Consider the following 57,671-nt stretch of genomic DNA (forward strand, 5'->3'; position numbering starts at 1 on the left):
CGTTACGCACCTAAAGTAGTTAATGGTATTGCGGTAGTTGATGAAGACTTAGAAATGACTATAGATTTTAATTTAGAAAAATAATAACTAATATCCCGTCCTGAAATAGGTTGACGGTTTAAATGAAAGACTTGGTGCGAAAGCGCCAGGTCTTTTTTATGCACTTGATTTGGTGTTTTCATATCCAAACTTAAGTGCGGTTGCATTTCATTGTATATAAATATCGATTCTTCAACGAGCTGTTTTAACTCTACCATATTGCGACATTTATACAGAAGAAACTCTTGTTTTAATATCCCGTTAATACGCCCAGCTAATGCGTTTTGATAACAGTCATATCGATCATCGATGGTCTAATTCCTTCTTTTAATAGCGCATCTTGATATACTTCAGAGCAATATTGTAAACCTCTATCTGAATGATAAATCGCATCACGTTTATATACGCGTTGCTTAATCGTCATCTTTAACGCTTTGACTACATCGGTTGGTTTCATTTCATCACTAAGCTCATAACCCATTATTTTTCGACTATAAGCATCAGTGACTAACGACAGATAATGCACGTCTTGCGCTGACTTTACATACGTAATATCACTAACGAAGACTTCCTCGGCCGCATTGGGCTTGTGCTCTTTTAGTAAATTGGGATGCTTGCGCATCCAATGGTTACTGTTTGTTGTTTTAGTGTAATTTTTCCTTGGTTTTACAAGAAAGTCATGCTCTCTCAAATAGTCAAAAAAAAACAATCACGGCCTAGTTTAATATCACGCTCTTGCAGTTCTGGCTTTATCATCAGATAAAGTTTCTTCCCACCAATACGAGGTATGAATTGCCTCCAATACATCACCAATTCCATGACTGGCTCCAACGCTTTATTCCAAGCATCTATCCTGCGCATAGCTTGATAGTAACCTTCTCGCGTTATGCCATATGCACGGCATAACGGAGTAAGCTTTACTTGCTGTTTTTCTTTTGCGCGCGTGATGGCTCGGATATGTACTTTTTTTCGCAAGCCCGCTCCATATTCTTCATCCATTATATTAATCATTTCACCTTTGATTAAATCCTTTAGCCGTAAGTTTTCTATCTCACGCTCTAACGTTTAATTTTTTGTGCAGGGGTTTCTTTCGATTTAGGCATATTGGCTATATAAGTTGGTTTAGACCAATCTAATTTACCCTATTTTCGCAGCCATACCAGAACGGTGCTACGACCTTGAATGCCGTAATGACTTTGCGCTTGTTTATACGTGACGTCGCCTTTTTCTACTTGCTCAACAATGGATAATTTAAAGCCTAATGTATAATCGCATTGAGTACGCTTAACGTCTTTAGTTTTAGTGGTTTTCACAAAATAAGCCTAAATATGTAAACCTATTTCAGGACAAGACATACATGATCGTCCTTAAATAAAAATTAAATTGTACATATTTTAAATTACTTTAATTTCCTTTTATAAAATATATTCTTAACTGATATTTGTAACATTTACTAATTATGGCAAGATTTCAGCAGTGAAAACTATAAACCTCTACTATACCTTTAACCACTTTATAAATAGACATAATGGAGCAAGTAATAATATAATAAGTTCATTAATTACTAATTTAAATTTTTACAATGAGAATAATAATTTTACTACTAGCGCTAATATCGTTACCTTTAGCAGCAGGGCAAGTTACCCAGTCGAATTTAAAAGTAACAAAAGTTATGGCCGGCTACTCTAATGGAGAAGTCTACTTTTTCGTTAATAAGCTACCACTAAACCCAAAAGAATGTGACGCACCTAAAACTAACTATAATATTTTAGTTGTTGACCCTGCTCGTAGCGATATAAACCAAGTGCTTTCTATATTACTAATGGCAAAAGCTACAAACATAAACGTAGAAGTTCAAATTTATGATGATTACTGCTTTAATAACCATGCTGTAATTAGAAGGATCGCATTATATTAATTTAATAAAGTGGTCTAAATATTAAACTAATTTCATAAAATATATCATAAAGTTTAATTTATAATATAAAGCATGAGCTTTCACATTATATTTTATTTCGAGGTGCAATGTATTATCTACTTCTTCATTTATGAGTAAACTATAAAGTCGTGATGCTTATTTTTATTTAACGTAGGCTAGGTTTGATGTAAAAACAATAAATATCAATGTTTTAAAGTCATTTAACTTACTATTTAAAAATTGCTCATTTTCAAGTTGATACTTGACTTTAATCTGTTCAACACACTTATCGGTATCGTGTATATAAGACGGAACTTTTTCAGAGTACTGTGTCAACCTAAAATAAAACTAAAGTCTTCGCATTGCTTTAAAATAAGGATGGACTTTGCTCTTTTATTTAGCGCGATAAGCTTAATATTTACAGCCACAATGGATTTATCTGAATATACGCCAGGAGTGCCTAAATCGACTTTATTGATAATGACTGAGTCATCAAGAGTTTAGAAAATTGTGCGCCTTTTACTCTACTCTGGCGAGTGTACTTCAGGAATAACACTCGCCAAGGTCTGGTCTTGCTTTTCCTCATCATAATCACAAAAGGCCATAAAGAAAAACCTAATCCCATTAGTTTCATGCTTATTCAAACACTAAAACAAATTAGTGAAGAAGAAGCCAAGCAAGACGTTTAGTGAATTAGGTAAAACAATAAAGGCTGCAATATGCAGCCTCTTATACTATCTTGATATAAATATGAATTAAACTCGAAACGACGAACCAGTTACAGCTAGCGAATTAAATATCTTCAACCTCCATTTGTTACTAAAAATCATCTTAATATTTCAATTCGCTTAAGCGTCTCCAACTCGTTAAAACTCGAGCGCTCGCCAGTGCCTATCGCCATTAATTTAGCTTTAGTTACATGAGCTGTTAGTATAAAGTTAGCCAACGTCGTGTTAGAAGGTTCTTCAGTTAAAGGAAATACGTAACTCCATTTGGAGTTTTTGTGACAACTTGCTTTGGATGTATCATTAGAATCTATAACTAAGAAAATTTTATTGCCAAGAGAAGTGTCTACCATTACCCTTTGAATTTCACCATTTTGAACCTCTCCCGCTAAAATTTTAGCCGAAAGTAAAAATACAACAAAAAAGAAGTACCATTTTATGTAAAAAAGCATAATCAGTCTTCGTATTAAATAAAAAATATCCCTTTAACTAACTTAGAACTTAGACAAGCCCATTTCGACTTGCTGTACCATCAATTTAGAATATGTATATACTTTCCAGTACAACTAGTGTCATTGTCATTTATGTAAAATCTAATATTTTTACCAGCAACTAGGCTCGTCATTAACATTGAATAGACTGCCTCATTGTTTTCAGTATTATTTTGCCAAGTAAGCCATCCTCCTTCTGGGCATGTAGTGCTTCCGACATCCAACTTAAACTTAATAACATCTGGCATATAGCTTGCCTCTAGTGTTACTACTTGACCTGTCAAAAACTCTAAAGAGAGCACTTTGCTACTAAAAAACACAACTATAGTAAAAAATAATACTTTCATGAACCCTACCTTGGCTTATTAAAATTTTTAGTTATGGTGTATATTACTACTCTCACAACTACCTGTTTATTAAATTATATTAACTTAAAACCTTATCAAACACAGGTAATAAATAGGTAAACTTAGCTAAAATATTTAGCTGGTAACACAAAAAAATTTAAAATACAGGGTGGGTGGCGTGGATATCTTTTTATAACTAAAAACTAGTACAGTTATCTAAGACCAAACATATTTTCCATTAATGATAATCATAAAAGACAAATAGAAAGACCTGACCCTATGACCTTATTCTTCTTATTGAGGTGTTAAATGACAAAACGTAAAAATAAAACTGAGGACTCCAATACATAATTATGGGAAGTCCATTAATCAAGTTAATAAACCTACGAAATAATCCAAACACTGACAATATGCGGATAAGAGTTATTCTGGCCTTTACACCCATTGACCCAAAATTTAACTTTCTTGCCAGCCATCTGAGCAGCCATCAACGTGGCATGAATTGTTGAGTAATTTTGATCTGTAGGCATAATCGCAAAATAATAGTTACTAGCACAACTATCAGGGTTGTTTTTTGACCCCATTTCAGTACTTATCAAATCAGGAACATGAACCATAGTCCAGCCATTGTTAACATACATTGATGTAATAACGCCTGAGCCAGTCCCGCCACTTGCATTGACAAAAGAAGAAAAAAGCATAGCACTTAAAATTAAATATTTATTCATAATCATCCTTAAATTAAAAACAAAGACGTATATTAAACCTTTTTATTCCTTTTATAAAATTTATTCTTAATTGATATGTGGGCTTATCTAAATATACCCCGTGAGTACATAAACTAACTCTATTACTAATTGTGTACCACTAACTTTGGTGGCCACTACACAACACTAAAGGGGACAATGCCTTACCGATCAGATAAAAGGCAGGCATAAAGAAAGACCTGTCCCTTTTAATAACAATAACAATAACAAGGCTTATGGTGCTGTGATTCGCTTTAAGCTTTTTTCCTATCTCTCGATAGCTGAAACCCTCGCGTAAGTAGGCCTCAATCTGATATCTTTGCCCTTCGATCAATTGCTTGTAACTCATGGTAACTACTCTTATTATTTTGGTCGTTACAGAGTATCACCAACTGGCAGTTGAACTCTTCTCACCGCTTAATCATTAGCGGTGCTCTTAATATCTGAATTTGGGCGTTAATTTATGAAAGAATATTTTTATCTTTACTAATTCTTGTACCCTTTTTATCTCACTTAGCTTCTATATATTGCAGTGGTAAAATTGAAAACTCATACTTTAATGAAAGTGGTGATGTGACGATAAAGGGAACTTGGCGTAAAAACTGGACACGAGTCTGCAACACTTCTGATAGTAATGTTGTAAATTGCTCATTATGGGCTTCGTATGTAGCAACAGCAGTAAAAGATAATCTCAGCGTTATTGTAAGCTACAGTGCAAATAATGATGAAACATGCTCCACTTTACCTACTTATAACAACGCCCCTAAACCAATTTATTTGATGATAAAGAATCCAGCTTTTGGCTAAAAAAAGCCCTTAACCTTTTTTCGCTAAATGAGTCACCAACAATTGAGATAGTCACTGCTTACCAAACTCACTATCTGTTGCTAAAACATAATCTCCATGCACCATTAGTATGACAATAACCAGCTTCTCTAGTTGGAGCCCCTCCAACCTGTACATAAAGTTTCAAGCCACGCTTAGAAGTCATCATTGTCCGAGTAATGGTAGTATTATCAATTACAAACGCAAATACGCTTCCAGCACCTGCAAATAAAACTTTATTATTATAAATGTAAACTCGTTCTATAAAGCCACTTCCTTTAGCAACATATAATTGAGAACTAAAGAATAATCAAATCGATATAAAAATCACACGTAACATCATTTCACCTAGCTATGCTTAAACCTTTAATGAACCCACATATTGTTTACTACAGGAACATCTTGCGTGCCTCCCCAAAATGGGGTGATGCTACAACCTGAATCATGAAAACCAACGCGTTTTCCTGACGCATAAGCAAATAAAGCCAGAGATAACATTTCATCTTTTGCCTTTGCTGTGGGTGGAATGTATACCCTGAAGGTAGACGTACATTGGTCAAGGTTGACTATGCCACCATTGATATAAATAGAGACCGCACCACTTTCATGCACAAACACTCTTTCGATAGATACTCCCCCACCATAAAGTGCGGTAATGTATTTAGCATAAGTAGGGGTAACTACTAAAAACAGCATTAAACATATTAATATCTTTTTCATTAAAATATCCTTATCAAAATAAATTATCACCAAACACTTCTTTAGAGTAAAAATAGGACTAGATTATTACGATACTCCTTACCTTTATTTTTAAAAAGCAAAAAGAAAGACCTGACCCTATGACCCTATTGTGGGCTTATCTAAATATACCCCGTGAGTGTATAAACTAACTCTATGTAGTGATCAACTAATTTTGGCCACAGGTTTAGAATCCTTGTATTTAATCTCAGATTCATTCGGCGCTAAACCAGCATTATAATGATGTGGTCTAACATTATTGTAATATCCGTTGATATAATCACTTACACTATATTTAGCGTCTTTAAAGTTTTCATATCCAACTTTTGGCACCCATTCCGTCTTAAAGCTTCTAAAAAATCGCTCCATTGGCGCATTATCCCAACAATTTCCGCGCCTACTCATACTTTGTTTGATTTTATAGCGCCATAAACGTTGGCGATATTTCAAACTTGTATAATGACTACCCTGGTCTGAATGGAAAATGAGTCCTGACGGTTTTCCTCTGCTTTCATACTCGAGTTCAAGCGCTTTTAACGTTAAATTAGTATCTGGTGACAACGATATTGCCCAACCAACCACTTTGCGAGCAAATAAATCAATAACGACGGCTAAATAAGCCCAGCGATTGCCTGTCCAAATATACGTCACATCACCGCACCACACGGTATCTGGCTCAACAACATCAAACTGTCTATCAAGCAGGTTTGGGATTTCAAGATGCTCATTACCACCCCTTTTATATTGATGTTGTGGTACTTGGCAGCTCTCTAGTTTTAGTTTAACCATTAGCTTAGCAGCGCGATAACGGCTTAATTCAAAATCGTTATTCGTTGCGATTGCCGCGATCGTTCGCGCCCCAGCTGAACCGCCACTCATTGCATGTATAACTTTAACTTCTGCTTCTAACCTTACTTGCTCTGGTGTCGATGTTGTATCCCGTATGGCCCAATATTTATAGCTGCTGCGATGCACATTGAATACGCTACACAACACGCTAATTGGGTAACGCTCTCGTTGATTTAACTTCTCAATTAACGAGAATTGTTCAGGGAGTCGGACATCAAGAGAGCGGTAGCCTTTTTTAATATATCCTTTTCTAATTCAATGCGTTGGATTTGCTTTTTAAGCTCACGAATTTCAATTTGTTCGGGTGTCATTGATGATGCTGTGGGTGTCTGGCCATTCCGTTCTTGCTTTAATTGAGTTACCCACTTACTTACAGTTGATTTACCAACACCCATAACCTTAGCTGCATCTTCTTGCGTGTAGCCTTGATCAACTACAAGCTGAGCTGTTTCTAATTTGATTGCCGCAGAATACGTTGCGCGTTTAAATATCGTCATTTTTTCACCCAAATTTGTATGCAAATAGCATAACATTTCTTTCTTAATGGGTGGCCAAATTAACTATGCCACTACAACAGGTTATTTCCATTTCATCCATTAAATAAGTCATTAGCCTATTAAATCTAAATTGCACGCATGAAAATGGCTGTATATTTGCAGTTTTAATTTCGTACTGAGTAGTTTAATTTTTATGCTAGTAGCTTTTCACAGTTACTGATATTTACCCGCCGCTTTCGCTTTAAGTTTTCACAATAACTTGCTTGTGAAGTGGGCCTGCCTACTGCGCCATGAAATACGCGCGTAAATTGGGTTGTAAGCTTTAACCAGTTTTCTGGAGATATATTCACCCTTTCTAGTAAAGGCAAGTGTGTACTTTCAATATACCCTCGCTTGTCTTCTCGTATACAACGTCCTGTTAATTCAACAAGTTCAAGGTACAATTTAAGCTCAAACGGCAGCCCTTTTGACATTATCTTACGTGGCATGCCTGCAAAGCACAGTAGTTGTTTTGGTTGTTTGCCATCCTTTGAGTACGCTAAACGCTGTTTGATGCTGGTATGGCCTGAATCCTCTGGAGTGTTAGCCATTTTAGCTCTAATAGGATTTAAATCTACATACGCCATACAGGCGGCAAGTGCGGCTTCATCTAATAATGCTTGAGACGTAAAGCACCCTCCCAGAATCGTCCTGTGCAGTTATCTTCTTTATTCGCTCTGCGCGCAATGTTTTCATTTAATAACCGCATAAACCAACTGATACTTGATAAGCGCTCTCGGTATTGCTTGAAAAAGATGAGTTCAACTTTACTTAGGGCTTCTCCCTGTATATATTTTTGCGTAAGTACAGTGCCTTTACAGAGTTTATGCCAGCGAATAACAATCGCTTTATCATTTAGCCTGTTTGCTTTCTTATCATCTACATACAGTACTAAATGGGTGTGATTACTCATTACGGCATAAGCACATACATCAATACAAAACATCTTGGCTAACTCAAGCAGTTTGTCTTCAACCCAGCCTCTACGATGCTCGTAAGATTGACCAGTAAAACGATCCTCGCCACATAAAAATGCACGACGAACACAACGTGATATACAGTGGTAATATTTTGTATCAACCAAACTTACCTGACGCTTTCTTGCGATTGCCATAAGACACCCTGCTTACTTTTTGCACTACATAAAGGCTAGCTTCTAACTTCGAAAAATGCAAAATTTAGAGTGGGTGTTTTGTTTATTGTTAGGTAATTATATTTTAAATTTAAAGTTAAAAAGTGCTGTTAATATAACAGCATCATAATAAAGCATTCACATTGCCATTAAAGCGCGATAGTAAAACCGGGTTAAACACTAGATCTGAAATAGTCACCACTCTCCATATCGGCAGTCTTTTTTATTACAGTACTCAAATTTTCCTGTTGTTTTGTCACCAACTAATGACCAATTAGCTGTAATTTCAACATCATTTTTTACATATTTAGTATTTGCCGAGCAATCAGGATACTCAGTAAATGCTATGCTAGAGTTATCAGTGCCTCCAATAATTCGTGAGTCATAATATTCAGTGCCATTATCACTTCTAGACCAAGATAATTCAGTTTGAGAGCCATCGTCGTTAAATAACTTCATACTACCATTCCAATAATTTGGAAGTTCAGATGAAATAATCAATTTTTTTGTTTTAGTCGTCGATCCAGCAGAAGTTACATATTTCGTCATCGTATATTGGGTATCAGTTTTCCAATTAGTTTCTATGCTCATAAGATGCCCGCCATAAATAGGCTTATTATAGTGACACTTATTATCAATAGCGTACTCTTCATTACATAATGCTAATTGCAAAAGAGGAAAAGCCGTTTGAAGTGAAGCAGCTGAAATTCCTATTCCTGCATATGCATACAACATTTTGTCTTTGACTGGAACTTCTTTCATTTTTTGATTAAAACCTTGTTTATAGGCAGTAAATGAATTTAGACCAACAAAAATATCTTCCTTTTGCTGTAGATTTTTTTTATCTTTTTCATCCTTAGCACCAACACAAGATTTACTAATGTTCTTATCCTGCAGTGATGCCGCATAACCATCAAGTGTAATCAAGGTTAAACTAAAGCCTAGCGCTGTTCTAAACTGTTTCATTATCTAATTCCCTTTAATAAAAGTGTCGTATTTAGTTTATTAAACACAATTGAAAAGTAAACATAATAACTAATTAAATAACGAGATCAAAAATTTAAACCTTTCAACTTGCCGAAAAATTTAGGTTGGGTGTCTTGTTTATTTTTTTGAGTTTATCTGCCACATAGCGTTGAGCTTCAACAGACTTAAGCTTAACTCGCTTAGCTCTCTCCCTTACCCTTACTTCGTAATACATTTGAGCTGGATGAGGGTAATAAGTTGGTACGTAATAATCATATTTATTACGCTTTAGCTCTCGGCTAATAGTGCTATGTGAGCGATTTAGTAATCGGCTCACCTCACGTATTGATTTTTTTTGGTAATGATACCACTCAAATAAACGACAACGTTCAAAGTTAGATAAATGTGAATATTGGGTACCCATGGCACACCTCCTGAACTTATAGTTTAGTAAAGGTGGTGCACTTCGACCTTGAATCTGGCGTTCGCCAAACTGCAATAATTAGGATGGGTGTCACTGTTATTTTGGCCCCTACGATGCTCGTAAGATTTGCCTGTAAAACGGTCTTCGCCACATAAAAATGCACGGCGTACGCAACGTGAAATACAGTGGTAGTACTTTGTATCAACCAAACTTACTTGACGCTTTCTTGCGATAGCCATAAGACACCCTGCTTTTTTTTTACACTAAATAAAACGTAGTCCTTAATTTAAAAAAGAGCAAAATTTAGGATGGGTGTCACTGTTAATTTTTTTTTGTATCAACCAAACTTACTTGACGCTTTCTTGCGATTGCCATAAGACACCCTGCTTGTTTTTTACACTAAATAAACGTAGTCCTTAATTTAAAAAAGAGCAAAATTTAGGATGGGTGTCACTGTTAATTTGTTGGTGAAACGAAAACAGTTTGGGGTCAAAGATGTAGTATTTTAGATAGACCAGATGACATTAATCTCAGAAAAAAAGTTGGGCATTGGGAAAGTGACTCTGTTGAATCTAGCGACAGAAAATGTGCGCTGAATGTGTTACTTGAACGAGTTTCTAGAGTGTGTCATATCACTAAATTATCATCTAAAAAAGCTCTAGCGACATCGAATGCAATATGTAAAAAACTATCTATTTACCCACCAAGTTCTTGTTTATCGATAACTTATGACAATGGCTCTGAAAATACAGAGTTTAAAAACAAAATTTAGGATGGGTGTCTTGTTTATTTCTTTTGTTTCCCTGTGAATACTATTTAAACTCATTCTTACCGTATTTACTTTTATGCTTATGATATATAAAAAAATGAACCAAAAGCATAAATGCGAAATATAGAATTCCAAATAAAACTCCCTTGTTAAATCCCTGCGACCACCAAATCATTCCACCAGTAAAAATTGAAACCCCAAAATGGGCTAATAATATTTGGGAATGTAATCTAAAGAAGTTCATTTAAATACTCACTCTAAAAAATCATCGTCAGGTTTAGTAGTCTCTTTAATACCAACGTTAACTCCTAAATCTGTTCCAGTTGTTATACCTGAAATCGTAGCAGAAGAAGTTTTCCCAACAAAAGAGCTATGTGTTGTACCAGCAACACTCGATAGCTAAAATAGACAGCCACTCTAATTGAACAAACAAAATGTTGCCATTAAATTTAATTTGTAGGTTAATAATAAATCTTTTATCGACAGGTTATTTTCATTTCATCCATCAAATAAGTCACTAGCGCTCTTAATCTAAATTGCAAGCATGAAAATAACTGCATGGTGCAGTTGTTATTTATTACTGAATAGTTTTACTGAGTAGTTTAAGTTTTATGCCAGTAGCTTTTCGCAGTCAAAATTTAGGATGGGTGTCACTGTTAATTATTTAGTACGGTGCCTTTACAGAGTTTATGCCAACGAATAATAATCGCTTTATCATTCAGCCTATTTGCTTTTTTATCATCAACATACAGTACTAAATGAGTATGGTTACTCATTACTGCATAAGCACATACATCAATACAAAATATCTTGGCTAACTCAAGCAGTTTGTCTTCAACCCAGCCTCTACGATGCTCGTAAGACTTGCCAGTAAAACGGTCCTCGCCACATAAAAATGCACGACGAACACAACGTGATATACAGTGGTAATATTTTGTATCAACCAAACTTACTTGACGCTTTCTTGCGATTGCCATAAGACACCCTGCTTGTTTTTTACACTAAATAAACGTAGTCCTTAATTTAAAAAAGAGCAAAATTTAGGATGGGTGTCACTGTTAATTTTCAATCTAATGGCAAACCAGGAGGATCAGGCATTGGATTCAAAAGGCTGTTTCTTAATCACTCTAGTAACAAATATTTGCCACCACAAATATTTACCCTAAACATATCATCTTCATTATTAAACGACAGCGCATCTTGCATATCACTGAATACTACAGTCACTTCGTTTTCCATTAAATCGAGGATTGACTCGAAATTGCTAAAGAATTCCTCAATAGAGAGCAAAACTGAAGGAAAGCTATAATCATGAATTGAAAATAGGAGTACCATTTCATTTGTTTTACTAACAACAAATTCACCAAATTTTTGCAACTCAACCTGATTTAATTCCTTACAAACCGCTTTTTTAGTAAGAGGACTCAAAACACTCCGAGTATCTCTAAATATTGCTTGCTTATATGCTTGGCCTTCAGAGTAAGAAACTAGCTGAACTGTATCTTCCAACGATAGCCCTTCAAAAAAAGCCATAAAGCGCTCTTGTTGATGAGTTATCTCACGCTGCTTAAAAAGCGCGGCTTTCTTAATTTCTCGTTTGAACTTTAGAGCGGTTTTTTCGGATGTAGTCATTACTTAATATCTTCTTTAACTTTATGTTCATTCTTTATTCTTGGTTGACCATTTCTACCGGGCTGTTCACCTTGTTTAAGATTTCCGACATCAATAGCAGGTTTATGATCGGTAGTATTATTACCACGATCTTTAGAACCGTCTTGAATTCCTATATCAGTTTTACCATCCATTCCAACTTTTGTTTGCCCTCTAAGGTTTACTTCGCCATGAGTATTAGCCTGAACATTACTTGAAGGTTGGCTTGTTGCAACTCTTGGATCACTTTTTTCTCTTTGAGCGGCTCTCGAAGCCCTTCTTTTTGCCCTTGAAATTGTTTTGGGTTTGATACCTTGAGCCAACTGAGCTTGTTCATCAGTCCAAACCCCTGTACCGACTAGAATTGCTGCTGCTATTGCTGCTCCACCATCACCATCACGATTTCTTCTCGGTGATTCTCCATCAGGGTCGATGTATTTAAAGGGATTGTTGTATGCATAATTATATCGATTAAATCCATGAACATTTTCACCGCGAGAGATATGCCCCATCATATCAACAGGATCATTAGAATAGAAACGACCTATAACTGGATCATAGTATCGTGCCTGCATATAACTCAACCCTAAGTCGGTGTCGAATTTATGCCCTGTGTACCCTACATCATCTTTGGGGGCTTCTATCGATTCACCAAATGGACGAGCATGCTGTCGACTTTCACTCACTGTTTGCGGTGTTACATTACCATATTTAGCAATCAGTTTTTTACCTAAGTAAATATAGTCAGTGCCGCTGCCTGTTATGGTGTTGCCTTTTTCTCTGTACAGCAATGTACCATCTTGGCTGTACATTGAATAGCTAGTGCCATTATCATCAGTTTGTTTTACACGGCGGTTATGCGCATCGTATAAATAGCTGTTGCCTTTGGCTGAAGTAAGCTGATTAGCGCGGTTAAAGCTCAGTGAGTATGCGCCATTATTAGTGATGTTACCTCGGGTATCGTAACCTATTGAGCCATATCGTCCGCTTACGCCGGTTACTTTGGATAACCGATTTTTAGCGTAGTCGTAGGTGTAATTGAGTGTTTTACCCTTATTTTTATAGTACGTAATGTTACCGAGCCCATCGTAGCGCATTTCACTCGACCCAATACCTGCCGCCCCAGTGGTACTGGTTAAGCGGTCAAGGTCGTCATACTGTAAGTTAGTTAGACTATAGGCGCTGTTTTGGCTATCAATAATCGACGTTACATTTGCATTATTGTCGTAATCATAGGTTAAAGCCATAACAGTACTAGGTATATTACTGCCAGCTGGGCCTGTGTCTTTAAGTTGTTTTGGTAGTAGGCTATCTGCATATAGTGCTGTTTGATGCTTAACACCATTACCATACGTAAACGAACTCAGTGTACCATTAGCATAGTAGCTTGCACTTTTCGCAAAACTTAAATCAACATTTCCACTTTTATACACTTGTGCTTCTGTTGGCTCACCAAAGCCATTGGGTTTGAAGTTTACAATAGTTCCATCTGGGTAACCTAACTGTTCACGCTGTTGCAAAGCATTGTATTTATAATTAAGCATTAGAGGTAGTTCATTACCCACAAATAGCTGCTCTTCTTCGAGGCGATTTTGGTTGTTGTACTCATAACGATGAATTACATTACCAGCTGTTAAGGTTTTAACGTTCCCGTTGTTATCGCGCTCGTAGCTCACATCGCCTGAAGCATCTGGGTAGTTAACATGTTTAAGGCTGCCTAAATTGTCATATGTATAATAAGTACTGCCACTCGGCGCTGTACTTGTGCATTGTGTATTAGCAACGCCATCTTGGCTCCAGATGAGTTCACCTAGTTCGTTATGCTTATAAAGAGTATTGCCTACATCCGGTCGTGCAGTTAAACATAACTGTTTACTATTGTCGTAATAACGACGCTCAGTAACACTCGTTGAATTTCCATACTGGTTAGCACCAGCTTGTGTAATAGAATGTGTTAAACCAAATATATCAATATCTAATGTGGTGGTTACATTCTCAGGCGATTCTATTTTTACTGCACGTGAGTAACTTGGTGAACCAAAGGCCTGATAGGTTGTAGTTGTTACGTGACCTTTTGCATCCGTTACTTCTATACGGTTACCAGATAAATAGGCGTAATTAATGGTGCCTAATCCACTTGTCGTAATACTTTGCTGTCGACCTAGTGAGTCATAGACGGTTGTAGTGCCTTTATTTTCACTTATATTTTCGCTTGCATAAGATTGGAACGTTGGTTGATTCAAATAGTTATATTCGAAACGCTGATAACGGGTACTATTTGCTGCAGAGCTATTGACTAAATCTTGGCTTTTTGTTTTTGTCAGTCGCAGTAAGTTGTCATAGTACTCCGTGGTTTTAAATACAGCGTTACCTGTACATGCTGTCCGTGAACTATTTAACGTACACGTTGACGCAGTGCGGGTATTGGTATCGTTATCCCAAGTATATAACGTGTCGTACCAGTTGCCATTAGCCGCATCATTTGTTAAATCTACGGATTTAATACGACCCATGTCATCATAGGTGTAATTAGTTGATACGCCATTATAATCGGTTGTACGAGTTACCCACCCGTTATTATCAACTACCCTACCCGCACTCATGCTTCCTGTGGTTGACCTATTTGGCACCGTTATTACCTGCGGTAAACCGCGCTTGTAGTTTGCATATTCAATAAAACGCTTACCAGTGCCTACTGAACGATTTGAATTAAACTCTATTCGCTCAACATTGCCTTGTGCGGTGTAATCAGTGAAAGTACGTTGTAGTTGACCAAATAGGTACACTTTTGACGGTAATTGTTGGTTTGAAAAGTAACTATTCGAAAAAGCATTGTACTGAATGCGTTTAGTTTCTATATAGTTTTGATCATCGCTTGATACTTGGGTGATGGTAGGTAAATTTAAAATCCAATTTAAAGTGTCATGCTGGTAAAACTGCTTTTTATAAAAAGTACCCGATGGCCCTGCTAGAACAACTTGCTCAGGTGCATCATAAATATTATAGATATAACTTTTAGTAAAGCTGTCACTGTTAACATGTTTAGTAACTCTTTTGTCCTTTACGATATAAGATAAAGTGTCTGTATTCGTGGTTAAAATTGGATCGACAATACCACTGTTACCTTTAAAACTACTCTTCCAATATTGAGTCAATGTTTTTTGATTTATTTCTCCATTTGGGCCATGTTCGACCTGAGCTATAACCTGCCCTTCAGTTTCATCCCAGCGTTTACTAATATAGCTGTTAATATAACTATTATTCGGCGCTGTGACCTTGAGTACCCTTAAGTCATAAGCAGATAGCCCCAAACCACTTGGGATAGAGGAACAATCACTTTTAGTATTACAAGTAACTTCTTTAGTGTTTCCAATAATTGCAATACCACGTCTGAAACTACTAACTTCTGAACTACTTAAACCTGCAGAACTAAAGTGTGAATAATTATTACTGTAGGCATATGTCCAAACATATTGTTCATCATTAATATCTATTGATTTACTTGAAATTGCTAAATTAGCATAGCAAGCATTATAGTTTATAGGCTTGCCTTGACGAGTATGACGCTGACTTTTTGCCGGGACTTCCGTTCGTCCGTGTACGGTCAATTTGTAGTTAAAACTTATGTTGGCGCCGTTAGGATGTTTTACTTTAAGGGAGCTTTCTGGGCCATATAGCGGAGTAGTGTGGCTATATATACAGCTTTCTACATTAAAATTTGGTTTTACATATATCTTGCTCGCGTAGTTTATAAACTCAGGAAAATCATACTTCCAACTTTGGCCTGTTGGAAGTATGACGTCTGTTAAGTTATGGTTTTGATTTGCATACTTTTCTTCATATAAATACTCCCAAACCCGCTCTTGGCTTGTTATTTTATTTATGCGTCCCGATGATTCATATGAAAACGAAACGAGGTCTTCGCTATGGGCTGAGCCAGAAGGTTGGTATGTGATTTTTTCCAATTTACTACCATCAAATATATAATGCAGCGTATTGCCAAACTTATCTTCAACTTTTGTTGCAACGTAAGCAAGTTTACTACGTTGTGCAGGTTTTGTTTTTACAAGTGGTAACCCCAATTTTTCGATACGATGACCTAAAGTATAAATTAAGCCTTCACTCGTTTTTACAATAAAATACTCATTACCATTTTCACTACGACAGTTTATTGATGCATTGAGCTTGGTTCGGTAACGATGCTGGCCAGAACCACCTAATAATTTCCCACTAGCACCAGGTATAATCACATCGGCTCCGTTCCAATATTCATGCTGCTCATAAACATCACCATAAAATGAAATGGGGCCAGGAGATAAAGCACTTGAACAAGCTGTACTAGAATAATAATTATTGCTATAGCGAGTGCTGCCTTTTAAGTAAGTAGCTTCTATTTTTGGTAACTCGAGCTCCCAATCACCGAACTGAGCTGAGGATTTATCATTTTTACCTGTAAGCCTGTTATATGTCCGTGTAATATTTAGAGGGATCTGTGAGTTCGTTTTAATACTTAAGTCAGTGACAGTAAATGAGAGTGAACCATCAGCCAGTGAAATACTTTCACCAGCTAAATTACTTGTAAGCGCCTCAACCTCTCGCTTGACGGCAAAACGCTCTAAATTATACTCAGATGGAGGCGCTATTAACTCAACATCACCTCCACCCGGAGGCTGTGCCGCTAAAGTAAACAGCGGAGCTAATAACATTGTTGATAAATAATAAGTAAAATTTTTCATTATTGCTCTCCCTGAGATTCAGCCACTGGACTACCAAGTAAATCCGTATGTATAAATATTATTCGCTTCCCTAAAGCCACACTTAAGCTCCAAGTCCCCGTGTTACTGCACGTGGTATAAGTACATGCCATAATTCTTATGTTTGAAATATTGCTAGGGAGTGGTGAAAATACTGTTGTATTAGCACTTACTTCTCTGAGTAAAATCCAATTACCGTTGTCGTCATACCCTTCGATACGATATTTACTTGCATGTAAAATATTATCCCAACTTACGATTACATCTGAGCCAGACTTTAATAAACTGACATTAGTTGGTTGGCTAAATTTTTCGGTAGGTATAAAGGGAATTATTATAAAATTATCCCCGTTGCCAATTGGGATCCAAGTTGTTTCTGCTTTTAATGTGCCTGAAATAAGTAACATTAATATTATTAGTTTTTTCATAAAAACTCGCTATTGTATTTTGGGGAATTCTTTATATTATCAAAAGGGTATACGCGTTATTTTTCTATACACATTAGGGCTAGAGCCCCAAGCATCACAATTACCGACATCATTATATAAAAGTGTAATTTCTTGCATTGAAATCTTTGCAGTTAGCATTGTGCTATACATTCTATTTCTAGATTCGGCTGCATACGAAGCAGGGACAATGAAGTATTCTTTATTGCTACAAGATGCGACTGAGGCACCATTATTATTTTTTAGTTTTACTAAAATTTGGTTATGAGAATATAAAGTTAGGGTTTCGACTAGGCCCCCTGAACTTATCCAAGCAGCATTTGCTTTATTTGTAGTAGTCAGCAAGAGTAGAAGACAAAGAATTAGCATGCGTGTCATTTGCTTACTATCACCCATTTGAAATTTGCTAGCGAGATGAGTAAGTGAAGCTTGAAAACAATAGTATAATTAAATATACTGTTAATCACATTATTCATAAGAACATTCCCTTAATAATATTATGTATTTTATGCAAAACTTTATATTTTACATATTCCTCTGTTTTTTATATAAAAAGCCACTTTATCTATTATAATTTCATTAGCATAATTTTTTTTATCTTTGAGCTTTATAAACTCGTAACTTTCCTCACTTTTAGCATTAATAATACATTGTTTGCCTGTAGAAAAAGTGATAACACCATTTATAAGTAAAATAACAAACTCGTCGCTACCTTTTTGTTTAAATTTAATTTCCTCCAAGTCAATATTTTTAATAACATTAACTTCTAAGGAATTATAAGCGTTAACAGCTTTTTTTATTTCGGCTCGCAATCTGTGTTTATCATTTTTAGATTGAATATCTTTGCCAATGCCTATATCAATTGCCGCACCGATAGCAATACCTGTTGGCCCTATAGCCCCCATTAAAGCAGCACTTGCAGCTAAGCCTTTACCAGAATAAATTGTATGTTCTGGTAACTTTACAGTTACATTACTATTTAAATCAGTATTGACACAACCAAGAAGGTTAATAATGATAAGGAAAAATATTACAAGTCTATAGTTCATAAAATTAGCCATATGTATGTGCAAATATCACTTTATTCATGCATGGTATAATGAATTCTACAGCGATTTTCAATCTTAGAATTAACATCATATACTTGAAAACAAATACGCTGATTAGATGCTTTGGCTGCAAGAATTAAACTGTAGATAAACTGTTTATTAGTGGCATTATGATTTAAATAAAACCCCCCAGGGCATTGGCTTGGGTTGTTTTTTAGTTCAGCCCAAACACCGTAAGTATCTGATCCATTAGCCCATACACGTATTCGCTTTACCTCATCACAAAAATTTTTCGCCGCAGCAAAAGAATCAGCTGAAAGCAAAGCTAAAATAAGAAGTAATTTTTTCATAGTTATCCTGCAATTTTTATTGTTACGATCCTAGCCTAAAATGATATAGCCCATGATCTTTATATAAATCTACCCACGACCCCTTCGAACAGGATGGATTTGTGTCTATGTTGAACCATAAAGTAACTGTATTGTCGCTTGCTTTAGCAACTAATAAAGAACTATAAAGTGCTTTACAAAACTCAGCGTCATTAGCTCCTTCTGCCGGAGATAAATCACACAACTTTGCACTTGAAGCTAAACCTGAAAAAGTTGAATATAAAACCCCATGCATATTAATTTGTATATCCTTTACCTTTCCGCTGCAAGAATGATTAGCCTTTGCATTAAAAACCATAAAGGTTGTGAGTAAAAAATAATTTTTTTAACATTTCAATTCCAGAACAAAACCTGCATCTTAATTATTTATAAATATTAACATATGTTACCAGCCAAATAAATTACCTTTATAAAAATATATATTTAAAAAATCACTCTATCAGGGTTCAATACTAAGGTAGTAAATCGATTCTCGTTATTTTAGTCTTAGAGTTACTCCAAACATCAACATAACCATTTACTGGTGATTCTGAATGCATTGCAGCTAACAAGCCAGAGTATATTTGTGAAAAAAATTGATGCTCTTTTGGTAGTATGTATTCCGCTTTACTATCACAATTCTCAGAGTGAGATGGCACACCTGAAAAATAAACATACAAATTACCAGAGTCATTAAAAATCATTTTAACTACTTTTCTTTCTCCAATTGAGGAGTTACATAAAGCAGCTGATGTATAAAAAAGACAAATTAATAGAAAAAATTTTAACATTAAAAAACCTTAAAAATATTTATTTTGATTAGACTATCAACTAATAGTTAATCTATTATATGTAAATGCTTAAAAACACGAGTTGAATTATAGGTCAGCCATCATAAGTACCTTGCACAGATTTACCCGCGACATAAGCCATCAACTGTAGAGAATAAGTTTTCTCATAATTAACATCGCTGACTTAAGGACAATTGAATCGGTGCGAAAACAGTCATTAGCATTATTTTTCAGCCCCTCTGAATAAAGATAAGACCCAGCAGTTTCAGATGAAAAACCAGTGAGTTCTTTCTTTACAAGCTAATCACCAGCAAGAAATGCTGCTAATCACAAAACATAAAATAAAAAGATCACAAGCCTCTACATAGGTTTGGTAATTATTACGAATTACTTTGCTTCAAGTATAATAAGTTGTATGTAACACTCTTTAGAGCTTAGGCTACTCCAATCTTTATTATGATCTGCATAAATTCTCACCTTTGAATTACTATGATACGCGGCTAAAGCGGTACTATAAACAGATCCGTTTTTATCATTAACAGCATCAATCCAAAAGCCACCAGGGCAATGATCTATCGTATTTTGACTAGGTGTTTTCAAAGATATTTTAATTACACCTCCCGTATAGTCTCCCCAAACAAATATTTGAGATATTTGGTGATAACTACCTGTATCCATAGCTTTTGCATAAAAACTACTAAATAAAACGGTTAATATTAAAAACATTCTTTTCACTATTTTCACTCCTTAATTTTATGATAAATTTAGCCAACCCTATGAACACGAATATAGCTATGTGCGCAATCACCTTTAGAGTCGTACCCTATATTAATATTTTCTTTAGACGCTTTTGCTAACAATAAGCGAGAGAGCAATTGATTACGACGGTTTTCAGGGACACTTGAACTTATTACAAAATAAGTAGGTTTACAGCTTTCATGTGTTGTGGGTTGATTTTTAAACCTAAAATAAATTGCATCATGGTCTGCATAAACATAAACACTTTCTATCTCACCACTAATATTATTATTGTAAGCTGCAATTGCTTTAAAAGAGCATAATATTAACAGTGTAGTTATTATTTTTAACTTCATTTTTAATACCTTTTATTTTTGTTATCTTGACACTTCTTGCAAACCGCTAATAATGCAGGTTGAATGAGTCCTATCTATTACGTATCTTAGTTTTTTATCTCTTGCTTTAGCAGACAAAGCGTATGCATACATAGCTTTATTAAACTCTGTACCATTCATGTTTATTTGCGCACGAGAGTAAGTACAGTGTTTAGGAAACTGTTTAGATGTAATATAAGCTACACCGTTATTAAGGTTTAAGTTCCAATTAATAAGCTCTGCTGGCCAATACCGTTCTGCATTGGCAAGTGAACTAAATAGTAAGGTGAATATAAAAAACTTAATTTTCATTTCTGTATTCCGAATAAATGTAAGCTAAAATTCACTTTCTTGTAGAGCAAGAAAGTCTATTTCACATGTATTACTTTCAGAAAACAAACGGATTTTTTTACCTGAAAAATAAGCAGCGGTAGCCATACTAAACATTCTATTAATAGTGTTAGCGTCGTGCATAGTGGTAGTTATAGTTCCATAAAACCTGCCATTTTCTTTACATGCAGAATTTATTAAAGTGGCAGAAGTCTCCAAATAAATTTTTATACTTTTATTTGAATTAAAATCGTACTCTTTAATACTATCAACTTTCCCAAGACCAATGTTATCGCCTTTAGCTATAAAGCTAGTAATCAATACCAAAAAACTTAAAAAGATCTTCATTGTGCTTCCTTATATTTATTATTAATTTATCTTTGGACAATAAAACGATTAACTACAGCAGCACAGCTTTTTGGCTGACTTGAATCGTACGTCATAAATATTTTCTTTTTACTCATATACGCAGCTATTAATACACTTGCTTTAATATTGTAATTTTTATCGGTTAACGGTAGATAAAACCGTTTCCCTCCTTCACAAGAAGATACCGTAGTATCTGCATGCGTTGTAAAGAAGATTAAACCGCTATCAGCGGGATATAACTGCGTAACTTCTACATAGGGTGAACTTTTCCAAGATGCATATAAGTTAAATGAGCATAATAATACGCCCAAAATAAATAATTTTTTTTCAAAACTAAACCTCTAATTTAATACTAACAAAGTAGCTTTTAACTTATCTCTCATGTGGATCTATTTGATTGACCTGACAAAAACCAGTATTTCCAGGGTCAGTGTACACAGTAATTTTGCGCTTTAGGGTCCATGCTGTCATCAACATAGAAATCATTGCCGTATTTTCTTGTTTTACATGCATCCATGATTGCCCACTTTTACATGTTAGTGGTACTTCGCTGTTTCCTACCATTACAAGTAAACCTGTTCGTATACTAGTGACATTTGTGATTTCTCCAGTTACGTGCCCGTTACCTATAGTAGCAAATGACGCAGGAGAGCATAGCGCTAAGCACAATGTTAAACGTGTTATTAACACCTTAATTTCCTTTTTTAATTTAAGTAATTGTTATTATTAAGTAAAGCACCGAACATTTGCATTTTTCGCACTACCCTAGCCTTTACAGCTACTAGGAACGTCAGGACCACCAAACCATACTTTGCCCATATCAGCTTGAGTCGACTTGGCATATGAAAGCATTACCTATAAGTTTAAGCGCTGCTTGTATAACCGGTAACGGGTACTGTCAATTTATACTCTGGGTTAAAAATAAATACAGATTAGTTCATTGAGGTAAGCTTTAGCATTAATTTATCGGGGGCATGTAAGGTAACGTTTTCAACTTTACCAGTACAGGTTAGAGCGCCTGCGTAACTGGTAGCTAACAAAAGTAATAATGGAATTATAAATGGGTTTAGTAATTTCAACTCAATGTCCTTATAAATTATGTACCTAATTAAAATTTTATTTTATTTTATTATAAAAACCTCGTTAATGAAATGTAAAAAACTTTATAAACATCTCTTTTAGTAAATTATTTTTAAAATCACTCATAATTTCGCCACTTTAGTCCTATATTTCCAAAATAACTGCTATGTGAAATTTTATTCTATTCCGCCATAAACAGACGCATCAATTACGTGGTAAATTTCCACCACTTTTATCGGCTGATGCTTGCTTTAACTTATAGCGATAAATGACCATTTCCTATATGCCCCGCTTGTCTTCAAGTACACAACGCATTGCTAATTTAACAACTTTTGGATATTTACAGGCCAAAATAGAGGCGTTTTTATGTAACTTGACATTACATACCCGCAAAACGCAATAATTTTTGAGTTGTTTACCCACTTTGACAAATGTAAGTAACTGTTGAACACTCTTAGGATCAAGTTCTTCTGGGGTGTCATTAATTTTAGTTTTAGTGGGCTTCAATCCACATACGCTATAAAGGCTGCAAGTGTGGCCTCACCTATAAGTAGACAATAAAACTGACACACTATAATTATCACCCGCTAGCAATTTTCACTGCTACTTACGTCACTTCGTGAAAAGTTGGTGTAACAAGTAGGATTAGGTTCAGGAATTGGGGGCACTCAAGTATAAAGATTTGTAGTCACCTCAAGCCTTAGGCGCAGGTCTTTCTTTTTGACACTATTTTACTTACACGAGAATAGTGCAATTGAAAATACTCTCCAATCTCTTTCAAAGTATAGCCGCCTGTTGCATACGCAGCCCTTATTGCGTCATCGCGGTTATTACTCTGCTTCTTATATTGTTCTAAAGGTAAAGCTCGCGCCCTTCTTTGTTTTTTCGGAACCTCGGATAAGTCACCTTCCTGCAATTTCAATAATTCTAGGTGCTCTTTTACAAAATCATCACTCCCTAAAAACACCTGGTTTGATATATTTCTCCAAGGGTTAACTCCCTTTCCTTGCTCTACAAACTGCGCAAATTTACGTCTTGCAATGGCTTTATACTTACTAAATTGAAGCAACATTGTATGTATGGCTAACCAAACAGGGGCTTCTGTTTCTCCCATTACAATGGGCCAACTGCTCCAAGGCCATTCCGATAAATTATCAACCATGTGTGCTCTAATTGGATTTAAAATAATATATCGGCTTAACTCTAATAGGTAGGCGTCTTTATCGACCAAAATCGCTTTATAGCGTCCTTGAAATAAGTGCCCCACACGTCGATGCTTTCTATTAAACCATTGCGTGTATACCCCATTTAATTGGCGCATTCCTTTACTTAAATTAGCATCTGGCGTTTCAACCAATAAGTGATAATGATTGGTCATTAAGCAATATGAATGAATTACCCAGTTATACCGTTCGCAAACTTCGCTCAAGATTTGTAAAAAACCGTCAAAGTCTGTCTCATCTAAAAAAATAGACTTTCGTTCATTTCCTCGCGATGTGACATGATACAAAGCACCAGCAAACTCCAACCTTAGTGGCCTAGCCATTTTTAACCCAGTCAAAAAATAATTGATGACTTAAAGCTTAGTCCTACTAAGTAAAAAGGCAAAAAGAAAGACCTGACCCCACTATTTTCTACGACCCCATTGTTTTGCTAATTTGCTGCCCATTAATTTTTCGAAATCAATCCCAGTTTTCAATTTCAAAAAAACGATTAGTCAAAATCTTTTGTGACATATTGTCCAGTTCACCTTGTGTTGGAATGTCAGAAAACTCCACGCCTTTGAATTTTTCGTTATCAGTTAAAAATTTCCTTGAAAAATTTTCTAGCTTATTTAAGAAAATCTCTAATTCATTTTTGCTATCTAGCATACCTATAATTGTAGTGTTTTTAACAATGCCAGCAATATCTTTCCCATAAAGAAACTCGCACTCAATGTTTGTAGAGTTTTCTATCGTTGCAGTTACACTGGGCTTAGATTTTGTACTTAATATTTCAAACTGTTTAAGCCAATATTTGGCATCCCTATAATTAATATCTGCCACGAGTGCCTGCTTCATAGAAGATGTATTATAAATTAATCTTGCCTCATTAGTATTGGCAGCAATTGCCGTGAAAGCATACTTTGAACTTCCAGAAGAAGCGGTTTTGACTACAAAAAACTCTCTTGGATTAAACCCAAGGTTATCAATTGCAGCTTTAGTATTTTGAACACTATAAAAAGCTTCTAGCCAATTAAGAGAACATGTTTGCTCTATATCATTTGGCTTCAAAAAGCTTTTTGCAAAAATAGTTGATAGCGATAACACTATCAACATACCAATTAAAATTACTGATTTTTTCATTAGCAACCTACCACGCATTGGCCCACATAATGAGTTCTTTGATACCTTAACCTCATTTGGTTACGAATTAAATTAGTATGACGCACTGCATAAGCTTCACCAGTCAAACCTCCACCTCTCGGATCTCCTATTCGAGTTACACCACCTGAACTAAACATAGTTGATGCAGCATTTTTCCATGCATGGTGTAATTCATGACCAAGAGCTAAAGTTGAACTTTCACCACTAACATTTACAGGTTTTCTAAAACGTAATCCTCGAAATGGTTCTGAATGTAAAGGGTCAAAGTGTATTGTAGAATCATTGCTAAAATGACTACCTACTGTTTTGAATGTATTTCTTCCATACTCAAATGTTATTTCAGCATCAGTGCCAGCTATCCCTTCCAGCATATTAGCACCAGCATCAGTACCAGCTAGCTCCGATAAGCTGCCCGCAACTTGATCCGCATAACCTTCTGGACCGACTGTGTTATAAGTGAATTCCGACTCCCCAACAGTTAAACTACCAGATTGCTCTACTACTCTATTAGCTTCACCACTTCCACCATTACCAAAATTATTTGTCTTAGACCAATCTGTATTTATTGCAACAACAAACGCAGCACTAACCGCACCATTAGCAAATTTACCACCTGTTAGTTTTGATATCGTTCCACCTACAACTGCTGCGGTTACAACTTTACCAAATCCTTGACCGTAGCCACCTCCAATAGCAGAACCTAGTCCAGCAGACCAGAAACCGTGCCCAAACTTACCTCCTTGTACTTTACCTGCAATACCACCAGCAAGCCCATTGGCAAAAAAGGCTCCTATCCCTTCCCCTACGCCAGCTCCAATTCCGGCAGTAAAGGCACCTACTAATGCTCCCGTTAAAATATTTCCTCCATTCAGTGCAGCACCAGTTGCTCCCGCAGCCCCCCCTATTGCTGCCCACATAGCAGCGGTGCATGTTCCAGCACAATAATAAGATGCAACAGCCACTATGATGACGCTAGCAAATTTCTTAACGCCTTTCCAAAGCTTGCTAAAGAAATACCCACTTGGATCGGTATAGCTCAACGGGTTATTCAACACATAACTATAACGATTATAGTTTTGGCTATTCGTTGGTGCTTGAATATGCGGATCAGCCTGCAAAAACCTGCCCAATGTAGCATCATAAATACGGCCACCCATATGAATAATACCTAAATCGCTCAGCTCTTTATGCCCAGTATACCCTTTACTTTCAGCAGGGCTTTGTTGCGATAGTAGCGTTTGTAAACTGCTTGAAGTGCTAAAACGGTTTTGTTTGCCCCAGGCATCGTAATTTATATGCTGCACTACCGCGCCACTGGCATTGGTAATTGACGTGGTTGAACCTAAATGGTCTTTATGTAAGTAAAAAGTATCGTTATTACCGTTAGAGCGGTCTGTTACAACAACATTACCAACGTAATATTTATGCTCAGTTATACCATTACTGCCTTTAATACGTTCGTATAGCCCTTTTACATAAAGTGTATGAGTTGTACCATTGCTGCGTTTGTCTGTGCGGCTGTATAAATTACGATTATGGTCGTAAGCCATGTCGGTATAAATACCGCCTTTAGTAATTCGTGTAGGTTTATCGTACGCGCTATAAGTAAAGGTACGCGAGCCATCTGAAAGTACATTTCCTCGGTTATCGTAACTGCTGGAATTGCTAAAGTCGTATATCACTGTCCCTGCGCCATTTGCCCCGCTAGTTACTTTTAATACACGGTTTTTAATGCTGCTGTGGTAAGTGTAATGCCCTGCACCTTGCTTATATTTAAAATTACCCAGTGCATCGTAATCATAATTTTTATATATACCGCCACTACTTTCGTTACATGTAGTGGTACTTACTTGGGTACGGCTCCAATCAAGTCTATTTAAGCTATCGTATCCAAAGCTTTCGCAGTAATCATGCGCTGAGCCACCTAACGCAAAGTTATGTTTACGCTCTGTTAGGTTACCAACTTCATCAAACTTAAAGCTTTGGTTGTGTAACATGCTACTGCCTTTGGTAAGCGACATGCTATCAATATAACCACTGGTTGTTTTATAGCCTTTAGTTTGCTTTACGCCGTTGGCATAACGCACGTCAGTTATATTACCGCGTGCATCCATTGCTTTTACTTCTTGGTATACTTTTCCAAAATCGCGATGGTTGGGGGTTACATTAGTCAGCTTTGTTGCCATGCCATAGTTGTTATAGCCATGCTCAACAGTAAATCCATTTGCTGGGTATTGTGTGTATTTAACGCGATTATATTCATCGTACATCAGTTGACTGTAAAAAATTTCACCGTCAATAAGAGTTTCTGTTTCAGCTAATTTATTATTGTTACCGTAGGTGTATGTTTCTTGGTAATTAGGTTGCGTTGGCCAATTACTGCTACACGTGTTGGTGTTTTGATTCGCGCCTTTTTTATAGGCAACGCGACTCAATGCGCCTTTTAATTGCGAGTCGTATTCCCAACAGGTTAAACCGTCTACGTCAAGTCTTGCAATTTTACGGCCTAATTCATCATAGCGCATAGCAAGCGTTTGGTTACTGCTGTTAGTTTGCGTAACTAGCTCGCCAAAGTCGTTATATGTATAGCGCCATGTACCTTTATCAAGGTCGGTCATACTTGTTTTGCGACCATATTTATCTACTACTAGCGTTACTTGTGTATGGCTAAACGTATTGCCGTTGTATACTTTAGTTGTAAGTAAATCGTTGTTGGCACTATAGGTATAGGCTAATTTAGTGAGCGTTTCACCCTCTGCGCTTAAGCTTTGCACCAATACTTTTTGGCCCACAAAGTTAGTCGTTACTATTTGTTTGTTGCCTTTTTCGTCGGTAGTTGTGGTTGTTAGTCCATCGTATTCACGGGTTACGGTGTCACCCGTTGGTTTTAACTCGTTGTCAACTCGGCCCAGTTTATCGTAGCTAAACGTTGTTTTATAACTTGATGCACTGCCACTGCCGGGCTCCGAGACCCATTTAGCTCGGCCTTGTTCATCGTAATCTTTTTCTACAACCTGCCAGCTACCGCTCAGTAAACGTTTTTTAGTTACAAGCTCACGCCCCCATGCATCAAGGTATGTATGGGTTTCTGGCATGCCAGATGCCGCACTAATTATTCGTTGAAATGCCCCTGCAACACCACAAGATACACTACTACATAAACGTGTGTATGTTGCTGACTGTAATGTAGGTGATTGACTACCCGTGCTTGATAGTGTTTTAGTTGGCGTACCAAAATAATTATACTCTTTTGTAACTTTACCGCCGTTCTCGCCCTCAACCTGAGTGGCTAATATTATACCTTTAGGTAATTGGGTGAAACTTGTGCCTGAAGTAGTCGTTTTATATCTACTTGTTGTTGTAAATCCTTTTAAATTAGTCGAGCTAACCACTAAACGGCCTCGACTATCGTATTGCATTGATGTTGAGCGAGAACTAGACACATTCCCTGTTGAATTATTTGTAACAAACGTACTACTGTTTTTATTACCCCATTGGTCGTAGCCATGCGTGGTTGTTCCAAAGGCCGTAGTTTCTGTTTTTAATAGTTTATCGCTATTATAGGTAAAACTCGCATTGTTAACTATGCTTCCAGCAGTACCGTTAACCGGAGCAGTGACCCCACCTATTTTGAGTGTTTTACTTACTCGAGAGGTTGCCAATCGGCCCATTTTTTTATCAACACTCGAACTGCCGTATGTGTTTTCTGTAATAACAGACAATACATTTGATGTTGATACTGCGCCAGACGCTTTGTTGTCTGTTGTGTTTGTAATTGTTTCTGCGTTACCGTAAAAATCATATTCGTTTTCGGTAATACTTCTTGTGGCTACGCTACTGGCAGTTAGCTCTTTGTTTAGTGCATAGCTAACCTCAGTCGATTTTTCAATGTAAGCTTGGATACCGCCATTTACTGTTGCTTTATTACCTACACTATTAATTGCTTCACTTACTATTACTGCGCCAGAGCCAACTCCAAATGTTTGAACAGTTGACTTAGGAATACCTGTATAAGGTGCAAGTTGGTTATATACCGTTGTTGTAGCCATACAGGTATCATAATTTGTATAGGAATAGGGACGTTTACCCCAAAACGGTGTACCGTCATCATCGTAACCTATAATTTCATTTTTATATGCAGTTTCGGTTGTACACGTTTGCAAATCTAAAGTACGGAGCAATTCAAACCCAAGATTTCCATAGCCTTTTTTGTGCATTAATAGACCACCGTATTGGTATATTACCGATTGAGTGGTGCCATAATTACTTAAAGAGTCAACTCGCGACACCATAAACATGCCTGTTTTAGGTGATATATAATCAGGGTCTAACGACCCATCTTCTGTTAGCCCATTTGATGAATGATCTTGTATATAAGTAGCAGTATTGTGCTCAGCAAAGTTATTAAAGGTATTAGTAATACTTGAATAGGTAATATTGTTTGTAATACCGTGGCCATTATCGACATTTGATATTACATTCATTAATTTACCAGCATCTTTATTAAGGTATACTTTCCATTCAGAATTAGTTCCTTGCAGCCAGTCTAACTTAGCGTCACCGTCTATATCGGCAAACTGGGTCATTTTGTTGTCGTCAAATGTCCAACTGCCTCGTTTCTGAAAATAAATTTTACTTGGATGCCCCTTAACAGGCATCGAAAAGTATGTGCTACGCTCTGTTTTTGCGGTGTTAGAAATAAGAAGGTCGGTTCTACCATCACCAGAAACGTCCATGAAGTAGCTCAGTCCCTCTTGTTCGTCATTAACTTTTAATGCATAACTGCCATAGGTGCCAGCAACTTCTACTACATTAGGGTTTAATAATTTAGTACCGTCGCTTAGTCTATATCTTAATTCGTCACCAACTCGCCATAATATATCTGTCAAGCCATCACCATTGAGATCTACCGCTTTTGGTGAATTAAATGCATTACCTGAAAATTCATGTTTGTAAGTAGTCCAATCATCTCCTGAGTACAAATACCAACTGATACGATTACTAACGCTACATGTTTGTCCATTAATTGAGTTAGTTTGCGCTGAAGATGTTTGATAAGAATCTATATTTCTTGGGAATTGCCCCCCACTCGTACATGTTCTAGTTGTAGTTTTGCGACCAACTAACAAATCGGTTATGCCATCACCATTAAAATCTAAAACTGTTGCGTTGCGAGCTCCGGCGGAACTTTTGTATATACTATCGCCATTATAAAGTGTATGCGTAATTCTAACTTGATCATTTGGAGGCCCAGTTCTTGTTGCACTAGGTATAGTTGCGAGCGTTTTTGATTCAGAAAAGTTTCCGCCGCCATTATTTTTGTAATACTTTAATGTTAATCCACTACTTACTGTCACAATATCCTGTAAGCTATCTCCATCAACATCTATTATTTGCGTAAACCCTTCAAGTCCAGATGCAAGTATTCCTGTATCTTGAACATTTATAGTTGCGTTTATTGTAAAGCATTCGCTAAATCCGCGACAATGTGTTGTTTTTGTTACCTTAGATTTACTAGAAACAACCTTCCAGGTTGAGGTTTTATTTTCAGCAACTATAAAGTCAAGAATGCCATCACCATCAAAATCTATAACCCTTGCATGCTCTGCTTTAGAAACAAGGTTCCCGGTTCCCGTAAGGGGAATAGCTGATGATAAGCTTGGCCCATATTTTACTTTCCATGTTCCATCTGGATAAATGATGTCTGAGTATCCGTCACCGTTAAAATCAAATATCAATGCTTTATTATTGTTTTTTGTCGTTACAGTTTTAGATGACGATGACGAAAACGGTTTGAATGAATCAGATACAGGTACCTGCCTGCACATACGTGATAAGGGCGTTGTATCTTCTGTGTGGCACTCCTCTCGTGTTTGAGTAGTAATTGGTGCTGGTTTTTGCCAGTTAAAAGTCAATGGCGCGTTACAAAGTTTGTTTGTGCCAGTTCCTGCACATTCTGTCATAGACTCTAGGTAATTTTTTTCGTCTTGAAAGTCTGATTCATAGTACGAGAGTGTATAAGACCTAAATAGTTTTTTATCTATTTGTACTTGAACGCTTTCTAATAGTTGACTTTGGTAAATTGATGAACCTGCAGAGTAACCTGATTTCTGTTTTTTACTTTCTTTATAAGTAAAAATAATTGAAGCGTATGGCACTTTATTTAAAACTGCATTACCAGAGTAATCAATACTCTTTAAATAGCTTTCACCATGATGGGTAGAATACTTACCGTAAAAATCATTATAGTTATATACAAAGTAATTACTTTTAACATCTTGCACTGCCTTAACGAGCCACATTCTTGCTAAATCAGTGTTATTTTCACTGTGGATATAGGCATCATTTTTGCCCTGAGTTTCTGAACCACCAACCGTTTTAAATGTTCTTGTTAAGCTTTTACCTAATAATGATTTTTTATTTGAATCTATTGCGCTCACATCACCAAAATAGTGAATTTCACCTGCTTTATTCTCTACTGTAAATGCTCTTAATGTGCCTGCAACATAATGAGGCTTAATAATGTTAAAGCTGTCTACCGCTGTATGATAAACGCTTGATTCGCTCCAATAAGATATGTCTGTAATACCAATATCTGATGTATGCTTTGTGTTTGCAGTTCTATTTTTTAGTAGTCGTTGCCCGTTAAAACAAAGCCTGTCAGTTTTTGTTAAACTAACTCCCCCCTGTTTACCGTCGTAAACAGGGGTTTTACCACAACGAGTCACTGCGGAAGAAGCGCTTAAAGACCAACCTTGCCCAATTATTCCATCGCCAGCTTGAGAGCTATAATTAAGCGAAACCTGCGGTGCAACACCAGCAGTTCCCTTCGGAATTGAAATTGGAACGTTATAAGTTGCGGCCCCACTTTCAGATACCCTAAACTGCGCGGCTATGGTACCAACATGTTCTGTTGCACTATCAGATACACTGATTGCTCTTGTTCCTGCTACGCTTTTATATTCAAACTGATTTGTAGCGCCAGGTATTGAACAAGCTAGACTTCCTGATTCAAACGCATTTATGTCGCAGCCACTGCCGGTCATACAGGCTGAAACTTGATACGTATATTTGCCTGTGTTTATGCCTGGATCGGCTAATATGCTATTTCCATCATTTTTGACTTGCTCGGCAGTTTTACATTGCAGTGGCCCTAAAGCACCGCTGTTGACATCTTTAGTACGGAAGTAATAAGCTGTTGTTGCGCCTATATCGCCTATGGATATACGAGTACTGTCACCAGTGGTGTAAACACCAACGCCATTGACTGTAACTTGCGGAACAGGAATAAAAGTGGTGATCCCATCATTAGCAATTGGCACCCAACTGGATGAGGCATTTGATTCAAATGATAAAATAGTTAGAAAAGACAAACCTATTAGTTTTGAGCAAGATGCGAACACTATTTAATATCCCTATTCTTTATTGATTTAATTATTATATTTTTATCAGATCAATAATAATAAACAAAACGTAAAAAATAAACATTTTTTTTACATCTTTGCCTTTTTTGGGTTCAAAAAGTATTCTTAAGAGGATGTTCGCTGCAGAGACAAACTTTCAGCAACATTATGTATACATTTGTTAGTTGAATTAATTTAGAAATATCAACAGCATTAAAATTAAAGTGTATACAGAAATAAAAGGCTGCATTGTGCAGCCTTTTGCGTAATTGTTAACGGTTCTATTAAGTACGATAAAGCACTTTAATAACATGCCAGCCGAATTTAGTTTTAACTAGGTGGGGTTCTAAAATTGCACCTTTAAATGCAATTTTATCAAACTGAGGGACCATTTGCCCGCGTCCAAATTCACCTAAGTCTCCGCCTTTTTTGCCCGATGGGCATGACGAATACTTTTTAGCTAAGGTTTGAAACTTTGCACCTTTACCTAATTGCTTAATAATATCTTCTGCAATTTCTTTGTGCTTAACCAAAATGTGAAGTGCATGTGCTGTGTTTGCCATGAAAAAAGCCTTTTATACCGTTAGCTAAAATTAAACGCGGCGATTTTAACACAACCTCATAAACCTAGCATCTACTTATACTGCAGTGTATTAACGCCTAATTTATAAATAATGTTTAGCATCATCTGGGTTGGGAATTCTGCAGTACTGATATTTTCCAAATAAGGTATAGCGGTTTAAAGCAACCCTATCGTATAACCAATTATTAAACCTATTTGGCAAAATACTAAATACGTTTGCTAGTTTATATGGGTAACCTAGCTGCTTAACAACGTTAAAAAAAGCATGGCTTTGTGTAAATGCTTTACCATTTTCAACAAGCACCATTGAGGCATATTCAGTTGTTGAAAAACCAAAGTGTGTTAACAACAGATCCCCTTTTGGAGATTGCACGCTGCATAGTTTAAAAATAGTCTGTGTATCATTAGCAATAATAAAATTACACCACGCGCTGCATAGCTTACATTGCGCATCAAATAATATAATTTTTTGATTTTGCATTATTGTCACTGCATCATCGCTCATAACACTTTCCTTAAATTAAGTACTAAATTACTGCTGCACCGGCTTTTTTTGTAACTTGCGCTGCAAAGTACGCCTGTGCATATTAAGTTGCCTTGCGGTAACCGACACATTGCCATTATTGCTGTGAAGCACTTGTTGAATATGCTCCCACTCTAAGCGCTCCGGCGACATAACCGCATCACCAATAACACTCGATGCCGATGCCACAGGCTCGGTGTTAAGCGCTTTTAATAATGTTGCCATATCAACCGGCTTAGTAAGGTAGTCGTTTGCGCCTAAACGCATTGCCTCTACTGCGGTTGCTATACTTGCAAACCCAGTTAGTAAAACAATATGAGCTTGGGGGAGCAAACTACGCAGCGGCTTTATGAGTGCAAGCCCGTTGTCGTCACCTAGTTTCATGTCTAATAAAGCAAAGTCGGGCGATAGTTTACGCGCGGTAAGTAACGCATCACTTTGATTATGCGCCACCTCGCAGATAAAGCCTTGTTTAGTTAAGCGCCTTGCCAGTGTGCTGGCTAAATTTATGTCGTCTTCAATTATAAGTAACTTCATGAGGCGTTATCTTCAGTGTTTACAATAGAGAGTTTAACTTTGGCGACAGCGCCGCCATCTGCATGGTTAAACAAGGTAAGTGAGCCATTTAAACGCTCAAAAGTAACATTTGATAAAAGCACAGCAAGCCCCATTCCTTGATCGCTTGGCATAAGTTGCCCGCCCAGCTCTGCTAATTGCGATGATGAAAAGCCACGGCCAAAATCGCGAATTAACAAGTAAACGCATTCACTATGTAAGTTATCTTGCTGCCAACTCAGCTCTAATTGAGTTTGACCTTGTTTTTGATTAGCGAGCGCGGCGTTTTGCAATAAATTTAAAATAGCAGGCAATAACATCGCATCACTTATCAATGTTGCTGCAATAGGTGGCGTAATCCATTTAATGTGCTGATCAGGGTATTGCAGTAAAAGCGTATCTGTAATTTGCGTTTGCAGTTGCTTTACGGTGGTATGCTCTTGTGAATTTTTAAGGCGTAATTGCTCTGAGAGTTTTCTAAAGTCGTTAAGCTGTGTACTACACTGAGTAAGCGGCGCTTGCATGTGCTTAACAATAGGGTTGTTTGGTTGATCTTCTAATAACTCTTCAAACAGTAACTGTAAGTTTGCTATAGGGGTCGCAAGTTGATGGGTTATTTGTACAGCGGCGCCATCAAGGGTAACAAGCTGTTCGTTACGTAATTGTTTTTCACGCACGTTTGCAATAATTCGCTCTCGCTCTTTAAGTGCCCTGCTCATTGCGCCAATAACAAGTGCAATTACACTAGCACTTAAAACAAAATTGACCCACATGCCAATAAAGTGCCCGCTCATATTCATTTGATGCATACTGTGTTCGGGCATCTTAATCAGTAGCAAACTGTATGCGGCAATGGCTAATACCGCAATATAAGCTAATCCTTTTTCTCGCAGCGTAACAGCAGCTATCATTATTGGGAGCAATAACAGTGATACAAATGCATTGGTTGCACCGCCGCTTAGCGAAAGCAAAACCGTTAAAAATAATACATCAGCAGTTAGCTGCATCAACATACCCAAAGGTTTAGCGCGGCTTACATTACGATAGGCAAACAGGCTAATAAGCTGAAAAACAGCCTCAATGGCAATAACAATCAGTAGAGGCAGTAATGCGATTTGATGTTCTAGTAAAAAATAAACGCTAAGCACAGCAATTAATTGCACCGCAATAGCGCCGCTTCGCAGCATTAATAGTCGACTAATAGTGGGGTCGGTACGCATTAACAAGAGGTAATAGCCCAATCAAATGTTTAATAAAGGTATTTTAACGGGTATATGGTTTTTAATCATCATCCATCGAAATTGTAAACGGTGCACAGGGCGTTCCTTGGTGGAACACCATTTGCCATTGTTCATTAGTTTGGCGCCAAAGCGACATACGTAACGAGTAATTAAACTCAGCGCGAGCAGAGCGCCTATAAGCTGCTTGGTAACTAAGTTGTACTACATCATCGCTCAGCATTCGGCCCTTAAAATGCTGATTATAAAACTGTGGCACAACCTCGGTAGGTAAACGGGTAAGTACTTGGTATTTATTAAACGTAGTGCCGTTGGCAGCAATTTCGATAAATTCATCATCGAGTAAAGCATCTAATGCGCGCTCAGATTGGCGAACCTCTGGGTCTAGTAACTGGCGCTCAGCGTCAATCAAATGATTAAACAACGACACTTTTATTTTGCTGCTCATAACCTTCCCTATTGTTTATAAACTTGCCCGGCTTTCATAACAAATTGCACGTTTTTAAGTACGTCGATATTTTTAAGCGGTGAGCCATTCACACTGATAATATCTGCTTGTTTACCAACACTCAAGTCGCCAATGAGTGCGCTTTGCCCCAGCAGTTTAGCTGCATGTATAGTTGCTGATTTAATAGCTTGGGCTTCGCTCATACCATTGTTTACCATTAAACTAAATTCGTTAGCATTGAGCCCATGACGCGACACACCAGAGTCTGTTCCAAAAGCTATATTAACCTTATTTTTCAGTGCAAGTTTAAACGAAGCTTGCATTTTTGGAGTCACTTCACGCACTTTGTCGGCTATTGCCGGTGGCATATTTGGATTTGTAAGCACCTCTTCGCTTACCGTTGCACCCGCTAAAAGCGTCGGTACTAAATAAGCTCCCGTTTTTTTAAATAACTTTATTGCCTCTTTATCTAAATAAGAGCCATGCTCAATAGAATCTACACCGGCTTTTAAGGCCGCTTTTATACCTTGTGTACCGTGCGCATGCGCTGTAACTTTACGACCCAAGTGATGAGCAGTATCAACAATTGCAATCAGCTCTGCATCTGTAAGTTGTTGGTTAACACCAGCAGCGGTATTACTTAGTACTCCACCTGTGGCAGTAATTTTAATTACATCAGCGCCACTTTTTATTACCTCGCGTACCGCACGGCTACAATCATCCGCGCCATTACAAATACCAATCCCACCTGTAACCGCATCTGTAATATCTTTTCGATAACCGTGCATATCTGCGTGTCCACCGGTAGGCGATATTGTATTACCCGCTGCAAAAATACGAGGGCCGTTAATATCATTTCTCTCGATAGCGCGTTTTAGCGGAAATATAACTTTGTGATCGCTACCTAAATCTCGCACTGATGTAAAACCCGCATCGAGCGTACGTTGTAAATATTTAATTGAGCGCAAAGCATAATCGGCATCATATTCTGTAGCCCAGCGGTGAGGGTTTGCTTTAGCATCTCGCTCAAACGTAACGTGAACATGCATATCAATAAGACCAGGCATTACAAATTGATTTTTAAGATTTATAATATCGGCATCAGGTAGGTTAAGTTCTGCTTTTGTGAGGTAGCCGTTTTTAATGGCTGTTATTGTATTATCTGTTATGACTAACGTTTGCTCTGTTTTTACTTTTTGATCCTCGGATGCAAGTAAACTGCCCGCATAAATAATTTTATGCTGTTGAGCAAAAGCCCCATTTGCTATTAATGCCAGCGTTATTGAAGTGAATGTTGTTATTAGTGTTGTTTTCATACTTGCTCCTTTTTTATACTAGCATTACCCTAAATAACCTGTAATTGCTAATATTTACGATACAAAACATGCTATAAACTAGTCTTGAAAGCCGTTTTTTGGTATAACTCACCCATTAGTAATACATGTCAGACCACCTTAAGAGAACATACTATGCCTTACGCACATATCACTGGTTGGGGTAAATGCATTCCACCAGCAAGCATTAGCAACGATGAAATTAGTGAAATAGTTGATACCACCGACGAGTGGATAACCACGCGTACTGGCATTAAATCTCGCCGAGTGAGCCATGTAAGTACCGCCGAGCTGGCAACCGTTGCAGCTAAGCATGCTATTGCGTGCGCAGGCGTTGACCCTAAAGATATTGATTTAGTTATATTAGCCACTTGTACACCTTCTACTGTTGTGGCAAATACCGCCTCACAAGTGCAAAAAAATATTGGTGCAACCGGCGCTGCCGCAATGGATACAAACGCGGCATGTTCTGGCTTTTTATATGCATTGCAAGCTGCTACAGCACAAATTCAAGCGGGTATGATCAAAAAAGCAGTGGTCATTGCCGCTGAGCGTATGACCTGGTACGTAAACTGGGCACGTCGCGATAGCGCTGTTTTATTTGGCGATGGCGCAGGTGCGGTCGTACTTGAAGCTGCAGAAACACCAGCTGGTTTACTAGCAACCAAAACTGGTTGTGACAGTGAAGACCGCGATATTTTACACATCACTAACTTTGGTAGTGATTTAAATAAATATGAGCCAATTGGTCCATCTGATTTATTATTTGAAGGTCGTGAAATTTTCAAACGTGCTGTTAAAGGCATGAGCGAAGCGTGCGACGATGTACTTAAACAAGCCGATTTGAGCCTTGATGACATTAATGTACTCGTTCCACACCAAGCTAACTTACGTATTATTCAGGCTATTCAGCATCGTTTAAAAGTACCTGACGAAAAAGTAATGGTTAACATTGGTGAGTATGGTAATACCTCTGCTGCTACGATTGCTATTGCGTTATGTGAAGCCGTTGAGCAAGGGTTAATTAAACCGCATTCAAACATTATGTCTGCTGCATTTGGTGCAGGCCTTACGTGGGCTGCAAGTTACATAAAATGGGGCGAACGCGTAACGCCTATTAGTGTAAGCGATGCCGCTTTACCGCCATGTGATAAAACCGGTTTAGAACTTGTAGCACCGGCCGTTAAAGCATGTAAAGAAGCGCAGCCAAGCTAACACAAGATGTAATAAGCCACATTTAAAACGCACTTATTTAAGTGCGTTTTTGCTTTTTAAGGAATTAAATTTGAAACTTTTAGGTATTCACCACGCTGCTATTATTTGCAGTGACTATGCACGTTCTAAACACTTTTATAGCAATGTACTTAAACTTAACGTTATTAATGAGCACTTTAGAGCTGATCGTAATTCATATAAATTAGATTTAGCCATGCCCGATGGTAGCCAAATAGAGCTATTTTCGTTTGATGGAGCGCCCGCAAGACCAAGCTATCCAGAAGCGCAAGGCTTAAGACATTTAGCTTTTAAGGTAGCGGATGTACAGATTGCAAAAACGTATTTAGAGTCGTGCGAAGTAAACATTGAGGATATTAGAGTGGATGAAATAACCGGCAAAAAGTTTACCTTTTTTGCCGATCCAGATAACTTGCCACTTGAGCTTTATGAGGTTTAAAACTCATAAGCTCGAGTTCTTACTATTGAATCAAAAACTTATTTATTAAAACGATTTTGTAAGTAGTTAAATACAGCACGAATACCTAATGCTTCACCACCCGTTGGACGACCTGGTAATGCACGTAAGTTCCACGCCATTACATCAAAGTGTACCCATGGTGTTGTTGGCTCAACAAATTCTTTTAAGTAAAGCGCCGCAGTAATAGCACCACCAAACGGTGTGCTTGCGCAATTTGCCATATCGGCTACATCACTTTTTAGTAAGTTTTTATATTGCTCAAACAGCGGAAGTTGCCAAACAGGATCATGTACACTTAAACCTGCATCAATAATACCGTTTGCTACATCGCGCTCTGTTGAGAAAAAGCCCGGAAGCTCCGTGCCTAACGCAACACGACATGCACCCGTAAGGGTAGCAAAATCAATAATTAGCTCAGGATTATCGTTTTGTGCTTCACTTAGCGCATCACACAATACTAAGCGCCCTTCTGCGTCTGTATTATCAATTTCGACCATAATGCCTTTGCGTGTTTTAACAACATCGCCAGGGCGAAATGCATTGCGCGATACTGCATTTTCAACAGCAGGTACAAGCACTCGTAATCTAATTGGTAAATTAGCTGCCATTATAAGCTGCGCTAGTGCAATTACATGCGCAGCGCCGCCCATGTCTTTTTTCATGTTACGCATGCCAGAGCTTGGTTTTAAATCAAGTCCGCCTGAGTCAAAACATACGCCCTTACCTACTAGCGTAATTAATGGAGCATCGGGTGCACCCCATTTTAAATCGAGTAAACGCGGTTTGTTTTCGCTTGCACGACCCACCATGTGAATAGTCGGGTAGTTTTGCTCTAGTAACTCATCGCCAATCCACTGTGAAAATTCGCCATTGTAAGTTGCAGCTAAATCTTCCATTACTTGCGATAAATGTTGCGGCATCATGTCTACCGCTGGCGTATTAACTAAATCACGCGCAAGTGTAATAGCATCAGCTTGTTGGCTAATACGCTCAAACAACGCTTTATCGCTAATGGCTAATTGCGCTTTTGCTGTTGGTTTTTCTTTGTATTCACTAAATTCATAACCACCAAGCACAAACCCTAAAGCAACTTGCTCTACAAAAGCGCTCTCGCCTTGAATTTGATAAGTACCAGTAGGCAGTGTATTTGCTAAATTACCCGCAGCCCAAAAATCATCGCTACTTTGCATTAAACAAAATACCTGGCTTAACTCGCCAGTTTTAGCATCAGGGATTAAAGCAACACCTTGCTTTTCGAAACCTGTATTAGTTAACCAATTTTGTATAAATGCAGGCTGCTGTGCTTGCCAGTCAGATAATTCGTTTTTAAGAATAAAAGATAAAGGAATACCAGAAGATGTATGACGTAGTAATGCACTCATTAAAAAGCTCATATAATATAAAAATGGTACTTAAGAGCATATCAATAAGCGCACCTAAAAGGTATCGCTAATTTGAAGGGATTTTAGCTACTTTTTTAAGCTATTTTTGGATTCTTGCTTTTGATTTTCTTGATCTATTTTAGCATCAAGTTCTTTAATAGATTTGTTCATATTAAACGAACTTGGCAGTACATCAACTCCCACTAAACTCCCTAATTTAACAACTAAAGGAATTGTAAGCGGGGCAAAAGGTAATACTGCAAACACACCGAGCCCTAACCCTTTTAAAATATCAACAAACTGTTCATTGGCGCGTTTTAACTCCTCTTTACTTGTTTGGCCTTGAGTGTAGCGCCTATAAATAGAGAGCATTTCTTTGGTTTCTTGTTTTTCTTGCGCAAGTGCAATTTTAAGCGCCACCATAGCACGGCGAAAACGCTGCTGTTGGCGTTTTTTACTAATTTTAACTACCCGCCAAGGTGCACGGTGAATAACTTTATATAATCGCATAACTTTTATTTTCACACAGCAGCAAGGGTTCACAAAGAATAATTTACTTACAACATCCTTTAACTTATCCTTTGCACCAAATTAGTATTAAATACATACAACAACACTGAATATGACAAACCAACTACCGCAAAAACCTGAAAAACCAAAATCTGATGAATGTTGTGGTGGTGGCAGTTGCTGCCCCTGCGTGTGGGATGAATATAAAGAAAAATTAGCAACTTGGCGATGTGCACAAAACATTGAAAACCCCACCAAAAAGAAACAAATAAATAACATTTAAATACTGATAACGCATTAATTTTCCTCTCAACAACCCTATTTGCACTTATTTAGTTCATTTTAGCTTTACTTTGCACCATTGTTGCATTTTTTCTTAAATTGAATCTTTTTGTTATCAAATGGTTAATTAGTAATTGCCCTTCCCGTTTTTTACCTATAGTCTGTAAATAGGACTTCACAAAAAGTAAGCTTAATTGATTAGGCTTTTGAGCTAAACCCTCAAACTTATGTGAAACAAAAAATTAAGTTAAAAATAAATGATGTGAAATTAGCATCAAAAATAAGAATTATTCTAACTGGGGAAAATTAGAATGAAATTAAAAAATAATGCGCTAAACCAAGCAATCAAATTTGCTTTAGCTACAACCACTGCAGGGTTGTTTTTTTCGGGTTCTGCTATTGCAGCAGACGAGCAACAGCAAACTAAAGTAAATAAAAACGTAGAGAAAATTGCCGTAGTAGGTACGCGCTCAGCTCCACGTTCAATCGGTGACTCACCAGTTCCAATCGATATTATTGGCGGCGAAGAATTAGAAAGATCAGGCAATACCGACATGCTTGAGCTTTTAAAAGGTGCCGTGCCATCTTTTAACGTACATCAAAATCCTATTAGTGATGCGGCCTCTCTTGTTCGCCCAGCTAACTTACGTGGTTTACCATCAGACAGCACATTGGTTCTTTTAAACGGCAAACGTCGTCATCGTGCTTCTGTAATTGCATTTTTAGGCGGTGGTATTAACGATGGCGCGCAAGGCGCAGATATTTCAGTTATTCCAAGCATTGCTATTAAACAAGTAGAAGTACTTCGTGATGGCGCAGCAGCTCAGTATGGTTCTGATGCGATTGCCGGTGTAATGAACTTCCAACTAAAAGACGCTTCTGAAGGTGGTAAATTAGAAATCCGCCATGGTCAATTTTATGAAGGCGACGGCGATACAACACAAGTGTCGGGTAACGTGGGTTTACCGTTTACCGACAATGGCTTTGCTAACTTAAGCTTTCAATATAAAACAGCTGATGCAACAAGCCGTTCAGTTCAACGTGCCGATGCCGCAGCACTTTCAGCGGCCGGTGTTCCTGATGTATCTTCTCTTGCACAAGTATGGGGCGCACCAGAAGTAAACGACGATATTACAATTTTTGGTAACGTAGGTTTAGAGCTAACAAACGATTCTGAATTTTACATGTTTGGTAATTACTCTGAACGTGATGTACGTGGTGGCTTTTACTACCGTAACCCGCAAACACGTTCTGGCGTTTACTCAAATGATGGTGGCGAAACACTACTTGTTGCAGATTTAACACCTGATATGAGCGCTAACTGTCCTACTATTGCAATAACAGATGGCAACGTATTAGATGATCCTGCTTATATAAATGGTGTAGCGAACAACCCAGATTGTTTTGCCTTTAACGAAACGCTTCCAGGTGGCTTTACACCTAACTTTGGCGGCAACATTACTGATACTTCTTTAACTATTGGTACTAAAGGGCGATTCACTGGTGGTTTCTTAAAAGATACTTACTATGACTTAAGCGGTACTGTGGGTTTAAATGAATCACGTTACTTCATCTATGACACGGTTAATGCTTCTTTAGGTGCGGATACGCCACGTGACTTCAGTCCGGGTAAATATGAACAGCTAGAGAAAAACTTTAACTTTGATTTATCAAAGGGTGTCGACTTTGGTTTAGCTTATGATGTAAACATTGCCGGTGGTTTTGAATGGCATGAAGAAACATTCACTATCATTTCTGGTGATGAAGAATCTTACACAGCAGGCCCTTTAACAGCACAAGGTTTTGGTATTGGCTCTAACGGCTTCCCTGGTTTTAAACCATCACAAGCAGGTGAGTTTTCTCGTCGTAACTATGCAGCGTATGTTGATGTTGAAGCACCCTTTACTGAAGACTTTTTAATGGGCGTAGCGCTTCGCTTTGAAGACTACGACAGCTTTGGTACTACAACTAACTACAAAGTAATGGCTCAATACCATTTAACTGAAGATTTAAATATTCGTGGTTCTGTAAGTAGCGGTTTCCGTGCACCTACAGTTGGTCAAGCTAACGTAAGTAACGTACAAACAAGCTTAGACAGCGGTGTATTACAAGATTCAGCGCTTCTTCCACCAACAAACCCTATTGCAGTGCAATTAGGTGGTACAGAGCTTGAGCCGGAAGAATCACAAAGCTATACACTTGGTGCTGTATACACAATCGGCGAGTTATTTTTAACGCTTGATTACTACAACATTCAAGTAGATGACCGTATTAGCCAATCAGATAAAATCAACTTAAGCCAAGCAGATAAAGATACACTTACAGCCGCTGGAGTTCCTAATGTACAAGGTCTTGCTCAGGTAAGCTTTTTTACAAATGACTTTGATACAACAACTCAAGGTATCGATTTAGTTGCAAACTATACTGCTGAACTAATGGGCGGTAGCTCTACATTTAGTCTTGCTTATAACTGGAATGATACTGAAGTAACTCAATTTAGTGAGATTACAGGTGCGTTTAAAGTTAAACGCTTAGAAGAAGATTTACCTAACCATCGTGCAACGTTCACATTGTCTCAACAATGGGAATCAGTTTCTGCATTTGCTCGTGCAAACTACTACGGCGAATACCAAGGTGTTCACGTTGATTATGATGCAACAGCTAAAACAGCAGATGCTGCAGTCACTATTGATGCTGAAGTAACTTACTTCTTAAATGAATCAGTTAGCTTCTCTGTAGGCGCTCAAAACTTATTCGACCAAGATGCTGAAAAACTTGATTTTGCAGATGCAACGGGTATCCCTAATAACAACTGGGGTGGTCAGTTCTACGAAACATCTCCGTTTGGTATTAACGGTGGCTTTTACTACGCTAAAGCAACATATACTTTTTAAACTATTTTCATGAAGAACCAAAGGCGAAATGTTAAAGACATTTCGCCTTTTTAATTTTATAGTTAATAAAAATAATAATAATGTCTAACTATGTTACTTAATAAAGCCAACCAATTATTTCAACAAAATAAACTCAAAGAAGCTGAGTTTCATTTTAAAACGCTATTAAATAGTAATCCCGAAAATGGTGAAGCTTTATTTGGCTTAGGCAGAATTGCCCTACGATTAGAGCGTTATGACGCTGCCGTGTACTTACTCCAAAAAGCGTGTGAGCGCATGCCTCATATGCTTGAACCATTACATGCCCTTGCTGATGCATTTAACGGTGTTAATTCGCCAAACGATGCGTTAACGGTGCTCGAATACGCAAAAAAATTAGCAAGTCATAACCCAGAGCCTCATTATTACTTAGCACAGCACTATTTAACACATGGCGAGTTAGATAAAGCCCATACAACCTTTGCTCATGCACTCAGTATTGGGGTATACCCTGTAACAGCTTATATTTTATTTGAACTTGTGCAGTTAGGCCGGTTTGATAAAGAGCATAATTATGTAAGTAATTTGCACCACTTACTAACTCAAACGAGCAATTTACGTTTAAAAATGGTGTGTTACTACGCATTAGCAAACAGTTACGATGCACTTGAAGATACCGAGCAAGCATTTAATTATTTTATATTGGCAAATAAATTACAAAGAAAATTAAGTGAATTTAACACTAAAGATTTAATCCCTTTTTACGATGAAATAATAAAATACAACACCGAGGAATTTATTGCCTCTGCCGATAAAAAATTTACAGGTAATATTACACCTGTATTTATTATTGGTATGCCTCGTAGTGGCTCTACCCTCCTGGAGCAAATGTTGGCAAGCCATAGTCAGTTTTCGAGCCTAGGAGAAAGTACGAGTATTAGTAATAACGCGGTTGCTTTTATCGAGCAAAAAACGGGAGTTGCTTACCCGCAATGTTTAGCGCATTTAACGCCTGACTTAATCAAAAAAGCCCGCGAGCTTTATATCGCAACATTAAAAACAGCATCGCCCATCAGACCTTTTATAATAAATAAACTGCCGAGTAATTATCAGTCGCTCGGACTAATATATATCCTATTTCCAAATGCCAAATTTATAAACTTAAGTCGCAACTTTAATGCTACTGCGTTTTCTATTTTCACTAATTACTTTGCCGAAAACGAGCCTTATTTTTGCTCACTACCTGAGTTTAAGCTTTACCATAGTGTGTATGAAAAACTGATGAGCCATTGGTACTCCTTTAAAAGTATGCCAATTTATGATGTCAGTTACGAAGATTTAGTGAGCAACCCAAAAGAGCAGCTAACGCAGTTACTTGGTTTTTTAAACTGTCATTTTGAACAGCGTTGCTTAGCGTTTTATAAACAAAAAACACCGGTAACCACGTTGAGTAAACATGCTATTCGCCAACCTATTAATAACGCCGCAATCGCTAAGTGGGAGCGTTACAAAACACCGCTTTTAAAGTTACTTGATGAGAATTAATCGGATGTGCTTTAAACCAATTAAGTAAATCTTTAAATTGATCATCACGCGCACTTGGGTGGGTAAGCATATTAATATGATCGTAATCAAAATTATGCCCGTGTTTACGACCGTAAATTCGCATTTGTTGAATGCCAGGCCCTGATTCGTCCATAAACTTTTGAATATCGATTGGTTGCGCTAATGCTTTATCTTTTACCGCAGCAATATGAAGCGTTGGCGGTAAATGCAGGTTGTTTAGAGCTTTTGCATAATCAAAATTATCATCAGAATCTATCCATGGCTTCTTTTTAGCCCATTGCATACTTTGATAATGCGACTTTTGAGTTTCGTTATCGCTTCCCCACTTATAACCTTTAGCATTTAAATAGCCGTGTTTTTTAGCAAGTAAAGGTGCCATAAAATACCAAATTAAATTGGCTTGTAATAATTTTTGAGGATGGTTATTAAATAAAGAACGCTTAGAGCCAAAATACACACACGCTTTTACATCATTAATATACTCTGGAAAACGTGCAAACGCGCTGTTCATCAATACCCCGCCCCAAGAGTGAGCGACCCAGTAGTCAGGCTTCTTGCCTTCAATCAACTCTATTTGCTTAATAAAGGTAGGGATGTCTTCTAGGATAGACTCAGTTTGTCCATATTCGGACTCGCTCGAAATAATTGGCTTACTATCACCTCGTCCACGTAAATCAGCCACATAGCATCGGTACCCATGCTCAGCCAAAAAAGGGGCAAGCCCTTTATTAGAATGGGTGTAAAAAATTTTACCGTTTTCTACAGCTCCATGCATAAAAAATACGACAGGCCCTTGCTGATTATCATCGCTGATTCGACGTAAATGAAGTGTTTGGTGAGCGTCTAAATTGATAATTATTGATTGCTGAGAAATCGCCACAGTTATTCCTTTTTATTATTTTCAACTCATCCTACCAGCAATATTAAATATACCAAAGGAAATGTCTGCACTTTACTCATCAGCATTTGTTACAATCACCACATCATATCTGTTGTTAAAATGAAGCCATGAAAGAAAATAAAGCACGTTCAAAATTACACCCTCGTAACCTACATAAAAATGGGTACGACTTCGATTTATTAACAACAGAGCACCCTGCTCTACTGCCTTTTGTTATAACCACACCTGCAGGTACTAAAAGTATTGATTTTAGTGATAACAAAGCCGTTAAAACACTCAATCAAGCTCTTTTAAAAGCACATTATAATATTGATTTTTGGGATATTCCTGAGCACAATTTATGTCCACCTATACCTGGGCGTGTTGACTACATTCATTACTTAGCTGACTTATTAAGTGATGATAATCAACAACAAATACCTTTAGGTAAGCAAATTAAAGTGCTTGATATTGGCACTGGCGCTAACTTAGTTTATCCGCTTACTGGTACAAGTGAATATAAGTGGCATTTTACAGGGACTGATATTGATGCAGCTTCGGTAAAAATAGCAAAGCAAATTGCTCAGTTTAATAGTTTAAAAATAACCCTAAAACAACAAAAAAACGCATCACATATTTTTAAAGGCGTTGTAAATCAAAAAGATTTATACCATTTAACGCTCTGCAACCCTCCGTTTCATGCAAGTGAAGAAGAGGCAAGTAAAGGCAGTGAACGTAAATGGAAAAACCTAGGAAAAACCCCCAGTAGCACGCTTAATTTTGGTGGTCATAATAATGAATTATGGTGTGAAGGCGGTGAAGTACAGTTTATCTCTAACATGATTAAAGAGAGCGAAGACTTTGCAGAGCAAGTACTGTGGTTTACGTCGTTAGTCTCTAAAAAAGATAATATTGCAGCCCTTGAAGAAGTATTAAAAGCCCACCCAATAGCACAATATAAAATAGTTGATATGGCACAAGGTCAAAAAATTAGCCGCTTTATTGCATGGAGCTACTTTGATAAAGAAACTCGTGAACAAATTTGTAGCGAGCTGGCTTAGTACCAATTTTATTAAAAACAATAAAAAGGATAAGGCAATCATGATAGATTTTCGCTCTGATACAGTTACAAAACCAACAAAAGAAATGCGCGATATTATGTACAGCGCACCGGTTGGTGACGATGTATATGGTGATGATGAAAGCGTTAACCAGCTAGAAGCTTATGCGTGTGAGCGTTTTAACTTTGAAGCTGCTCTTTATTGTAGCTCAGGTACACAAGCCAACTTACTTGCAATAATGGCGCATTGTGAGCGAGGTGACGAATACATATGTGGCCAAAATGCTCACAATTATAAGTTTGAGGGCGGCGGCGCAGCTGTTTTAGGGTCTGTGCAACCACAGCCTATTGAAAATGAAGCCGATGGTAGCATCCCCTTCAGTAAAATAGCTGCAGCAATAAAACCAGACGATTGCCATTTTGCAAACACGCGATTACTTAGCTTAGAAAATACCATAGGCGGAAAAGTGCTCCCGCTTGAGTACTTAGCCCAAGCTCGTGACTTTGTTAATACGCATAATTTAGCGCTGCACTTAGACGGCGCACGTGCTTTTAATGCCGCTGTTGAGCTAAATATTGATATCACTGAAATCACAAAGCACTTTGACTCAATTTCTATTTGTTTATCTAAAGGTTTGGGGGCGCCCGTAGGCTCTTTATTATTAGGCTCACCAGCACTTATTAATAAAGCAAGACGATGGAGAAAAGTACTTGGTGGCGGTATGCGCCAAGCCGGAATGCTTGCAGCTGCCGGGCAGTTTGCACTTGAGCACAATGTAGAGCGCTTAAAAGACGATCATGCAAATGCACGTTATTTGGCTCAACAATTAAGTGAAATCAGTGGCTTTACTGTAAATATGAGTAACACCACTAATATGGTTTACGCAACATACACTAGCAGTATAAACATTGAAGAGATTGCTGAGGCGCTTAAACAACAAGGTATATTATTTAGCCCAAGCAAGCAGCTTAGGCTAGTAACGCATTTAGATATTACGCGCGAAGATATTGATACATTTTTAAATGCTTTGTCGGCCCATATTTAACGCGGCTTTATAATGTTTGCGGCATACCGAAACGTATCGGTCATTGCCGCCAATTTCTACTTGGTTACCATCGGCTATTGCTTCACCATTTTCATCGGTACGCAGTACATGGTTTGCTTTACGTCCACAGTGGCATACAGTTTTAAGCTCAACTAACTTATCAGCCCACGCAAGCAAATATTGCGACCCTATAAATAGCTCGCCTCTAAAGTCGTTACGCAAGCCATAACACAATACCGGTATACCTAATTCATCAACCACATCGGTTAATTGCATTACTTGTTCTTTTGATAAAAATTGGCACTCGTCAACTAATACACAATGGCGTTTTTTATCATTGTTGAGTGATTGAATAAGATCAAAAACATCTTTGCTAGCATCAAATACATGCGCATCTGCTTGCAAGCCAATACGAGACGATACTTTACCCACGCCTTGTCTATCATCAATGGCAGCAGTAAGGATCACAGGTTCCATTCCACGTTCTTTATAATTGAATGCTGATTGTAATAACGTGGTTGATTTACCTGCATTCATTGCAGAGTAGTAAAAGTATAATTGAGCCATTGCAGTGCCATTTTATAAAAAGTGCGCTTATGCTACCTTAATATTAAATTAATACCAATTTACAAACGCGAATTTAACGAGGTTATTTAAGTGTTTGTAAATATTTAATATAGATAGGTGCACTTTCAAATTTTGATAACCACTGCCACATTTGCAAGCTTAGAGCGTTATTTTCTTCGTAGAATTGTTTTGAAAAAATAAGATAACCATGGCTTGTTTCGTACGGTGGGTAAATCGGTTTAACGTTATTACCTTTATACGGATAACTCGACACTTTTAAACCATCAACTTGGCATATATCAACGCTCGCCTGCACCACGCCCTTATCTAGCAACTCAAAAGCTTTGCTTTTAGAAAACGTATTATGAATAAAAAATGGTTCTTCTTTCAACGCGCTATTTAGTCCATAGCCATTAGGAATAGCTATCGTAAATGCTTTATTTTGAAATACTTCGCGAGTCTCCCATTCTTTATGAAATTTATAACGCCCTATAAGGCAGCTACTAAATTCACTTACTGCATAGTCATCTTGTAACTTACCTTGCTGATCAACAGGGTAAACAGCAAGGTTTTCTCGTCCTTTGCGGTAACTGGCAATAACAGCATTAACTCGATTAAATTCTAAATCGCTTAAGCATCTACGCCATGGTTTTCTAACAAACTTAATCTCAACACCATCAATCGCTTTATCTAATAAACTTAAAACCTCAACTGAGGCATCAGGTTGATCAATAGGTATAGCCTTATCAACACCTAAAAATAGTGGTGCTGCATTTTTATCTTCATAACAAAAAAGTAATTCTTTGGCCGTAACGCCATCGCAAAAAACAATACACTTCAAAACAAAAATATAAAGTAACGTTCTAATTTTCATAGTGATTTTTATTTATAAACTAAATCTACAGTGTAGTATGTAGAACTAAACATACAAAATATTCGTTAAATTAATTTACATTAATCCTTCGTGTTTCAGCAACCAAAGTTTCCTATCAAGCCCACCAGCATAGCCCGTTAACTTTGCATTTGCGCCAATAATTCGGTGGCAAGGCACTATAATGCTAATCGGATTTTTACCATTCGCAGCACCTACTGCCCTCACTGCTTTTGGGTTATTGAGTTGGTTTGCAATATAGCCGTATGTTTGTGATTGCCCAAAAGGCACCGTTAATAGTGCTTGCCATACGCTTTGTTGAAATGCTGTACCGTTTGTATCAAGTGGTACATCAAAAGTAGTGCGTTTTTTTGCAAAGTACTCATTTAACTGCGCAGCACAAATAAGCACCGCCTTGTTAGCGACTTGCTCAAATGGCGTACGAGGGTGTTCAACTGGTGGATAAAACCCAACGTAACTCACGCCTTTCTCGGTCGCTTGAATAATTATGTCGTCTATAGGGCTCGAAATGGATGTTTGAATGATCATTATAATTGCTGCCAAAGTTGAAAAGTTAAGTAAGAGCGAAAAGGAGCGCTGTTAGCAGGTACGAAAGGGTTTGCCGCCGCTTGAGCTTTTTTAACACCTAAGTCGCCATCAAGTAATATATCGGGCTGGCTTTGCCCTCGCAACTTTGCATAATTTACTGTCCAAGGACCAATTCCCTTTAAATTAAGCCATTCGTCTAAATCGTCATTTTCAGGATTTAGTGCACAAAACTGGGCTAAGTTGTGTAGCGCATTTTTGCGTGCTTGTGGCATTTTAAAAAATGCAAAATCACTATTAGCGACAATTTTAGCCGTAGGGAAGTAAATAACACCGCCCTCTTTTTCGCCTAATTCATCAACTAACTTTGTTACTAAATTATGCGCCGCAGTAACACTCACTTGTTGTCCGAGTACCGCCCTTATACCGGCTTCAAAACTTGACCAAATCCCTGGAAGTCTGAGCCCTTCACACACTGTAAACGCATTGTTAATATTGGCGCTTAAATGCGTTTCAATTAAATTAATATCGGCATCTAAATCAAGCACACGGCGTATATTATTTATAACGGGTTGTAAGTACACCGTATTGTCTATATTGATAGATACACTAAAGTGGTTTTTACTCGCTATAAATTCAGCGGTAAAGCTTCCTTTATATTCCTCACTTGCAAAAGTACGTCCGTAGCTCGTTTGTGTTATCCACTCCATTGGTTTTATCAAGCGCCGTTGTAAAAAGCCCTGCAAAGCAGGCCAATTATAAGGCGGCCTAAATGGCAGGGTTAAAGTGAGTTTTGACGTTGGTTTTTTATCGCCACTGCGCAGCTTCGAGGGAGCTATATTTAACTGCTGTAAAAATGCATCATTAAAGCGCCTAATGCTTTTAAAGCCAGCGGCAAATGCTATTTCGGTAAGAGGTAAATGTGTTTCTTGAATCAGCTTTTTAGCAAAGTGACACTGGTTAAATAATCGGTATTGCGTAATCGACACGCCAAAATACTGCTTAAACAACTGTCTTAAATAACGACTGCTTATACCTAAACGAGCTGCTAATTTTTCGCAGTCGTGCTCATCGTGCTGATCAATTAATTGCTTAGCTCTCAGAGCTGTGGTTTTTGTACCCTGCCAAGCAGCGCTGCCTGGTGCGCTATCGGGTCTGCATCGTATACATGGCCTAAACCCAGCTTGGGCTGCATTATGTGCAAACTGATAATACGTGACGTTTTTTTCGTGTGCGGTAGGAGCTGGGCATATTGGTCTGCAATATATGCCCGTACTTTTAACAGCAACATAAAAAAGCCCGTCAAAACGAGGATCGCGACTCTGACGTGCTTTTTGCCAATGTGAAGTGTCCATAAACGGCTCTATAAATTAAACCTTATAGAGCCTAGCTTATACAAAAAAAACTGTATTACTAGCCATATTCGGCACTCAACCAATAGCCAATAAATAACGCCTTTGTACTTCTTGCCAATTAATTACATTATAAAATGCAGCGATATACTCAGGGCGCTTATTTTGATATTTCAAGTAATAGGCATGTTCCCATACATCAAGTCCCAAAATAGGGATATTTCCCTGCATTAAAGGGCAATCTTGATTAGCACTATTTTGTACAATCAGCTTTTCATCTGGAGTGACGCATAACCACGCCCAGCCACTACCAAATTGGCTAATTGCAGCGGCTGTAAATTCCTCTTTAAATTCATCAAAACCGCCGAGTTGCTCATTTATAGCTTGGGCCACAATACCTTCAGGTTTACCACCTCCTTGCAGGCTCATTACTTGCCAAAACAAACTGTGATTAAAGTGCCCACCTACGTGTTCTTGAACCGCTTTTTGCAATTGAGTGGGCAGCTTACTTATATTAATAAGTAACTCCTCAGCATTTACGTTGGCATATTCAGTGTTCTCTAATGCTGTATTAGCCTTATTTATGTAGGTTTGATGATGTAAAGTATGATGAATATACATTGTTTTACTGTCTATATGAGGCTCAAGCGCATCGTATTCATAATTAAGTGCTGGCAAGGTAAACGCCATAAATTACTCCTTTATTTTAATGTAGCAGGCTGTTTGTTGAGTCTTTAGAGCATAAGCAAAAATTCACTTGCTCAATCAGTTCTGGAAAAGAAGGATAACGCTGTGCAAATGCAATAAGTTCAGCAGAGGTTTTGAGGTAATGATGCTTACTCACTTTTTGTATATCGTAATGAGTATGCTTAATTAATGAAGAGAGTGTTAAGTGTACTTCGCATAACCATTTACATGCATTTTCAGGCTGTTGCATAGCAATATAGGTATCAGCTAAATTATGTGAAGCAACAACAAGTGCGGGTATACAATGCTCAATAGCATGAATGGCATTATTATTAATCTGAGCGTATAAAAACTGCTGAAGGAGATGATCTGCGAGTGTTTTGGCTAATAAGTATTTATCGCGTGCTTCGAGTAAAGCACCTTGTTCAAATGCATAATTACCTTGCATTATGTTCGACTGCCAAGGGCTTAATGCTTGTTCAAGATAGAGTAGATCTGGCTGGGGCTGTTTTTGACTTGAGATCATATAATCATCTGCACATTTAATTATTGAGTGTGTATTTAACTTACACACCCAACAACGCAAATGCAAATGATTTTCATTAACTATTTAGCGAAATCTAATAATTCCTGCCCTGTTAAGCGATATATAATCCATTCGTTTTGTGGCTTTGCACCAATGCTATTGTAAAAATCGATAGCGGGTTTATTCCAATCAAGGACCACCCATTCAAAACGGCCACAGTTATTACTAATCGCATTATTAGCTAAGTGCTTCATAATGGCTTTGCCTGCACCATTGCCACGACTATCAGGGCTTACATATAAATCTTCTAGGTACAGGCCATTTTTACCTAACCAGGTAGAGTAATTATAAAAATATACTGCAAAACCAATTGGCTCATCGCCTTCTAAACAAATTATGCTGTGCGCGGTTGCTCCTTCGCTAAACAAAGTATCTAGAATTGCTTGTTCATCTGTTTTTACCGCATCAGGTTCTTTTTCGTATATGGCAAGTTCGGTAATAAAGTGCAAAATTGTTTTTGCGTCACTTGGTTTTGCATCACGTATTATAACGGGTTTACTCATTGTATTTTGACCTTAAATATACAGCTCTAATTTATCTTTTAAAATATCTAATTGAATAGGTTTACTCAAGTAATCATCCATTCCAGCAGTTATACAGCGCTCTTTATCGGAGTCCATTGCATTAGCAGTGATGGCAATAATTTTTATATTTTTGTGCTGCTCACCCGCGACCCCTTCGCGTATAGCTGCAGTTGCCCCAAAGCCATCCAAAACTGGCATTTGGCAATCCATAAGTACAAGCTTAAAGAATCCTGAATCATGCGCTTTTAATATATCAATTGCCAATTGACCATTCCCGGCAATCGTAACGTCACAATTAAGCTTTTTGAGCATTAATTTAGCCACCTGTTGGTTAATGGGATTATCTTCTACAAGTAGTATTTGGGCAGATTCCTGCACCTTTTCTTTTTTAAGTGACGAAATATAGCCTGACGTAACAAGTGGAAGTGTCTCGCCTGCATCATTACTCGTTATAACCGACAGTGCAGAAATTAAATCGGCAGTGGTTACTGGTTTAGGAAAATATGCCTGAAAGCCAGCGTCAGAATAACGCTGAGCGCCTTCCATACCAGCAATACTAGTCATCATTACAAGTGGCATTGATTTATAATGTGCATGTGCTTTTAGTGCTTTACAAAGCTCTATGCCGTCCATTCCTGGCATTTGCATATCAAGCACTGCAATATCGTACATACAATTTTTGCTTTCATATTGCTGCGCGCACATATCAAGTGCTTGATGTGCATCGCATGCAAGCGCAACCTTAGCGCCCCAATGCTCAAGCTGTTGTAAAATTACTATCCGATTTGTTTCGTTATCATCAACAACTAAAACCGTTAACTCTTTCATATTAATATTAGGAATATAACGCTCTTTTTGATCGCCAGGGGTCAGCATTATAGTGGCAGTAAAGGTACTTCCTTCGCCGGCTTCACTACTAAGAGAAATTGCCCCACCCATTAGCTCACAAAGCTGCTTACAAATAGCCAGCCCTAAGCCACTGCCCCCGTATTCACGCGTTGTTGATGCATCTACTTGAGAAAACGGAGTAAATAATTGCTGCTGTTTTTCTAAACTGATCCCTATACCTGAGTCTTTTATACTGACAATAAATTCTAAGCCTTGAGCCACTTTATTAACTTTCGCACTTACAACAACCTCGCCTTTACTCGTAAACTTAACGGCGTTACTTAGTAAATTAGTAAGTACTTGGCGAATTCGCCCAGGATCACCGCATAACTGCGAAGGTTCAAGTGCAACCAAATCTAAAATTATTTCAATCCCTTTGTCTTGAGCTGTAAATGCTTGCGCGGCAGCAACTTCACCAATTAAATCGCGGGCATTAAAGTTAATTTCTTCAAGCTCAATTTTACCCGCTTCAGCTTTAGAGAAATCTAAAATATCGTTAATGACACCCAATAAAGAATGTGCACTTGTTTTGGCTATATCGACTTTAGTTTCTATTGGTTTAGGTAATGACTCTAATTGAACAAGCTCTAGCATACCGAGTACACCATTCATTGGCGTTCTTATTTCGTGACTCATGGTTGCTAAAAATTGGCTCTTGGCAATGGCTGCATCTTCTGCTTTTACAAGCGCTACTTTAAGCTCCTCACTGATTACTTTACGTTGCTGAGAAATTAAAGTACTTCCCACTAAAGTAGCTAATGATCGAAGATACGTTTCTTCACTTTGCGTCCAATAGTGGTGCTCGCCAACAGTTTCAGCACATAAAATACCTAAATTACCATCGCCTGTTGCTATAACTGCATCAAGTATTGATTTAATATTGAGTGGTTTTGCATACGCTTCTATAAAATCAACAGTTGCCGGATGAGTATAAACATCATCAATAGCCACTAAGTTTTGCTCATAAATGGCGTTATAATATGCAGGATAGTCTTTAGCAGTTAAAACAGCATCTGTATCTACAAACCCTTGCCCATCTATATATAAGCTATGACACGCCATCACGTCTCGTTGTTCGTTAAAAATCCATACCGACGCACGTGCAATATTTAGCACTTCACACATAGATTTAACCGCTAGCTTTTTAACTTGCTCTACATCACTATTTTGCACTTCAGGTGCGACTGTAAGCGCGGCTAAATTTTTGTTATAGCGGTTTGCTTTTTCGCTTTCGAGTTCAAGGCGTTTATGTGCGTCAATACTTTGAAATGAGCCAAAAACACGCACACATTTACCATCTTTAAACTCTGTTTGCCCCATCGATTTAACCCAGCGTTCTTGCCCAGCATAGGTTAAAATAATAAGTTCAACACTCCAGCTTTCACCTAATGTTACTGCGCATTCAAACAAAGTATTTATAGTATCTCGGTGCACTCCTGGTTTATAAAAATCAATTGCGGTATCTATCCTCGGCTCAAATCCCTCTGGTACTTCGTGGATAACTTTAACTTCATCAGACCAATAAAGAGTATGTGCTTCTAAGTCAATTTCCCATGCACCAATCTGCCCTTGCTTACTCATTGACTCTAGCAAGCTTTGCTGACGATTTATTTTTAATTGCGTATTGTATCGCTCTGTAATATCTAAAATAAATCCATCTAAATACAAAACGTTACCAGTTTCATCGTAAATTGCTTGGCCTTTTTCATTTACCCAATGCAAAGAGCCATCGCGAGCTGTAATTCTATACTCAACAGACCATGACTGCTTAGCACTGGCACAGCGTAAAATTTCAGCTTTTATTTTTTTAGAATCGTCTTCGCATATTAAATCAAAAAAGCTTAGAGCATCATTGCCTATCAACTCATCAGGTGAATAGCCTGTTATCTCACTTGCTTGCTCACTCATATAAAGTGTGCTTAATTTATCATCAAATTTACACCGATAAATAATACCCGGTATATTTGATACCAAAGATGCAAATCTATCTCGGCTTCCTTGCAGTTCAAGTTCAGTTGCTTTTTTATCTGAGATATCTAAGTGAGTACCTATCATTCGCTTAGGCGAACCATCACTATTCCATTCAACCACTTTAGCTGTATCAAGCACCCACACCCAGTGGCCATTTTTATGCTTCATACGCGCTTCACTTTCGTAGTAATCTGTTTCACCAGCAAAGTGCGCTTTTAGCTTTAAGTCTGATTCAATTAAATCCTCTGGGTGAATAAATTTATACCAAGTTTGTATTGTACAAGGCTCTATTTCACTCAGTTTATACCCTATAATTTCAGCCCAACGGTTATTTAAAACAGCTACGTTAGTATCAATATACCAATCCCAAATACCTACAGCAGTTGTATCTATCACTAACTGCAACTGTGTTTTATGCTGCTCAAGTTCTAGTTCTTGCAGTTTAAGAAATGTCATATCGGTACGAATAGCAATATAGCTTTGCGGTTTACCGCTTTCATCTAAAAATGGCGCAATGGTCGTATCTACCCAATAAAAACCACCATGCTTCGCTTTATTGCATATTTGCCCGTTCCATACATCTCCGCGTTTGAGGGTTTTATACATATTTTTAAAAAATTCTTTTTCGTGCTTTCCTGAATTTAAAATACGATGGTTTTCACCTATTAATTCATATTCATCATAGCCACTAATTTCGCAAAATTTCTTATTTACAAAAGTAATGGTGCCATGCAGATCAGTTACTGCAACAATGGCATGTTCATCTAATGCGCTTTTTTGCTCAGCTAATTGTTTTAATGCAATTTGAAGTGCAGAGCGTTGTTTTTGCAGTATGCTTTGCTGTTCTGCTTTTACGGCCACTAACTTACGCAGGCCTAATGAAAGCTGATTAAACTCTATGCTGTCGTTTATTATTGGCACTTTAACCACATCACCTTTGGTAATGTTTTCAACAATTTTAGCTAAGTTAATTAAAGGACGAGAAAGCCGACGACCAAACCACCACGACGACGTTAATATAAGTAGTAATGCCCCCATATTTGTTAATATAGCGAGCTGCTTATAATAATTAGATCCTTGCAATGCAACGTCTTTTGGTTTTGATACAAGTAATTGCCAACCAGATTCATTTAAAAACTCTAAAGAATTAATATACCCATATAAAGTGGCTTCATCTTTATTACTATAAGAAAAAACACGTTGTATTGGTGAGCCATTCTGAGAGAAAAATAGTGGTTGGGCATCGTCTGTATTATTACTTTTTTGAATTTTATTATTGTGCATAACATAAAATGTTATGTCTTTATTAGCTGTGTGTATTTTACTTAGATTATTCAATAAGCCGTTTAAATTTATATCTGCGAGCAATATGGTTTGTAACTTATTTTCGCCATTTAATACCGGTAAACCAATAATATGATACTCACGCCCTGAGACAGTCATTGACTGAAATTGAATTTCTCCTGTATTTTTAATACCAGAA

48 protein-coding genes and 5 pseudogenes (2 of these 53 cut by a window edge) are annotated in these 57,671 nt (G+C 37.6%); 9 read left to right on the forward strand and 44 right to left on the reverse strand.

Going from position 1 to position 57,671, the window contains the following annotated elements:
* Positions 1-84: the 3' end of an energy transducer TonB gene (locus GQR52_RS10390; protein ID WP_165728375.1), read on the forward strand. 264 nt of this gene lie to the left of the window's left edge; 84 of the gene's 348 nt are visible here — the last part of the coding sequence; its start codon lies off the left edge, out of view; it ends in the stop codon at positions 82-84.
* A 68-nt stretch (positions 85-152) separates the two neighbouring features.
* On the opposite strand, the pseudogene GQR52_RS10395 reads toward GQR52_RS10390, so the two are convergent.
* Positions 153-1,352: pseudogene (locus GQR52_RS10395) on the reverse strand (IS3 family transposase); the annotation flags it as partial.
* A 269-nt stretch (positions 1,353-1,621) separates the two neighbouring features.
* Here GQR52_RS10395 and GQR52_RS10400 point away from each other — a divergent pair.
* Positions 1,622-1,957 carry a hypothetical protein gene (locus GQR52_RS10400; RefSeq protein WP_165728376.1) on the forward strand — a complete coding sequence of 112 codons (336 nt, stop codon included), beginning with the start codon at positions 1,622-1,624 and terminating at the stop codon, positions 1,955-1,957.
* An 826-nt stretch (positions 1,958-2,783) separates the two neighbouring features.
* On the opposite strand, the gene GQR52_RS10405 is transcribed toward GQR52_RS10400, so the two are convergent.
* The 32 genes and pseudogenes from GQR52_RS10405 to GQR52_RS10565 all read right to left on the reverse strand — a co-directional run bounded on the left by GQR52_RS10405 (position 2,784) and on the right by GQR52_RS10565 (position 36,886).
* Positions 2,784-3,134 (reverse strand): hypothetical protein, encoded by a 351-nt coding sequence (locus GQR52_RS10405; RefSeq protein WP_165728377.1) that lies wholly within the window; start codon positions 3,132-3,134, stop codon positions 2,784-2,786.
* Between the two features lie 80 nt (positions 3,135-3,214).
* Positions 3,215-3,520, reverse strand: a complete 306-nt coding sequence (locus tag GQR52_RS10410) for a hypothetical protein (RefSeq protein ID WP_165728378.1) — start codon at positions 3,518-3,520, stop codon at positions 3,215-3,217.
* A 383-nt stretch (positions 3,521-3,903) separates the two neighbouring features.
* Positions 3,904-4,248, reverse strand: a complete 345-nt coding sequence (locus tag GQR52_RS10415; protein WP_165728379.1) for a hypothetical protein — start codon at positions 4,246-4,248, stop codon at positions 3,904-3,906.
* Between the two features lie 250 nt (positions 4,249-4,498).
* Positions 4,499-4,615: pseudogene (locus tag GQR52_RS20690) on the reverse strand (helix-turn-helix domain-containing protein); the annotation flags it as partial.
* A gap of 842 nt (positions 4,616-5,457) precedes the next feature.
* A complete protein-coding gene (locus tag GQR52_RS10425; RefSeq protein WP_165728380.1) occupies positions 5,458-5,811 on the reverse strand; it encodes a hypothetical protein in 354 nt (117 codons plus the stop codon).
* Positions 5,812-5,994: 183 nt separating this feature from the next.
* Positions 5,995-7,175, reverse strand: a protein-coding gene (locus GQR52_RS10430) for an IS3 family transposase (protein WP_165728381.1) whose coding sequence is annotated in 2 segments (ribosomal slippage) — positions 5,995-6,917 and positions 6,917-7,175 — 1,182 coding nt in all. Because the reading frame shifts where the segments join, the coding sequence is not laid out codon by codon here.
* Between the two features lie 191 nt (positions 7,176-7,366).
* A pseudogene (locus GQR52_RS10435) lies at positions 7,367-8,328 on the reverse strand (transposase).
* Positions 8,329-8,541: 213 nt separating this feature from the next.
* Positions 8,542-9,312, reverse strand: a complete 771-nt coding sequence (locus tag GQR52_RS10440) for a hypothetical protein (protein WP_165728382.1) — start codon at positions 9,310-9,312, stop codon at positions 8,542-8,544.
* Between the two features lie 103 nt (positions 9,313-9,415).
* Positions 9,416-9,736, reverse strand: a complete 321-nt coding sequence (locus GQR52_RS10445; RefSeq protein ID WP_165728383.1) for a helix-turn-helix domain-containing protein — start codon at positions 9,734-9,736, stop codon at positions 9,416-9,418.
* 104 nt (positions 9,737-9,840) lie between these two features.
* Positions 9,841-9,975 (reverse strand): annotated as a pseudogene (locus GQR52_RS10450) (transposase); the annotation flags it as partial.
* A gap of 1,195 nt (positions 9,976-11,170) precedes the next feature.
* Positions 11,171-11,482: pseudogene (locus GQR52_RS10460) on the reverse strand (transposase); the annotation flags it as partial.
* A 145-nt stretch (positions 11,483-11,627) separates the two neighbouring features.
* On the reverse strand, positions 11,628-12,137 hold the full coding sequence (locus GQR52_RS10465; protein WP_165728384.1) for a hypothetical protein: 510 nt from the start codon (positions 12,135-12,137) through the stop codon (positions 11,628-11,630).
* Positions 12,137-16,891: an RHS repeat-associated core domain-containing protein gene (locus GQR52_RS20540; RefSeq protein ID WP_240914471.1), complete on the reverse strand. Its 4,755-nt coding sequence runs from the start codon at positions 16,889-16,891 to the stop codon at positions 12,137-12,139. Before GQR52_RS20540 ends, GQR52_RS10465 begins: the two co-directional genes overlap by 1 nt.
* Positions 16,891-17,337: a hypothetical protein gene (locus GQR52_RS10475; protein ID WP_165728385.1), complete on the reverse strand. Its 447-nt coding sequence runs from the start codon at positions 17,335-17,337 to the stop codon at positions 16,891-16,893. The genes GQR52_RS20540 and GQR52_RS10475 overlap by 1 nt, the downstream gene beginning before the upstream one ends.
* A gap of 536 nt (positions 17,338-17,873) precedes the next feature.
* Complete coding sequence (locus GQR52_RS10480) at positions 17,874-18,404, reverse strand: hypothetical protein (RefSeq protein ID WP_165728386.1); 531 nt, start codon at positions 18,402-18,404, stop codon at positions 17,874-17,876.
* A 32-nt stretch (positions 18,405-18,436) separates the two neighbouring features.
* Positions 18,437-18,754: a hypothetical protein gene (locus GQR52_RS10485; protein WP_165728387.1), complete on the reverse strand. Its 318-nt coding sequence runs from the start codon at positions 18,752-18,754 to the stop codon at positions 18,437-18,439.
* Between the two features lie 491 nt (positions 18,755-19,245).
* The gene (locus GQR52_RS10490; protein WP_165728388.1) at positions 19,246-19,563 is read right to left on the reverse strand and encodes a hypothetical protein; all 318 of its coding nucleotides are present in this window, start codon (positions 19,561-19,563) and stop codon (positions 19,246-19,248) included.
* A 387-nt stretch (positions 19,564-19,950) separates the two neighbouring features.
* Positions 19,951-20,289: a hypothetical protein gene (locus GQR52_RS10495; RefSeq protein WP_165728431.1), complete on the reverse strand. Its 339-nt coding sequence runs from the start codon at positions 20,287-20,289 to the stop codon at positions 19,951-19,953.
* Between the two features lie 38 nt (positions 20,290-20,327).
* Positions 20,328-20,657, reverse strand: coding sequence for a hypothetical protein (locus tag GQR52_RS10500; protein WP_165728389.1), 330 nt, complete (start codon positions 20,655-20,657; stop codon positions 20,328-20,330).
* Positions 20,658-20,678: 21 nt separating this feature from the next.
* Positions 20,679-20,987 carry a hypothetical protein gene (locus GQR52_RS10505; RefSeq protein WP_165728390.1) on the reverse strand — a complete coding sequence of 103 codons (309 nt, stop codon included), beginning with the start codon at positions 20,985-20,987 and terminating at the stop codon, positions 20,679-20,681.
* Between the two features lie 24 nt (positions 20,988-21,011).
* Positions 21,012-21,353 (reverse strand): hypothetical protein, encoded by a 342-nt coding sequence (locus GQR52_RS10510; RefSeq protein ID WP_165728391.1) that lies wholly within the window; start codon positions 21,351-21,353, stop codon positions 21,012-21,014.
* 393 nt (positions 21,354-21,746) lie between these two features.
* Positions 21,747-22,064, reverse strand: coding sequence for a hypothetical protein (locus tag GQR52_RS10515; RefSeq protein ID WP_165728392.1), 318 nt, complete (start codon positions 22,062-22,064; stop codon positions 21,747-21,749).
* A gap of 242 nt (positions 22,065-22,306) precedes the next feature.
* The gene (locus GQR52_RS10520) at positions 22,307-22,453 is read right to left on the reverse strand and encodes a hypothetical protein (protein ID WP_165728393.1); all 147 of its coding nucleotides are present in this window, start codon (positions 22,451-22,453) and stop codon (positions 22,307-22,309) included.
* Positions 22,454-23,154: 701 nt separating this feature from the next.
* Entirely contained in the window at positions 23,155-24,000 is an 846-nt protein-coding gene (locus GQR52_RS10525) for a transposase (RefSeq protein WP_165728394.1), read from the reverse strand.
* A gap of 136 nt (positions 24,001-24,136) precedes the next feature.
* Positions 24,137-24,799, reverse strand: a complete 663-nt coding sequence (locus GQR52_RS10530) for a hypothetical protein (RefSeq protein ID WP_165728395.1) — start codon at positions 24,797-24,799, stop codon at positions 24,137-24,139.
* Positions 24,799-32,223, reverse strand: a complete 7,425-nt coding sequence (locus tag GQR52_RS10535; protein WP_165728396.1) for an RHS repeat-associated core domain-containing protein — start codon at positions 32,221-32,223, stop codon at positions 24,799-24,801. Before GQR52_RS10535 ends, GQR52_RS10530 begins: the two co-directional genes overlap by 1 nt.
* A gap of 284 nt (positions 32,224-32,507) precedes the next feature.
* A complete protein-coding gene (locus tag GQR52_RS10540) occupies positions 32,508-32,786 on the reverse strand; it encodes a peptidylprolyl isomerase (protein WP_008171402.1) in 279 nt (92 codons plus the stop codon).
* A gap of 102 nt (positions 32,787-32,888) precedes the next feature.
* The gene (locus GQR52_RS10545) at positions 32,889-33,311 is read right to left on the reverse strand and encodes a DCC1-like thiol-disulfide oxidoreductase family protein (RefSeq protein WP_165728397.1); all 423 of its coding nucleotides are present in this window, start codon (positions 33,309-33,311) and stop codon (positions 32,889-32,891) included.
* Positions 33,312-33,338: 27 nt separating this feature from the next.
* Positions 33,339-33,866, reverse strand: a complete 528-nt coding sequence (locus GQR52_RS10550) for a response regulator (protein ID WP_165728398.1) — start codon at positions 33,864-33,866, stop codon at positions 33,339-33,341.
* Positions 33,863-35,104 carry a sensor histidine kinase gene (locus tag GQR52_RS10555; RefSeq protein ID WP_206017461.1) on the reverse strand — a complete coding sequence of 414 codons (1,242 nt, stop codon included), beginning with the start codon at positions 35,102-35,104 and terminating at the stop codon, positions 33,863-33,865. Before GQR52_RS10555 ends, GQR52_RS10550 begins: the two co-directional genes overlap by 4 nt.
* A 61-nt stretch (positions 35,105-35,165) precedes the next feature.
* Entirely contained in the window at positions 35,166-35,570 is a 405-nt protein-coding gene (locus tag GQR52_RS10560; protein ID WP_165728400.1) for a DUF4440 domain-containing protein, read from the reverse strand.
* 8 nt (positions 35,571-35,578) lie between these two features.
* Entirely contained in the window at positions 35,579-36,886 is a 1,308-nt protein-coding gene (locus GQR52_RS10565) for an amidohydrolase family protein (protein ID WP_165728401.1), read from the reverse strand.
* Positions 36,887-37,039: 153 nt separating this feature from the next.
* Between GQR52_RS10565 and GQR52_RS10570 the strand changes: the two genes are divergently transcribed.
* Positions 37,040-38,119, forward strand: a complete 1,080-nt coding sequence (locus tag GQR52_RS10570) for a ketoacyl-ACP synthase III (protein ID WP_165728402.1) — start codon at positions 37,040-37,042, stop codon at positions 38,117-38,119.
* 70 nt (positions 38,120-38,189) lie between these two features.
* Positions 38,190-38,576, forward strand: a complete 387-nt coding sequence (locus tag GQR52_RS10575; protein ID WP_165728403.1) for a VOC family protein — start codon at positions 38,190-38,192, stop codon at positions 38,574-38,576.
* Positions 38,577-38,614: 38 nt separating this feature from the next.
* Here the strand turns inward: GQR52_RS10575 and GQR52_RS10580 are convergent, their stop codons facing one another.
* Together GQR52_RS10580 and GQR52_RS10585 are read right to left on the reverse strand one after the other, a co-directional pair.
* Positions 38,615-39,979 (reverse strand): leucyl aminopeptidase family protein, encoded by a 1,365-nt coding sequence (locus GQR52_RS10580; protein WP_165728404.1) that lies wholly within the window; start codon positions 39,977-39,979, stop codon positions 38,615-38,617.
* Positions 39,980-40,066: 87 nt separating this feature from the next.
* The gene (locus GQR52_RS10585) at positions 40,067-40,489 is read right to left on the reverse strand and encodes a hypothetical protein (protein WP_165728405.1); all 423 of its coding nucleotides are present in this window, start codon (positions 40,487-40,489) and stop codon (positions 40,067-40,069) included.
* Positions 40,490-40,601: 112 nt separating this feature from the next.
* Between GQR52_RS10585 and GQR52_RS10590 the strand changes: the two genes are divergently transcribed.
* The 3 genes from GQR52_RS10590 (at position 40,602) to GQR52_RS10600 (ending at position 45,189) form a co-directional block, all read left to right on the forward strand.
* Positions 40,602-40,772: an oxidoreductase-like domain-containing protein gene (locus tag GQR52_RS10590; RefSeq protein ID WP_010553991.1), complete on the forward strand. Its 171-nt coding sequence runs from the start codon at positions 40,602-40,604 to the stop codon at positions 40,770-40,772.
* A gap of 310 nt (positions 40,773-41,082) precedes the next feature.
* The gene (locus GQR52_RS10595) at positions 41,083-43,665 is read left to right on the forward strand and encodes a TonB-dependent receptor (protein ID WP_010553992.1); all 2,583 of its coding nucleotides are present in this window, start codon (positions 41,083-41,085) and stop codon (positions 43,663-43,665) included.
* Between the two features lie 90 nt (positions 43,666-43,755).
* On the forward strand, positions 43,756-45,189 hold the full coding sequence (locus tag GQR52_RS10600) for a sulfotransferase (RefSeq protein ID WP_165728406.1): 1,434 nt from the start codon (positions 43,756-43,758) through the stop codon (positions 45,187-45,189).
* On the opposite strand, the gene GQR52_RS10605 is transcribed toward GQR52_RS10600, so the two are convergent.
* Positions 45,137-46,090, reverse strand: coding sequence for an alpha/beta fold hydrolase (locus tag GQR52_RS10605; protein ID WP_165728407.1), 954 nt, complete (start codon positions 46,088-46,090; stop codon positions 45,137-45,139). The genes GQR52_RS10600 and GQR52_RS10605 overlap by 53 nt on opposite strands.
* A 128-nt stretch (positions 46,091-46,218) precedes the next feature.
* Here GQR52_RS10605 and rlmF point away from each other — a divergent pair, with 128 nt between their 5' ends.
* Both rlmF and ltaE read left to right on the forward strand, forming a co-directional pair.
* Positions 46,219-47,151 (forward strand): 23S rRNA (adenine(1618)-N(6))-methyltransferase RlmF, encoded by a 933-nt coding sequence (gene rlmF, locus GQR52_RS10610; protein ID WP_165728408.1) that lies wholly within the window; start codon positions 46,219-46,221, stop codon positions 47,149-47,151.
* 40 nt (positions 47,152-47,191) lie between these two features.
* Positions 47,192-48,196: a low-specificity L-threonine aldolase gene (ltaE, locus tag GQR52_RS10615; protein ID WP_165728409.1), complete on the forward strand. Its 1,005-nt coding sequence runs from the start codon at positions 47,192-47,194 to the stop codon at positions 48,194-48,196.
* Here ltaE and GQR52_RS10620 read toward each other — a convergent pair.
* The 8 genes from GQR52_RS10620 to GQR52_RS10655 all read right to left on the reverse strand — a co-directional run.
* On the reverse strand, positions 48,170-48,763 hold the full coding sequence (locus tag GQR52_RS10620) for a thymidine kinase (RefSeq protein ID WP_007582344.1): 594 nt from the start codon (positions 48,761-48,763) through the stop codon (positions 48,170-48,172). The two genes, ltaE and GQR52_RS10620, sit on opposite strands and share 27 nt — an antisense overlap.
* Before the next feature lie 82 nt (positions 48,764-48,845).
* On the reverse strand, positions 48,846-49,637 hold the full coding sequence (locus GQR52_RS10625; RefSeq protein ID WP_165728410.1) for an amino acid ABC transporter substrate-binding protein: 792 nt from the start codon (positions 49,635-49,637) through the stop codon (positions 48,846-48,848).
* Between the two features lie 75 nt (positions 49,638-49,712).
* Positions 49,713-50,183: a methylated-DNA--[protein]-cysteine S-methyltransferase gene (locus GQR52_RS10630; RefSeq protein WP_165728411.1), complete on the reverse strand. Its 471-nt coding sequence runs from the start codon at positions 50,181-50,183 to the stop codon at positions 49,713-49,715.
* Positions 50,183-51,535 carry an AlkA N-terminal domain-containing protein gene (locus tag GQR52_RS10635; RefSeq protein WP_165728412.1) on the reverse strand — a complete coding sequence of 451 codons (1,353 nt, stop codon included), beginning with the start codon at positions 51,533-51,535 and terminating at the stop codon, positions 50,183-50,185. The genes GQR52_RS10630 and GQR52_RS10635 overlap by 1 nt, the downstream gene beginning before the upstream one ends.
* A 75-nt stretch (positions 51,536-51,610) precedes the next feature.
* Positions 51,611-52,222, reverse strand: a complete 612-nt coding sequence (locus GQR52_RS10640) for a superoxide dismutase (protein ID WP_165728413.1) — start codon at positions 52,220-52,222, stop codon at positions 51,611-51,613.
* A 16-nt stretch (positions 52,223-52,238) separates the two neighbouring features.
* The gene (locus GQR52_RS10645) at positions 52,239-52,745 is read right to left on the reverse strand and encodes a hypothetical protein (protein ID WP_165728414.1); all 507 of its coding nucleotides are present in this window, start codon (positions 52,743-52,745) and stop codon (positions 52,239-52,241) included.
* Between the two features lie 80 nt (positions 52,746-52,825).
* Positions 52,826-53,308, reverse strand: coding sequence for a GNAT family N-acetyltransferase (locus tag GQR52_RS10650; RefSeq protein ID WP_165728415.1), 483 nt, complete (start codon positions 53,306-53,308; stop codon positions 52,826-52,828).
* Positions 53,309-53,320: 12 nt separating this feature from the next.
* Positions 53,321-57,671 carry the 3' portion of a PAS domain-containing protein gene (locus GQR52_RS10655; RefSeq protein ID WP_165728416.1) on the reverse strand. It continues 413 nt past the right edge of the window, so only the last 4,351 of its 4,764 coding nucleotides appear in the window; its start codon lies beyond the right edge, outside the window; it ends in the stop codon at positions 53,321-53,323.

This window comes from Pseudoalteromonas sp. 31A1 (genome assembly GCF_011378815.1).
Lineage (GTDB): Bacteria > Pseudomonadota > Gammaproteobacteria > Enterobacterales > Alteromonadaceae > Pseudoalteromonas > Pseudoalteromonas arctica.

Excerpts from the sequence above, each read along its gene's own strand:
- GQR52_RS10400 (WP_165728376.1), top strand. The coding sequence starts at position 1,622 with ATGAGAATAATAATTTTACTACTAGCGCTAATATCGTTACCTTTAGCA.
- GQR52_RS10405 (WP_165728377.1), bottom strand. The coding sequence starts at position 3,134 with ATGCTTTTTTACATAAAATGGTACTTCTTTTTTGTTGTATTTTTACTT.
- GQR52_RS10410 (WP_165728378.1), bottom strand. The coding sequence starts at position 3,520 with ATGAAAGTATTATTTTTTACTATAGTTGTGTTTTTTAGTAGCAAAGTG.
- GQR52_RS10415 (WP_165728379.1), bottom strand. The coding sequence starts at position 4,248 with ATGAATAAATATTTAATTTTAAGTGCTATGCTTTTTTCTTCTTTTGTC.
- GQR52_RS10425 (WP_165728380.1), bottom strand. The coding sequence starts at position 5,811 with ATGAAAAAGATATTAATATGTTTAATGCTGTTTTTAGTAGTTACCCCT.
- GQR52_RS10440 (WP_165728382.1), bottom strand. The coding sequence starts at position 9,312 with ATGAAACAGTTTAGAACAGCGCTAGGCTTTAGTTTAACCTTGATTACA.
- GQR52_RS10445 (WP_165728383.1), bottom strand. The coding sequence starts at position 9,736 with ATGGGTACCCAATATTCACATTTATCTAACTTTGAACGTTGTCGTTTA.
- GQR52_RS10465 (WP_165728384.1), bottom strand. The coding sequence starts at position 12,137 with ATGACTACATCCGAAAAAACCGCTCTAAAGTTCAAACGAGAAATTAAG.
- GQR52_RS20540 (WP_240914471.1), bottom strand. The coding sequence starts at position 16,891 with ATGAAAAATTTTACTTATTATTTATCAACAATGTTATTAGCTCCGCTG.
- GQR52_RS10475 (WP_165728385.1), bottom strand. The coding sequence starts at position 17,337 with ATGAAAAAACTAATAATATTAATGTTACTTATTTCAGGCACATTAAAA.
- GQR52_RS10480 (WP_165728386.1), bottom strand. The coding sequence starts at position 18,404 with ATGAACTATAGACTTGTAATATTTTTCCTTATCATTATTAACCTTCTT.
- GQR52_RS10485 (WP_165728387.1), bottom strand. The coding sequence starts at position 18,754 with ATGAAAAAATTACTTCTTATTTTAGCTTTGCTTTCAGCTGATTCTTTT.
- GQR52_RS10490 (WP_165728388.1), bottom strand. The coding sequence starts at position 19,563 with ATGTTAAAATTTTTTCTATTAATTTGTCTTTTTTATACATCAGCTGCT.
- GQR52_RS10495 (WP_165728431.1), bottom strand. The coding sequence starts at position 20,289 with ATGTTTTTAATATTAACCGTTTTATTTAGTAGTTTTTATGCAAAAGCT.
- GQR52_RS10500 (WP_165728389.1), bottom strand. The coding sequence starts at position 20,657 with ATGAAGTTAAAAATAATAACTACACTGTTAATATTATGCTCTTTTAAA.
- GQR52_RS10505 (WP_165728390.1), bottom strand. The coding sequence starts at position 20,987 with ATGAAAATTAAGTTTTTTATATTCACCTTACTATTTAGTTCACTTGCC.
- GQR52_RS10510 (WP_165728391.1), bottom strand. The coding sequence starts at position 21,353 with ATGAAGATCTTTTTAAGTTTTTTGGTATTGATTACTAGCTTTATAGCT.
- GQR52_RS10525 (WP_165728394.1), bottom strand. The coding sequence starts at position 24,000 with ATGGCTAGGCCACTAAGGTTGGAGTTTGCTGGTGCTTTGTATCATGTC.
- GQR52_RS10530 (WP_165728395.1), bottom strand. The coding sequence starts at position 24,799 with ATGAAAAAATCAGTAATTTTAATTGGTATGTTGATAGTGTTATCGCTA.
- GQR52_RS10540 (WP_008171402.1), bottom strand. The coding sequence starts at position 32,786 with ATGGCAAACACAGCACATGCACTTCACATTTTGGTTAAGCACAAAGAA.
- GQR52_RS10545 (WP_165728397.1), bottom strand. The coding sequence starts at position 33,311 with ATGAGCGATGATGCAGTGACAATAATGCAAAATCAAAAAATTATATTA.
- GQR52_RS10550 (WP_165728398.1), bottom strand. The coding sequence starts at position 33,866 with ATGAAGTTACTTATAATTGAAGACGACATAAATTTAGCCAGCACACTG.
- GQR52_RS10555 (WP_206017461.1), bottom strand. The coding sequence starts at position 35,104 with ATGCGTACCGACCCCACTATTAGTCGACTATTAATGCTGCGAAGCGGC.
- GQR52_RS10560 (WP_165728400.1), bottom strand. The coding sequence starts at position 35,570 with ATGAGCAGCAAAATAAAAGTGTCGTTGTTTAATCATTTGATTGACGCT.
- GQR52_RS10565 (WP_165728401.1), bottom strand. The coding sequence starts at position 36,886 with ATGAAAACAACACTAATAACAACATTCACTTCAATAACGCTGGCATTA.
- GQR52_RS10570 (WP_165728402.1), top strand. The coding sequence starts at position 37,040 with ATGCCTTACGCACATATCACTGGTTGGGGTAAATGCATTCCACCAGCA.
- GQR52_RS10580 (WP_165728404.1), bottom strand. The coding sequence starts at position 39,979 with ATGAGTGCATTACTACGTCATACATCTTCTGGTATTCCTTTATCTTTT.
- GQR52_RS10585 (WP_165728405.1), bottom strand. The coding sequence starts at position 40,489 with ATGCGATTATATAAAGTTATTCACCGTGCACCTTGGCGGGTAGTTAAA.
- GQR52_RS10590 (WP_010553991.1), top strand. The coding sequence starts at position 40,602 with ATGACAAACCAACTACCGCAAAAACCTGAAAAACCAAAATCTGATGAA.
- GQR52_RS10595 (WP_010553992.1), top strand. The coding sequence starts at position 41,083 with ATGAAATTAAAAAATAATGCGCTAAACCAAGCAATCAAATTTGCTTTA.
- GQR52_RS10600 (WP_165728406.1), top strand. The coding sequence starts at position 43,756 with ATGTTACTTAATAAAGCCAACCAATTATTTCAACAAAATAAACTCAAA.
- rlmF (WP_165728408.1), top strand. The coding sequence starts at position 46,219 with ATGAAAGAAAATAAAGCACGTTCAAAATTACACCCTCGTAACCTACAT.
- ltaE (WP_165728409.1), top strand. The coding sequence starts at position 47,192 with ATGATAGATTTTCGCTCTGATACAGTTACAAAACCAACAAAAGAAATG.
- GQR52_RS10620 (WP_007582344.1), bottom strand. The coding sequence starts at position 48,763 with ATGGCTCAATTATACTTTTACTACTCTGCAATGAATGCAGGTAAATCA.
- GQR52_RS10625 (WP_165728410.1), bottom strand. The coding sequence starts at position 49,637 with ATGAAAATTAGAACGTTACTTTATATTTTTGTTTTGAAGTGTATTGTT.
- GQR52_RS10630 (WP_165728411.1), bottom strand. The coding sequence starts at position 50,183 with ATGATCATTCAAACATCCATTTCGAGCCCTATAGACGACATAATTATT.
- GQR52_RS10635 (WP_165728412.1), bottom strand. The coding sequence starts at position 51,535 with ATGGACACTTCACATTGGCAAAAAGCACGTCAGAGTCGCGATCCTCGT.
- GQR52_RS10640 (WP_165728413.1), bottom strand. The coding sequence starts at position 52,222 with ATGGCGTTTACCTTGCCAGCACTTAATTATGAATACGATGCGCTTGAG.
- GQR52_RS10645 (WP_165728414.1), bottom strand. The coding sequence starts at position 52,745 with ATGATCTCAAGTCAAAAACAGCCCCAGCCAGATCTACTCTATCTTGAA.
- GQR52_RS10650 (WP_165728415.1), bottom strand. The coding sequence starts at position 53,308 with ATGAGTAAACCCGTTATAATACGTGATGCAAAACCAAGTGACGCAAAA.